Here is a 57671-nt window from a genome sequence, read left to right as displayed (position 1 = left end):
AAAGATGATGAGACCCAGGCCCAGAAGAGCGAAACACCAGGCCCAGCCTGCGGCGGCATAACTCAGCGCATAGATCCATGTCTCCAGATTGTCTTCGCCGGCCGTAAAGCTTGGCGCCAGCCCAACCTGCAGAACACACCAGATGGTCAGGCCGACCGCAATCAGCGCATAGACCGGGGCCCAGGTCTTCAGACGGTCGAGGATATCGCGGCGGCGATGCAGCAACCATCCCACGGTAAAGGCAAATCCGTATCCGGTCAGTGCAACCGTGTTGGGAACCAAACCGCGGTCAGGCGTCGGAATGCCGAACCACATCATCCAGTTGGGCTCCAGCATGAAGGCCAGGCCCAGCGGCAGGGCCAGGCTGATCAGACCAATAGGTGTGTAGGTGATCAGCCCGATGACGCGGTCCATCAACCCGCCCAGATGATCACCACGGTCCACCATGCGGATCAGGGCCCTCAGGATGATGGCGACCGGATAGAAGAGTGTCAGCAGGTACAAGAACCACAAATGCGTTAACGGGAAGGTGTCGACTGTCAGGGGCGGTTGTTCATCCTGGGGCATTTCTCCGCCATTCGCCTTGACCGCACCCCAGATAATGGCCGCTACTACGGCGACAAAGACCGGCAGCCAGAAGGACAGCAAGGGCAGGGTGATGCGTTTGAACCGGTCGATCGCCAGACCCAGAGCACCGCGCTTTTCGTAGGCCAGTCGGGCGAAAAAGCCGGCGATCAGGAAGAACAGCGTCATCCTGAAGATATGGGGCAGGTAGAAGGCGAGGCTGAAGGCCGTATCCGCCTGCTGGTCCACTGTGATCCAGATGGGAATACCCCAGGGGCCAGGAATGAAGGACATGGCGGCGTGCAGCACGACGCCCAGGAGGAGGGCAAAGGCGCGAATGGCGTCCAGCCCGTGCAGTCTCGGGGAGGAGGAGGCAGTCATGTGTGTATCTCCGTTTTCGATACACTACCCATACCGCAGACAGGTTTAAAAAACAAACACGTCTACAAAACTGAGATATTGAGCAAAAACAGAGGGTTGGAGGAGGAGGGGATGAATTGAAGGAAAAAAGGGCTGAAAAAACGCGTTCAAGCCGAGGGGATTAGAGAGGTTATGATCCCGTCTTCCATGTCGCGCCAATTCTGCCTGGCGCGGTCAGGACACAAAAAAACCGACGATCGAGAGATCGCCGGTTCTTCTCATGGGTCTCAATGCTGTAAGCGTTAGACGCCGGACTTGGAGGCCGGTTCCACCGGGGACAGGCCAGCCGGTTTTGGCGGCGCACCGGCGTCAGACTTGGACGCTTTGCCGGCTTTATCATTGGCCGGGCCGGATTTGGTTGCGGACAGCGGGTCGCTGGAGTGGCGGCAATGGCCGTCAAAGAAGGCACCGCTTTCAACAGACAGAGCAGCGTGGACGATATCGCCCTCGACACGTGCCGTAGCGGCCAGCTGAACCTGGCGGGCATGGAGGGAACCGGTCACGCGACCGCGAACCACAACGGTCTCGGCCATGACTTCGCCCGTGATCGAGGCTTCTTCACCCACGATCAGAGATCCGGCGCGGATATCACCGTCAACAGAACCGTCGAGCTGGATTTCGCCTTCAGAGACGATGGAACCCGTGACGACGATGTCGCCGGACAGGATGGAGGGGGCTTTGCTTTTCATGGCGGACCTTTTCGGCGGCGTTCCCGGATTTGCGCCCGGATCAGGAAGTGAGAGGTCTTTGTTGCTGCTACTCTTGTTGAACATATCGTCCGGCTCTCAATAGGCGTTCAGGATCGATGGGGGATCCATCAAACCAGATTTCGTAATGAAGGTGCGTTGCCGTACTGCGACCAGTATTGCCCATGCCCCCGATCAACTGGCCACGCTCGACCGTGTCACCACGACGCACCGAGATTTCATGCAGATGTCCATAGCGGGTACGGAAGCCGTAGCCATGATCAATCTCCACAAAACGACCATAGCCGGAGCGCCAGCCCGCGTAAACGACTTCGCCCGGTGCGGTTGAAACAATCGGAGCTCGGCGATAAGCCGCGAAATCCATGCCGCGGTGGGCTTGCGGGCGCCCTGTGAAAGGATCACGACGCGGACCAAAAGGTGAGGTGCGGCGATAGGGCACAGAAACGGGTTCGCCCAGCGGTGTGCGGCGGACCATGTCTTCCAATTGCTCGGCTTCCAGCATGCGTGCGGCGATCCGGCTGATCCGGCTGGTGAACTCGTCCGTCATGTCGAGGTTCGGACCGAAACTCTCGATGATGGGAACCAGCGGGCCGCCCTGTTCTTCACCGGTGGTCTCTTGGGCCATGATCTCATCAATGCCAAAGCCGGTCAGGCGCATCACAGAGCGCAGCGTCTCCAGACGCGCCTCGGCCGCATCCTCGGCCTGGGCGAGAACCGCCTCCTGTTCACCGACAAGGGCGATAATGCGATCCTCGGCGGAATCCGATGCGGCTGTGGGGATGAAGACGACGTCACGCGCTTCACGCGGTGTCGGATCAGCGGGTGTGGCCGCCATCAGGACCCGTTCATTGTCGATCATCGGGGATGGCGACAAGGCTTCGCCCGAGAGGTGTTCGGCGAACTGAATGAGCTGACGCAGGGTTTCGTGACGGCTCTGGAACTCGACGACCGAGCGATCAAATTCTTCCTGGGTGGATTCGAGAAGGGCCGTTGCGGCCGCTTCCGAGGCCTGGACCTGCCGTACGACCGAATTGGCTTCCTGGATGCGCCGTTCCATTTCGTCATTCATGGAGGCGAGCGCCTGCCCATGAAAAGCCACGGAAACGGAGGTGAAACACAGCCATCCGGCCAGGATTGCAGCCCCGACAAGCGCAGAAATCTGCATGCCGGTCGTGATCGCAAAATAGCGAACCTGACCGTCACTGCGGTGATAGATCTGTCGATCCGGAAACCAGCGCTCTGCCGTCCCCCAAATCGCTTCTTTAAAACCTGCGAACATACGCGCTGCCGTTCAGCTACCGGTTGCCCCAAACCCGGATAGGGATGTGACACAAAAGGGCACAAAAATTCAAGCGTCTGTGATGCAGGAAACGCGCCTTATCCGGCTAAAGGTCGATAAAAGTCAGCTGGCAGCCCGGCTTTTTCGCGTGCAGCTTCATTAAACGGCATCTTGAGTTGCCCTTTGAAGCGCGTTTCGACGAGTTCGTGGAATCGCGACTTGGCATCGACCTGTTCAGTGCGGCACACCGTTCTGAACCATTTTGCGCCCGCAGCCACATGTGCCACTTCCTCGGTGTAGATTGTTGTGAGGATGGCCGCACTTTCCGAATCGTCTGCCGATTTCAGCCGTTCAATCATAGCGGGGGTGACATCCAGCCCGCGGGCCTCGAGAACCAGTGGAGCCACGGCGAGACGGGCCGCGAGATCATCGGCTGTGGCCCGTGCAGCATCCCACAAACCATTGTGAGCGGGCAGGTCACCATAGTGTGCGCCCAGCGCGTTCAGACGCTCTTCGACAAGAATGAAATGTCGGGCTTCATCATCACCGACACGGATCCAATCGCTGATGAAGCCTGTCCGCTCCGGCTCGGGAATTCGCGGATCGGAGGCGAAGCGCGCGACGAGATCAAAGGCCAGATCTATCGCATTGAATTCGATATGGGCGATTGCGTGCAGGAGTGCCACACGACCGTGCACAGTGTGCAGACGACGGCGCGGCACGTTTTTAGGGTCGGTCAGCTCGGGGCGCGCCGGTCGGGCCGGGTCACCCTGGTCGGGCAGGGGCGTTCCGCGTTCCACCAACGAAAAGCGTCCGGCAAACCAATCCGCGGCCACGCGGCGGGCACAGGCGGCCTTGTCGCGGGGGTGGGCTGTCGCCAGAACCGCCCGGACGGCCATGTGTACCTGTTCACGCACTAGCTGGACGCGTTGAGTGTTTGGGTGGCCTCGAGCACGGCATCAACATGACCTTTCACCCGCACCTTGCGCCAGATCTGGGCGATCTTGCCATCGGCCCCGATCAGGAAGGTCGAGCGCTCAATGCCCATGTATTCGCGCCCATACATTTTTTTCAGGACCCAGGCGCCGTAGCGTTCGATCATATCTGTCTCAGCGTCAGACCCGAGAATGACCTTGAGGTCGTGCTTGGCCTTGAACTTGTCGTGCTTGGCAACTGTGTCCTTGGAGACGCCGATCACTGTGGTGTTTTCAGCGCCAAAGCTTTCAATCGCTTCGGAAAAACCGATCGATTCCGTGGTGCAGCCCGGCGTGTCATCCTTGGGATAGAAGAACAGCACAACATTGCGTCCCGCTAGGTCGGCGAGTTGAATGGAGCCGTCCCCGTCGGTGGGAAGTGTAAAATCCGGAGCCGGGTCACCGATTTTCAATTCGCTCATGATGCAATGCTCCCTATCGGTCTCGTGAAATGAATCGTATGCACGCTAATGTGAAACAGAGCGGCTGCACGTCCAGCCCCCTTTACCGGTTCGCCGTGTTGTAATGCAGGTCCAATGGTCAAAACCTCGCTGAAATGGTCGGTTATCTACCTGCTTGAAGGGGTCGCCCTGCTGATTGCGCTGTGCATTTTCGGCGGTGCGCTGGCGTTGTGGCGATTGTCACAAGGTCCGGTTGAACTGGGTTTTCTACGGCAGGATGCCCAGACGATGCTGGCGCAGGCCTTTGATGGCGAAGTCGTGGCGCTGGGCGAACTGACTGCCCGATTTGACGTTGAAACCGCTGCACTGGTGATCAGCGCTCGTGATGTGACCGTGGCCGATAGCGCGGGTCGGGTTCTGGCCCGCGCCCCGGTGATCGAGGCCGGTCTTGCCGTGGATGCGCTGATGCTGGGTCAGGCCCGGCCTGTCATGCTGGATATTGATGGCGGATCCGTTTCGGTCGTCCGTCTTGCGGATGGCGCAGTCGGGGCCGGGTTGGGCGGGGTCGAACGGGTCGCACTTCAGGCCCGCTTGCCACGTGACCGGCAGGCGGCCCGCGCGGGTGGAGCGGATGAAACGCGCAGCCTGCTCGAAATTCTGCGCAATGTTGGCCAGACCACGCCGGTTCTGGAGCGTCTTCAGCAGGTTGTGGTCCGCAACGCTTCCGTCCGTTTGAAGGACGAGATTTCGGGTGTCGACTGGCTGCTTGAAGATGCCGGCGTCATGCTGGATCGCGGGGACGGCCAGGTGCGCGCCGGTGTGTCCGGGCAATTGCTCACCGCTGCCGGTTTTGCCCCGATTTCGTTGAATGTAGAGGCCGATGCCGGGCTGACCTCGCTTCTGCTCGACGCCCATGCCGAAGCGCTGAATCCGGCCACGATTGCTCCGCTTCAGGGGGAATTGTCCGCATTGGGAATTCTCGACGCCGCGGTCACGCTCGATCTGAGTGTAAATGCGCATGAAGGTGAAGGCATTCGCACGGCCATGCTGGATGTGCAGGTGGCTGAGGGACGTGTGCGGCTGGGCGATGAATGGCATGCCGTCAGCGAAGCGGGATTGCGCCTGGGCCTTGATCCGGAGGTCGGGGAGCTGACCTTGAGCGAAGGTCGGATTCGATCCGCTCCGCTGGATCTTGATATTCAAGGCCGCTTCTTCAATCTGGGCCAGTATGATGGCGTGATCCCCACCCGGCTGTCCTATGACTGGTCGGTGGAGAATATCCGCTTCAATCTGCCGGATGTGTTTGACGGCGAAAGACGCGTGGACCGTGTTGCCGCGGCCGGGGCGATCGATGTGCGCGAACGCCATCTCTCGCTGTCACCGCTGCGTCTGGATCTGCTCGATATCAATGCCGAACTGGTGGGTGAGGCCTTTCTGAGCGAGCCTGAACCGGGACGGGTTCTACCCAATCTTCGCTTGTCCGGACCGCTAGACGGCGTGCTCAACCCAAGAGAGGTTCTCGACTTCTGGCCCATTCCGGCCGCTGATGGTGCCCGGGTCTGGGTGGATGAGCACGTGATGGATGGACGATTGTCCAATGCCCGGCTGGATCTCGATCTGAATGCCGAGGCCTTTCTTGCGGGCGCGCTGGACAATGACCGTATGGCGCTGAGCTTCGATTTTGAAGACGCGCTGGTCTATTACATCTCCACCATGACACCGATCACCCAGGGACGCGGCTCTGCGGTTCTGCGTGGCAATGCTTTTGAGCTGACGATGGAAAGTGGCCGGATCGGGGATCTGGAACTCGAGGATGGTTATGTCGACATTCCGCGCCTCAATCCCAAGGGGGCTATTGCCCGTTATGGGGGGCGCGGACGAGGGCTGGGTTCCGATATTCTGGCCCTTATCGATCAGGAGCCCATGGGCTATCCCTCCGATTATGGCATCGACCCGCAGAGCGTCGGCGGGTATGGCGAAATGCGCTTCGAGATCCAACGGGCCATGCTCAGTGAAGTCCCGCCGGAAGAAGTGGGTTTCGACATAGCCGGAACGTTCGAGGATGCCTCGCTCGATGTGCCGGGGCTGCCGGAGGGGCTCACCGATGGCCGTGTCCAGATTGAGGCCAATCCAAGTGGGCTCACCGCGCGGGGCAACGCCAAACTGTTGGATGCAGACCTCAACGTGGTCTGGCGCGAAACATTCTTTACCGATGACGAGCCCGGGACCGAGATTGATTTGACCGCCCTTGTGGGCACACGGACGCTCGATCAGCTGGGTCTGCCGGTCCGGCGTCTCATGGATGGACGGGTCGGTGTCACCGCACACGTCATCTCGGATGGACTTGATTTACGGCAGGTCGATATTGAGGCGGATCTCACCCCGGCCATTATCGAACTCCCGGCTGACATCTATTACAAGCCCGAGAATGTGCCCGGTGAGGCCAGCCTGACATTCTCCCGCAGCGCGGATGGAACAGTCCGGCTGGACGAGGTCCATGCGGCCTCTGAAGGCTTTCTTCTGGATGCCAGTGCGGCTTTGGCGCCGGACGGGCGTTTGCTTCAGCTCAGCGCACCGCAGGTGTTTATCGAAGGCCTGGTCAATGGTGCACTGGAGGCCGGTGCGGGTGAGGGGCTGGGTGAGGCTCCCGCCCTGCTGGTTCGTGTGGATGCGGACTATCTGGACCTCTCATCCGTTCTTCCGGAAATCCGCGCCGCTTCAAGTGCGTCCGGTTCACCGCCAACTGAGGAGGCTGAGCCTGGGGCTCAGGGGCAGGCGCTTTATCTGGATGCGCAGATCGATGAATTGCGGGTCAGCCCAACACGTGCTGTCTCTGATATGGAAATCATCTGGCGGGCGGAACCGGAAGGTGTGCGGGCCTTCACCGTGACCGGGACCGCAGAGGATGGCGCTTTCCTCGCGAATTTTGGAGCCCAGGAAGAGGGCGGTGCGCGTCTGCTCCATGCGCTTTTCCCTGATACCCAGGGGCTCGCCAGCCTGGTAGGCGCTCCAGATTATTTTGTCGGCGGTGTGTTGTCTGTCGAGGGTGAGGCGCCGCCTTTGGGGCATGACGGCCCCCTGTTCGCGCGGCTGGAGGTCCAGGACCTCACTCTGATCCAGATGCCGGTGCTGGCCCGTATTCTCGCTGCCGGGTCGTTCGAGGGGCTCGGTGCCCTGCTCAATGGTGAGGGTATCAATATTGAGAGTGTCAATGCAGAATTGATGATCGAGGGCGGAGTTCTGACCATCGGGGAATTGCGCGCTGCGGGGCCGTCAATCGGCATGACCGCGTCCGGTTCGGTGGATTTCACCAATCAAAATGCCGGTCTCGACGGAACTCTGGCGCCGACTTACGCCCTCAATTCCCTGTTCGGAAATGTGCCGCTGATTGGTGGTCTGCTGGTCTCACGTCCGGGCGAAGGGGTGATCGGCGTGACCTTCTCTGTGGAAGGTCCGTTCGACAGTCTGACGGTTTTTGCCAATCCGCTCTCGGCCCTGGCTCCGGGTGTTCTGCGTCGGATCTTTGAGGGAACAGCCGCGCAGCGCGCGGCCGAAGAGCGGGCGCGCCGGGATGTTGAGCCGCTCCCGACGCCTGTTGAAGTCGAACCTGACACCGAGCCTGACGCTGCACCGACACTGGACGTTGGCGAGCCTTCGGCCACGGATGGGTGATGAGAGTTCGGTGGTGTCCTAGACCACAAGCACGAGGGCGTGTTTTTTCTTGCCCAGGCTCAGCTTGATCTGACCCTCCACGATATCAGCCTCGCCGACCCCGGCCGTTGCGTCCGAGGCGGCTTCGTCGTTGATCTTCACGGCCCCTTCTTTGATCTTCCGCTTGGCTTCACCGTTTGACGGGGTCAGACCGGCGCGTGTCAGCAGGGCAGGAAGACGCATGGCGTCAGAGAAAAGCTCGTCGCGTGCAATCTCAACCGTTGGCAGGGCTGCACCCGCTCCGCCCTGGGCGAAGGTCTGACGGGCTGTCTCCTCGGCGGACCGGGCGGCATCGACGCCGTGCAGCAGGCCCGTTGCTTCATTGGCCAGGCGCACCTTGGCCTCATTGATCTGGGCCCCCTCCAGCGCTTCCAGCTGGGCGATGTCGTCGAGTGGAAGATCGGTGAACAGGCGCAGGAAACGCCCGACATCGGCATCTTCAGTGTTGCGCCAGAACTGCCAGTACTCGTACGGGCTCAGCATGTCGTCATTCAGCCAGACCGCGCCATCCGCGGTCTTGCCCATTTTCGCGCCGGACGCCGTTGTGATGAGCGGTGTGGTGAAGGCGTGAACCTCTTTCTGGTCCATACGGCGACACAGCTCGACGCCATTGATGATATTGCCCCACTGATCTCCACCGCCCAGCTGCAGGGTGCAGCCATAGCGTCGGTTTAGTTCTAGGAAGTCCACGGCCTGGAGCAGCATGTAGTTGAATTCGAGGAAGGTGAGCGGCTGCTCGCGATCCAGGCGCATCTTCACCGATTCAAACGTCATCATGCGGTTGATGGTGAAATGCGGACCGAAGCGGCGCAGAAAATCGAGATAGCCGAATTCGGACAGCCACTCATCGTTATCGACAACGACCGCATCGGTGGGGCCATCACCAATACTCAACAGCGCGCCAAACGCACGCAGAATGCCCTGCTTGTTCGCTTCGATCTGGTCCGGCGTCAGCATCGCGCGGGATTTGTCCTTACCGGAAGGATCGCCGATCTTGGTCGTGCCGCCGCCCATTAGGATGATCGGTTTGTGGCCGGCCTGCTGAATGCGGCGCAGCATCATGATCTGGACGAGCGAGCCCACGTGCAGGCTGGATGCCGTGCAATCAAAGCCGATATAGGCGACAACGCGCTCCGACTGGGCGCGCTTGTCGAGTTCAGCCAGGTCGGTCGATTGGAAATGATATCCGCGACCGTGCAGTGCGTTCACGAGTTCGGACTTGTATTCGCTCATCAAATCTCTCCTTATCTGTCGCTTCTAGGTCGTGTCTGTGACAGTGAAAAGAGGGCTTGGCATGAAACATGTCATCGGACTGATGAGTGGGACATCGTTGGACGGTGTTGATGCAGCCCTGATCGAGACGGATGGTGAGGCGCGGATCCGCGCCCTGGCCGGTGTCGAACGCCGTTATGTCGATGAGGAACGGGCCGTCCTGCACGCCGCGGTCGAGGCCGCTCTCGCCTGGGGTTTTGAAGGAGACGAACCGGATTTTTCAGCGGCTGAGGCTGTTTTGACCCGCACGCACGCCGATCTGATCGAGCAGGTTCTTGCGACATCGGGGCTGGCAAGAGACCAAGTTGCGTATGTGGGTTTTCATGGTCAGACCGTTCTGCATCGCGCGCCCACACCGAAGCGCGCCGGTGCCACCCGACAGATCGGCAATGGTCAGGCGCTTGCTAATAAGCTGTCCATCCCGGTGGTTTTTGACTTCCGAACGGCAGACGTTGCGGCGGGAGGGCAGGGAGCCCCGCTCGTACCGCTTTATCATCAAGCGCTCAGCGAAAATGCAGGTCTGTCCGGCCCGCTCGGCATTCTCAATATCGGTGGTGTCGCCAATATCACTTACATTGCTGAAGATGGTGCGATCTCAGCCTTCGACACCGGCCCCGGTAATGGATTGATCGATGCGTGGTGCCAGCGTGTGGGGCATGGCACTTATGACGCTGACGGGCAACTCGCGGCCCGAGGTGAAGAGAGTGCGGCGCGTTTGGCTGAGCTCATGGCGCATCCGTTCTTCGCCCAACCTGTTCCTAAAAGCCTCGACCGGTGGGATTTCAGCCTCGATCCGGTCGCCAATCTGCCCGAGGCGGAGGGGGCCGCAACCCTGGTGGCGTTTACCGCGGACACGATTGCGCACGCCGTGGCCCAGGCGGGACCCTGCCGCGACCTCCTGGTTACGGGAGGCGGTCGACGCAATCCGACCTTGATGAGGCGATTGCAGTCCGCCTTGCCGGACACGCGGGTGCGGCCTGTGGAAGACGTGGGCTGGCGCGGCGATGTTATGGAGGCGGAAGCCTTTGCCTGGCTTGCAGCGCGCGTGGCTCAGGGATTGCCGACGACCGTGCCTGAAACGACCGGTGTGGCCCGGCCGACCAGCGGGGGACAGATTGTCCAACCCCGCTGATCAGTAACGGCGTGTCGATGCGCGGGCCTAGCGGCGTCCGCGAGCGGCCAATGCTTTGCGTTCGTCTTCCACATAGGGCAGGCGACCGTCGAGATAGGTATTGATGCGGGTCTCCAGAACCTCCTGGTGTTCGGAGAACAGGTGATTGGCATCGGGGATCACATCACGTGTGATTTCAATGCCTTTCTGGACGCGCACTTTCGACATCACGCGCTCGACATCATCCGGCGGCACGATCTTGTCGGCACCGCCATGCACGATGATGCCCGAGGCCGGGCAGGGTGCCAGGAAGGTGAAATCATACATGTTGGTCGGTGGAGCGATGGAGACGAATCCAGCGATCTCCGGGCGGCGCATCAGCAATTGCATACCGATCCAGGCGCCAAAGGAATGGCCGGCGACCCAGCAATAGCTGGCACCTTGGTTATAGCTTTGAACCCAGTCGAGCACGGTTGCGGCATCGGAGAGTTCACCCAGGCCCTGATCATAGCTGCCCTGGCTGCGTCCGACACCGCGGAAATTGAAGCGCAATGTGGCAAAGTCACGCTTGCGGAAAGTGTCGTACATCATGTCCACAATCGGATTTTCCATGTGTCCGCCACCGAGCGGATGCGCATGCAAAATCAATGCGATGGGAGCATTTTCAGTTTCGCTCGGGCTGTAGCGGCCTTCCAGGCGGCCGGCCGGGCCGGGAATAATAACGTCAGGCATAAATACCTTTGTCCTCGGTCTTGTGTTGCCCCCGGGGGCGATGCGCTGCGACCTGCGTCAAGACGACCCTTGTCCTGCGCGTCCACCGCCCCATATACTTGACTTGTGTGGTCGGATATTGGACGAGCCGCACCCAACCTGCGACCGGCGAGCCGATCGCGAAGGGCGCGTCTTAGCACAATCTGTTAGCGCGATGCGAGTGTTTAAGGAGGCAATTTCATGAAGCTGAGCACCAAGGGGCGGTATGCCGTCATGGCCATGGCCGATTTGGCCCAGGCGACCCAGGCGGGTCCTGTGACGTTGAACGATATCGCGTCCCGCCAATCGATCTCGCTGTCCTATCTCGAACAGCTCTTTGCTAAACTGCGTCGGGCGGATGTCGTCCAGTCGGTGCGCGGCCCCGGTGGCGGCTATCAGCTGAGCCGTGAGGCGGACCAGATTCGCATTTCCGATATCATCATGGCGGTTGATGAGCCGCTCACGGCGACGCGCTGTTCACAGGCCAAGGGCTGTCTGGCCGACGGCCGTCGTTGCGTGACCCATGACCTGTGGGACGAGCTGGGCCGACACATCTATCTCTTCCTGTCCTCGCTGACCCTGGAAGATGTGCTTGAGCGTCGCATTATGGGCGCTGCAACGGGCGCGCTCACCTATATTGATCGCTCGGACAAGGGAGCCGCCGCCGCGGCCCAGTAAATGACGATCTATCTGGATCATAACGCGACGACCGTGACCCGGCCGTCGGTGATATCCCTTATGGCTGAGGTCATGGGTGAAACGGGTAATGCCTCCTCGGTTCACCAGTCCGGTCAGACGGCGCGCCGACGTGTGGAAACAGCCCGGCGTCAGATCGGCAAGGCCCTGTGTGCCCGACCGGAGGACATCGTCTTCACCGGGACGGGGACAGAGGCTTTGAACCTGGCCCTGTCCAGCCTGGCCGCTGGAGGTGAGACCCGGCGCTTGATCGTGTCTGCGATCGAACATGAAGCTGTTGCTGAAACCGCGCAGCGAACCGGTCTGGAAATCGAGATCTGGCCCGTGAACGCCGCTGGTGTGGTCGAGCTGGACTGGCTTGCCGATCGATTGATGCGCTGGACAACAGAAGACGGTGTCCCGGCCCTGGCTCTAATGCGCGCCAATAACGAGATCGGTACGCTGCAGCCGGTGGCGCAAGCCGCAGCCATGATCCGCGAGCATGGAGGCCGCGTCGTCATGGATGCGATCCAGGCCGTGGGCAAAGTTCCGCTCGATCTCGCCGAGATCGGCGCAGATTATGTGGCGCTGGCGGGCCATAAATTCGGTGGACCGCAAGGATCAGGTGCCCTGGTCATGGCGTGCCATGCGCCGCTTAAACGCCAGATCCATGGTGGAGGCCAGGAGAGCAATCGCCGCGCCGGCACACTCAATGTCGCCGGGATCGCCGGTCTGGGCCTGGCGGTTGAGGAGGCCGTCGCGCAGCTGGACGCGTTTCAGACGCTCGCTGGCAAGCGCGATCGGATCGAAATGGCCCTGGGTCAGCTCGGCGCAGGGATCCAGATATTGGGTGAGGGCGCGGAGCGCTTGCCCAACACGCTGGGTGTGGCTGTGGCCGGTTGGCGCGGCGAGACCCAGGTCATGGCGATGGATCTCGCGGGCGTGGCCATCAGTGCGGGCTCGGCCTGTTCTTCCGGCAAGGCGCGCAGCTCCAAGATGGGAACAGCGCTGGACCTGCCCGCCGAAATGGCCGATGGGGTGGTCCGCATCAGCCTGGGGCGGACCACGACGGATGCTGAGGTCGACGCGTTTATCGCCGCATATCGCGAGGCCCATGCCCGCATCCGCCCCGCCCGTTTGACCGACACACACCTGACTGACACACACCGCGACACCGCGGCTGCCTCAGTTCGAGGCTGACCGAGACAGGACAAAGACACCATGCCCGCCGTCAAGGAAACCATTGAAGACGTCAAGAACCTGGAAGCCGACAAGTACAAGTATGGCTTCACGACGGATGTTGATACCGATGTCGCGCCCAAGGGCCTCAGCGAGGATATTGTCCGCTTTATCTCTTCCAAGAAGGACGAGCCTGAATGGATGCTGGACTGGCGTCTGGAGGCGTATCGGCGTTTTCTCGAAATCAGCGAACCGGACTGGGCGAAGATCAAACACCCGCCGATCGATTATCAGGACATTTCCTATTTCGCAGCGCCCGCAGCGGGTGCCAAGTATGAGTCCATCGATGATGTACCTGAGGAAATCCTCAAGGATTTCGAAAAACTGGGTATTCCGCTCAAGGAGCAGGAAGTCCTGCTGGGTGTGAAAGGGGCGGCGGCCTCGGCGGCGGACGCGCGTGAGACACCGAAAGTGGCCGTGGATGCCGTGTTTGATTCGGTCTCGGTGGTCACAACCTTCAAGGAAGAACTGGCCAAGGCCGGTGTGATCTTCTGTTCGATCTCCGAAGCCCTTCGGGACCATCCCGAGCTGGTCCGCAAATATTTGGGCTCTGTGGTGCCGACGACGGATAATTTCTTCGCCACACTCAATTCGGCGGTCTTCTCCGATGGCTCCTTTGTGTACGTGCCCCCGGGTGTGCGCTGTCCGATGGAATTGTCGACCTATTTCCGGATGAACGCCGAAGGCACGGGCCAGTTCGAGCGCACGCTGATCATTGCCGACAAGGGGGCCTATGTCTCCTATCTAGAGGGCTGTACCGCGCCGATGCGGGATGAAAACCAGCTGCATGCCGCTGTGGTGGAACTGGTCGCGCTCGATGATGCGGAGATCAAGTATTCCACGGTCCAGAACTGGTGGCCGGGCGATGAAAACGGTGTGGGCGGTGTCTACAACTTTGTGACCAAGCGCGGGGATTGCCGGGGCAGGAATGCGAAAATCTCCTGGACCCAGGTCGAGACCGGATCCGCGATTACGTGGAAATACCCGTCCTGTGTTCTGCGGGGAGAAAACTCGCGCGGTGAATTCTACTCGATCGCTGTGACCAATGGTCATCAACAAGCCGATACCGGCACCAAGATGATCCATCTGGGCAAGGGTTCGACCAGCCGCGTGATCTCCAAGGGAATTTCAGCGGGCAAGTCGGATCAGACCTATCGGGGTCTGGTCTCGGTGCATGGCAAGGCCGAGGGTGCGCGTAATTTCACCCAGTGCGACAGCCTGTTGATCGGTGATCAGTGTGGCGCTCATACGGTGCCCTATATCGAGTGCAAGACTCCCCGGGCTGTGCTGGAACACGAGGCCACAACCACAAAATTGTCGGAAGACCAGCTGTTTTATGCGCGTCAGCGCGGACTGGACGAGGAAGCGGCAACAGCGCTCCTGGTCAATGGATTTGTTCGGGAGGTTCTTCAGGAACTGCCGATGGAATTTGCCGTGGAGGCGCAGAACCTCCTCAAGGTATCACTCGAAGGAAGTGTGGGATAATGCTTAAAATCAACAATTTGCATTGCAAAGTTGAGACGCAGGATGGAGACGAGAAGCCGATCCTGAAAGGCCTGTCTCTCGAGGTTCCCGCGGGCGAAGTGCATGCGATCATGGGGCCGAACGGATCAGGGAAGTCCACGCTCTCCTATGTTCTGACCGGTCGTGACGGTTATGACGTCACGCAGGGCGAGATGATGTTTGCCGGTCAAGACCTGGCCGAGCTGGAGCCGGAGGAGCGCGCCGCAGCGGGTCTCTATCTGTCCTTCCAGTATCCCGTTGAGATCCCCGGTGTTCCGACCCTGACCTTCCTGAAAGAGGCGCTCAATGCCCAGCGCGCAGCGCGCGGCGAGGCGGAGATGTCGGCGCCAGCCTTTTTGAAATTTGCGCGTGAAAGCGCCAAACAGCTGGGCGTGTCGATGGACATGCTCAAACGCCCGGTGAATGTCGGTTTTTCCGGTGGCGAGAAGAAGCGCATGGAGATCCTTCAGGCGCTCATCCTGGAGCCCAAATTCCTGATCCTCGACGAGACGGATTCCGGCCTGGATATCGATGCGCTTAAAGTGGTGTCTGAGGGCGTGAACACGTTGCGCTCAGCTGATCGCGGCATGCTGGTGATCACGCACTATCAGCGCCTGCTCGACCATATCAAACCCGATGTCGTGCATATTATGGCGGATGGCCGGATTATCACGTCCGGCGGTCCCGAGCTCGCGCTTGAGCTGGAAGCCGAGGGTTATGACAAATATCTCGGAGAGGTCGCCTGATGGGAGCCATCACGCATACTCCGGCGGAAAAAACGCTGATCGATCTACTCGATGGCGCTGAAGACTGGCGCGCTGCGGCACGTGAGGCGGTTATTGCGTCCGGACTGCCCACCCGTCGGGTCGAGGCCTGGAAATGGTCGGACCTGCGCGCGTCCAGTCAGGGTATCGAAACGAAGGGGTCCGTGGCCTACCGGCTGGAGGGTTCGTCCATTGGTCCCACAGTGACCCTGGGTTCAGGCGAGCAACTTGATCTCGATCTGGTTGCCAAGCCAGGCATTGGTGTCGCGTCTTTGGATATCTGTGTTCCTGCCGGTCAAACGGCCCGGCTCGTCGAGCGCCACGATATTCAGGGGGCATCCTTCCCGACTGTCCGGCTGCAAATTGATCTGGGTGAAGGTGCCTCGCTTGAACGTGTTATTGTGTCGGACATTCATGCCGACGCCGTGGCGGCCTTGCGGACCCGTATCACGGTGGGTGCAGGTGCGCGTTATGTGCAGGCCACGCTCGCCTTCGGGTCCAAACTCTCCCGCCATGAGACTCATGTCACCCATGCCGGCGAGGGGGCTGAGGTTAATCTCGGCGCTGTTTATCTTCTGGATGAAGGCCGCCACGCCGATTTCACATCGACGGTGACGCACACAGGTCCGGGCGGAGTAACGAAACAACTGGTCAAGGGTGCTGCCATGGCGCATGCGCGTGGCGTTTTCCAGGGCAAGTTCAAGGTAGAACAGGCTGCCCAGCAGACCGATGCTCGGATGACCCATCGCGCATTGATGTTGTCGGACAAGGCCGAGATCAATGCCAAGCCCGAGCTGGAAATCTACGCAGACGACGTTCAGTGCGCGCATGGCAATGCGCTCGGTGCGATCGACGAGACGGCGCTCTTTTACATGCGCCAGCGCGGTCTGTCCGAGGTCAAGGCACGAGCCATGCTGATCGAGAGTTTCCTCGGCGAGCCGCTGGACCTGATTTCCGACGACACACTGCGTGAAGAGTTCCAGAGCCTTCTGCGCAAACGTTTGGGAGAGATCGCATGACCGTCCAGACCGCTGTGAAACTTCCGCTCAATATTGATGCGATCCGGGCCGAATTTCCGATCCTGCAGCGCGAGGTGAACGAAAAACCGCTCGTCTATCTCGACAATGCGGCCTCCGCTCAGAAGCCGGAATTTGTCATCGAGAGCCTGGCCGGCGTCTATCGTGCTCAATACGCAAATGTGCACCGTGGATTGCATACGCTGGCAAATGAAACGACCGAGTCCTTTGAAGCGGCCCGTGAAGATGTTCGGCGTTTCCTCAATGCCGGCTCGACCAGCGAGATCGTGTTTACGCGCGGATCGACGGAAGCGATCAATCTGGTGGCATCCAGTTTCGGCCAGTTGTTGAAAACGGGTGACCAGATCATTCTCAGCCAGATGGAGCATCACTCCAATATCGTACCCTGGCGGATGATGGCGGACCGTATGGGTGTCGAGATCCTCTGGGCCCGGGTCACCGATAAGGGCGCACTCGATTATGAGCACCTGGCAGGATTGGTGGGCGACAAGACCCGCCTGATCGCGATCACGCAGATGTCCAATGTGTTGGGCACCGTCAATAATGCACAGCGCATCATGGAGATCGCCAAGGCATCAGATGTGCCGGTGTTGTTCGATGGGTCCCAGTCAGCGGTTCACCTGCCGATTGATGTGCAGGCGCTCGATTGCGACTTCTTCGTCTTCACGGGTCACAAGCTCTACGGGCCCTCCGGTATTGGCGCGCTTTATGCCAAACAGGACTGGCTGGACCGGTTGCCGCCCTATATGGGCGGTGGCGAGATGATTGCGGACGTCTATGAGGACCGCGTCACCTTTGCCGATCTGCCGCATAAGTTTGAGGCCGGAACCCCTGCGATCGCGGATGCCATCGGGCTGGGCGCCGCCATCCGCTGGGTAGAGCGCTTTGATCGTATGGAGATCCTGGAGCACGAACGTGCACTGATGGACCGGGCGATGGCTGGCCTGTCCCAGATCGACGGTATCCGCTTTATCGGCACAGCGCAGGACAAGGGCGCCATCATCAGTTTCGACATGGAGGGCGCTCATGCCCATGATGTCGCGCAATTGCTGGACAAGTATGGCGTTGCTGTACGGGCCGGTCATCACTGTGCCCAGCCGCTGATGCGTCGCATGGGAGTAACCTCCACGGCGCGTGCCAGTTTTGCCATCTACAACACAGCTGATGAGGTGGATGTGTTTGTCGAGGCGTTGAAAAAAGTCCGCAACTTCCTCATCTAAGGGCCATGATGATGAATCCGACACCCAATCGCGATGTGATCGACCTGTCTGCGCCCGCCGAAGCGGCCGCACCCGCCGTCACAGATCCGGCGCCGCAGCCGGTCGCTGAAGCCACACCGGCGGCCGAAATTCCGGCGGATGAACTGGCGCGCATCACCGATGATGTCGTGACCCAGTTGAAGACCGTTTTTGATCCGGAAATTCCGGTCGACATCTATGAACTCGGCCTGATCTACAAGGTCGACCTGGAAGACGACCGGACCTTGAAGGTTATCATGTCGCTGACGGCTCCTGGCTGTCCTGTGGCGGGCGAAATGCCGGGCTGGGTGCAGGAGGCCGTGCAGAAAGTGGACGGCGTGGAGCGGGCCGAGGTGGAGCTGACCTTTGATCCGCCCTGGACACCGGACCGCATGTCTGACGAGGCGCGCCTCGCGCTCAACATGTTCTAGGAGCTGATCATGACCGAGATCTCGACCCCGGCGCCCCGTCGCGAACGTCCCAAGGCGGTCAGCCTCACCGATCGCGCGGCGGAGCGTGTGAAACACCTCATGGCGGAACGGGACAAGGGCTTCCTGCGCGTGGGCGTCAAGAATGGCGGCTGTGCAGGCATGGAATACGTGATGGAGTATGTCGAGGCCCCCGATATGCTCGACGAGCGGGTCGCGGACAAGGGGGTGGAGATTGTGCTGGAATCCAAGGCATTGCTCTTCCTGCTCGGCACCCAGATCGATTATGAAATCACCCCACTGCACGCGAAGTTCGTGTTCAACAATCCCAATCAGACCGATGCGTGCGGATGTGGTGAAAGCGTGACGATTATCCCTGTGACCGAGATACCCGCTCAATGATGAAACTCTTCGTCTCCGATACGTCGCCCTATGCCCGCAAATGCCGCATCGTCATCCGGGAATGGGCACTGACGGATCGGGTCGAAGAGATCGACAGCCATCCTTTCAAGGATGGGCCGGACCTGCTGGGGGCTAACCCGCTCGGACGTGTGCCGGCCCTCATCAATGAGACCGGTCAGGCCTTTCCTGAAAGCGGAACGATCTGTGCCTATCTTTATGAAAAGGCGGGTTCACCCTGGCCATGGGACTGGGTGGACGCCCGTATAGACAGTCTGGCCAGCGGATTGCTGGACCTGACCGTCGCGCGTCGGGTCGAAATGGTGCGGGATCCGGCTCTTTACAGTGACACTTGGATTGGTCGCCGTGAGGCGGGTATTGCGCGGACCCTGGATCAGTTGGAAGGTGAGGGTGCAGGCGCTCATCCGCCGCTCACGCTGGGCGGTCTGGGTCTTGCCGTCGCGCTCGATTATCTCTCATTTCGCTATGCGGAAGCGGAATGGCAAAAAGACCGGCCAGGACTGACCGGTCTCCATGCATTCTGGTCCGGACGCGAGAGTTTCACACTCACATCACCGCCCACTGACGCGTGATCAGGCTGCGCTGCGGGTACTCGTTGGCTTTTTCTTGTCCAGGGTGACGCGATTGCGACCATCGGTCTTGGACGCATAGAGATTGGTGTCGGCGCGTTCCACCAGCACGTCCAAGCTTTCACCGCTGGCATATTCGGTCACGCCCAGCGATATGGTGATATTGCCGAGATCCTCATTGGTGGACTTGCGTAGCAATTTCTTGGATTCGACCGTTTTACGGACACGTTCAGCATATTCTGCAGCATCGTCCGGTGAGGTGTTCGGCATGACGACACCAAACTCCTCGCCTCCATAGCGCGCCACCAGGCACCCGTCTTCGGCGGTACGCGCCAGGCAACCCGCAACAAAGCGGATGATCTGGTCGCCGGTCTGGTGGCCCCAGGTGTCATTGAAGCGTTTGAAGTAATCGATATCGCAAAGGATCAGGCTGAGCGGCTGGCCGGTCGCATCAGAGTCGCGGCGGGCCTTGCGAAGGGCTTCATCGAAACGTTTGCGGTTGGCGACGCCGGTGAGGGCGTCCGTCATGGATTCCTCGCGCACCTTTTCCAGATTGGAGCGAAGCTTGGTGACTTCTGCCGAGGTCTGATGAAGCTTGCGTTCCAGATCATGGCTGCGACGTTGCATGCGCGCGGTCGCGGACACCAGCGTCTCGACCATTTTCTTGATATTGCCGTCTTCCGGGGCCGCCTTGTGCAGGGCCGAAGTGGCGACATCGAGGGTCTTGCCATAGTCGGCCGTGTCTTGCTTGGCTGCTTCCAGGCGATCGCTGACCGCGTTCAGCTCTTGCGACATCTGACCGCCCGTTTCCAGGATGGCATCCTGGATAGCTTTCCACTGGAAATACTGGTCGAACAGTTCGGCATTCAGGGCGTCAGTGAATTCATCACCTGACTCGATATGGCCTTTGACGGTATCGGCCAGCTCTGTATTGGCTTCCGCGCAGAACGTAATCCATACAGCATAGTTTTCCGGCGTGGGCGGAATGTTGAACTGGTCCATATAACCCAGCGCCTTTTGCGCCAGAGCGTGACCTTCGTCTCCGAGCAATCGTCCGTTCACCGTGAATGCCTTTCGTCCCGTCCCGTGGAACAACTCAAGTTCCGTTTGTCAGAACCCTAAAGGCAAAAGAAAAACAGGGAGTAAAAATTACTCATATCGCATGAGTTGGGGCAGTTCAGTCCTGAAACGACAGGCTGTGAGCCTGTCGCTGTGGTTACTGCTGCAGGATGAACGCGGGCGGGGAATCACCAAAACCGATGACCGGCTTGTCGTCCCGGTCCTCATCGCGCCCGCGACGACGACGTGAACGCTTGTCGCTGTTTTCGGCCTTGGGTGTGTCCGAGCGCTCAGCCTTGACCTCACTGGCCGTCGTTTCAGACGGTGTGGAGGATTTGCGGCTTGAGCGGGACGAGCGCCGGGATTTCGGCTTGCTCTCTGCCTCTGCGTCAGACGTCGCCTCGGCAGCCAGCTCAGGCAGTTCGAGATCGGGGATATCCTTCTTGGTCAGCTTGAGAATGGCAGACAATTGCTTGTTGTCATCCTTGCAGACCAGAGTGACGCTTTCACCCGTATTCCCCGCGCGGCCGGTGCGGCCGATGCGGTGGACATAATCGTCCGCATTGTGCGGCACATCAAAATTGAAGACGTGGGACACATTGGGGATGTCCAGCCCGCGAGCGGCAACATCGCTGGCGACGAGAAAGGCGAGGTCGCCACCCTTGAAGTCATTCAGCGTCGCCATGCGCTGGCTCTGGTCGAGATCGCCATGAATGGCGGCCGCCGAAAAGCCATGACGCTGGAGAGAGCGGGCGACAATGTCGACATCGCGCTTGCGATTGCAGAATATAATCCCGTTACGCACATTCTCGCGACGCATGGCGGCACGCAGCGCAGCGCGTTTGCTCTTGGCGGCGGTATCGGCCACACGCACAAGGAATTGCTCGATATTCGCGCTGGTGGTGGCCGGGCGAGCTACTTCGACCCGTTCAGGGTTATTGAGGAAACGATCAACCAGCGATTTGATCTCCTTCGGCATGGTCGCCGAGAAGAACAAGGTCTGCTTGGTTGGCGGGGTCATGGAGAAGATCCGCTCGAGATCCGGGATGAAGCCCATATCCAGCATACGGTCAGCTTCATCGACCACCAGAACCTGAACACCGGTCAACAACAGGCGTCCACGCTCAAAATGGTCCAGCAGACGGCCCGGGGTAGCGATCAGAACATCTGCACCCTTGTTGAGAATCTCTTCCTGCGGACCAAAAGCAACGCCGCCGATCAGGAGTGCTATGGTCAGTTTCTGACCCTTGGCATAGGTCTCAAAATTCTCGGCGACCTGCGCGGCGAGCTCGCGCGTGGGCGCAATCACCAGTGAGCGCGGCATGCGGGCCTTGGCACGGCCCCGCGACAGACGTTCGATCAGAGGAAGAGTGAAAGACGCTGTCTTGCCGGTTCCGGTCTGGGCGATGCCCAGCACGTCCTTGCCTTGGATAGCGTGAGGAATGGCCCCGGCCTGGATGGGCGTGGGCTCAGAATATCCCGCCTCGCTGATGGCAGCGAGGAGTTTCGGGCCGAGGCCCAAATCATCGAAAGTCGTGCGTTCTTGTGGTTGCGTCAAACCCAGCGGTCCTGTGAAACAAAAATACGGCCACGCCAACGGGCGTAGCCGGTTGGGGCGGAAAATACGGGTGTTTCCGCCCCTGTCAACGTGTTCGACCTGTGAGTTACCGTCGGTAAGCGATCGGTGTGTCGTCCGTGATATTTTGGTAACGATCACGCAGACGCGTCTGACGTGAGCTCATATCCTGTATTTCACCGTCAATCAGAACACGTACCGGAGCCGACATTACTTCCAGCGGGTCGCCATTCCATACGACCACATCGGCAGCATATCCCGGAGCCAGGGCGCCATAGCGATCTCCGACCCCGAAGATCTCGGCCGGGGTAAGAGTGATGGAGCGAAAGGCGTTGTCCCAGTCCACACCATTCCCCACGGCATTGCCGGCATGTTGCGGCAGGAGACGGACGTTGAAATACCCGTCATCTGTCCGAGTGGTGTAGGCAAGGCTTACACCAGCGGCGTGGAGGCGCCGGGCATTGGCGAGCGTGGAGGCCAAGCCGTCAAAGGAGCCAGGCAGGTTGCGTTGTGGGTCGATGAGGACCGGGATATTGGCCGCTGCCAGCTCGTCGGCCACTTTCCAGGCTTCCGCACCTCCGAGAATGACCAGCTGGAGTGGCGCATTCTCGCGTGCAAACCGGATGGCGCGGCGCAGATCGGCTTCACGGTCCACTTCGAGCACCAGCATGCGATTGCCACGAACAACCGGGGCGAGGGCACCGGCATCCATGCGGTTGAGGACCAGACCTTCCGGATGGGTCGCGAACCGCAGCGGATAGCCCCGTGCGTCCTCAAAGGCCGCTTCCAGATAACGCCAGGCTGCCGGACGTGATCCACCTGCCGTGCTGGCGCCAGACTGGGAGACGTCGGCGAAGACAAAACTCTCCGTCTGGAACAGGGAATCGGCATCACCGGCAGTGTCGATCAGGGCGCCCGTTCCGCCGAAGATTGTTTCACCGGTGGACGGGAAGAGGGCCGCGCGTGTGACACCTTCCATCCGCGTGGTTGGAACATGGCTCCCCGCCGGGTTGAACCCGTCCGAAACGTCCAGCGAGACGGAGAAATCGGAGTCTCCCGCATTCTGGTCGGTTGTGGACCCTTCAAGGGCCACCTCGATGAGACCCAGCTGGGAATAGCCGGCAAACAGGCCCGGAGTGACCCAGCCGCCCTCGGCATCGATAATGCGAGCGTTTTCAGGAATGGATAGATTGGCCCCGACGGCGACAATATCGCCATTCGTGATCAATACAGTCGCGTTTTCCAGCTGGGGCCCGGCATTGGTGACCACTCGTCCATTGGTGATGGCGAGGGTCTGGGCTGCAGCAGGCAGGCTGAGACAGGCGCCTAGCGCCAGAGCACTCAAGAGATGTTTCATTATTCCTCTCCCTCACCGGGTTGACCGATCATGAAGTCGCGGACGGGCTGAAGGTTTTCGTCAAAACGGTCAAAACTCATCACACCATCGATCCAGACGGCGTCAGCACGGGTATAGGTGGAGTAGGGATTGCCGGACCACATCACCAGATCGGCCCGTTTGCCGACTTCCAGTGATCCAGTCTCCTCGGCAATGCCCAGAGCTTTGGCCGGATTAGATGATAACCAGGCCCAGGCTTCCGCTTCGGAAATGTCCAGACCGGCCGCACGTCCGTCCGCCAGGGCCTTGGCGATTTCCTGATTGAGACGCTGAATGCCCAGGTCACTGTCCGAATGGATCATGGCACAGGCACCCGCAGCATGCGTGAATGCCAGGTTTTCACGAATGGAGTCATAGGCTTCCATTTTGAAGCCGCCCCAATCTGCCCAGACCGCAGCGCAAATATCATTCTCTGCGAGAAGGTCGGAGATCTTGTAGGCTTCGACCGCGTGGTGAAACGTCGTGACCTGGTAGCCAAACTCTTCGGACATATCGATGACCTGAGCCATCTGATCGCCGCGATAGCAATGCATCTGGACCAGAATATCGCCCTCCAGCACACCCATCAGCGTGTCTAGTTCCAGGTCCTGTGTGGGCGGGGAGGCATCCTCACCGGCTTCCGCAGAGTCCCAGTATTCATTCCAGTCATCGCGATAATGGCTGGCGCGGATCCAGCTGTCGCGATAGCCGGCCATATTGCCCATATCGGTGGCCGGGGAACGGCCGCGATTGCCATACACACGCGACGGGTTTTCGCCGCAGGCCATTTTCAGGGTGTAGGGCGCGTCAGGAAATTTCATGCCCTGGACCGTGCGGGCAGAGACATTGCGCAAGGTGACACCGCGACCGCCAAACAGGTTGGCCGAGCCGGGTAGGATGTGGAGGGTTGTCACGCCGCCTGCCAGAGCCGCGTCAAAGCCGGGATCATGGGGCCAGACGGAGTGTTCGGCCCAGACCTCGGCCGTAACCGGCTGTGTGGCCTCATTGCCGTCGGAGTGAGCATTGACGCCCGGAGAAGGATAGACGCCCAGATGCGAGTGGATGTCGATCACGCCTGGCGTGACAAAACGACCGTCCGCATCGATGATCTCGGCATTGGCCGGGGCTTCGAGATTATCGCCGATGGCAGCGATCCGACCCGCTTCAACGAGCACGGATCCGTTGACGATCTCTCCGCCGATTCCGTCATAGATGTGGGCGTTGGTGATGAATACAACACCACTGTCTGCCGGCGCATAGGTCGATGGATAGGGATTGGTGTCGGGACGAACAATGCCGTCCTCCGTGCCGTTCTCGGCCGCTTCCGTGTCCGTGGGGCCACTACAGCCCGCAAGGATCAGCGCAAGAGAACCGGCTCCGGCCAGCCTCCAGAGTTCAATAGTCATTTGCTTCGCCTCCCAGAACCATCCGGAATCGGATGTCGTCTCATAGAAGGGCATCCCTTCCCGGGCGTCAAACCGGCGAAGGCCGTGTGCTCCAAAAAAATCAATCAGGGATAGTTGTGGTGCATTCGTACACTCAGCTGTGATTTGAGGTCGGAGACATCCGGTGCATCGCCGTCACAGGTCCGGGCCTTGATCATCAAACTGATCACGACCTCATCATTGTAGGTAGGGTCGGTGATGAAATACTGGTCGATCCACACCGCGCCGACCGGGTCGAACCCGGCAGCAGCCAGCCAGGCAATATCGTGTTCATTGCGAGCGATATCTTCGGTGACCATGAGGCATTGGGGCGGGCGGTCGCGAAACCCGTTGATCGGCCAGTCTGTTTCGGGGAAGCGACTGTAATTGGCGGCTCCGGAGCCATCGGCCACCTGTTCGGCGTGCACCATGATCGCAGATTCTTCCCCCAGGAAGGCGGAGAGGGAGATGTCGAACGGCACATTATTAAACCGTGCCGAGCGGTGAGCCGGCGAAACAAGACGCAGGCCGGGGGCGTCAAGGCGGAGCTCGACGGCATGGGTCGAGACGAGCTGATCACCGTTGCGGACCAGAAATTCAGGCTGCGGCTCAGGTGTGAGATGTCCCACAAGGGTGGCGCAGATCAGACTCAACATCGTGTAACCTCCTATACTGATGGAGGTCAGATGCATGCGGCTGGATCTTTGGATGCAGCGTTCTAGATGTCGAGGCCGGATATTTCAGGTGCATGTTCCTGAATGAAGGCAAAGCGCAGTTCAGGCTTCTTGCCCATCAGGGTCTCGACCAGATCGTTCAGCGTCGGCACGTGGTCTGGATCAATCTTGATGCGGGCCAGGGTGCGCCGGTCAGGATCCATGGTGGTGGATTTGAGCTGCGACGGGGTCATCTCACCAAGACCCTTGAAGCGCCCGATATCCACCTTGGCATTACCCTTGAAAGCCTCTGCCAGGATCTGGTCACGATGGGCTTCGTCGCGGGCATACAGCGTGGTCGAGCCTTGTGTCAGCCGGAAGAGGGGCGGTTGCGCCATGTAGAGACGCCCCTCATGGATCATCTCCGGCATGGAGCGATAGAAGAAGGTGATCAACAAGGCCGCAATGTGAGCGCCGTCGACATCGGCGTCGGTCATGATGACGATGCGCTCATAGCGCAGGTCTTCCAGACGGAAGCGCGAGCCGGTGAGGCAACCCAGCGCTTGCAGAAGGTCATTGATCTCCTGATTGGCGGCAATCTTATCGCTCGCTGCGGAGGCCACGTTCAAGATCTTGCCGCGCAGGGGAAGGATCGCCTGGGTTTCGCGATTGCGCGCCTGTTTGGCCGAGCCGCCGGCTGAATCACCCTCAACGATAAAGATCTCGGTCCCATCCGCATCGGCGCGGGAACAATCGGCCAGCTTGCCCGGAAGACGCAGGCGACGCGACGCTGTTTGACGTTTGACGGATTTTTCCTTGCGTCGACGCAGCCGGTCCTCGGCACGCTCAATCACCCATTCAATCAGCTTGCCGGCTTCCTTGGGCGAACCCGCCAGCCAGTGATCGAACTGGTCACGAATGGCGTTTTCCACCAGACGTGCCGCTTCCGGTGTGGCCAGTCTTTCCTTCGTCTGGCCCTGGAATTCCGGATCGCCGATGAAAACCGATAACAGGGCTCCGGCACCACCCAGGACATCCTCTGCAGTGATCAGCGCGGCCTTCTTGGCATTGACATGTTCGGCATGGGCCTTGAGGGCCTTGGTCAGCGCTCCGCGCAATCCCTGTTCATGCGATCCGCCTTGGGGGGTGGGAACCGTGTTGCAGTAAGACTGGCAGAATCCGTCCGCCTCGCCGCCAAACCCATTGGCCGACCAGGCGATGGCCCATTCCACACCGCCGGTCCCATCTTCGCGTTCGACCCGACCGGTGAAACTCTCGGCGGTGATCAAGGAGCGTTTCTCGACCATCTCGGCAAGGCGGTCGGCCAGACCTCCCGGAAAGCACAGCTCGGCCTCGGCTGGAATGTCCAGCCCTTCAACGAGGGCGGGATCACAGCTCCAGTTGATTTTGACACCCCGGCGCAGATAGGCCTTGGCCCGCGACATGGCGTAGATGCGCGCTGGTTTGATGCGGGCCTTGTCGCCAAAAATCTCAGGATCGGGTCGGAACCGGATAGACGTGCCCCGTCGATTGGGAGCACCGCCAACCTTTATCAGCGCACTGGTCGGCAAGCCGCGAGAATAGGTCTGGCGCCAGAGCGTTTTCTCGCGCGCCACCTCGACTTCAAGCAGGTCTGTCAGGGCGTTCACGACAGAAATACCCACGCCGTGCAGCCCCCCCGAGGTCTTGTAGGCCTTGTCAGAGAATTTACCGCCCGCGTGCAGGACGGTCAGCACGATTTCGAGCGCGGACTTGCCCGGAAATTTCGGGTGCGGATCGACCGGGATACCGCGACCATTATCGACCACGGTGATGAAACCCTCCGCATCAATGGACACGTCGATCCGGTCCGCATGACCGGCCACGGCTTCGTCCATTGAGTTGTCGAGGATTTCTGCAAACAGGTGGTGGAAGGCGCGCTCATCGGTTCCGCCGATATACATGCCCGGGCGGCGGCGAACGGCTTCAAGACCTTCGAGAACTTCAATCTGGGCCGCGGAGTAACCGGTTTTGGCCGCGTCCTCCGTCATGCCCTCCGTCGCCAGAGGCGCTGCAGGGGCGGGCGGCTGGGCGGGGGCCGACGGCGCCTCGGCCGAGCCTGACGTCGCTGTGGATGGCGCTGCAGACGCGGTCGACGCTGTGGCGGGCGCACCATGTGTGTCGGGCTTGGACTCAGGGGCGCTGGGTGCGCCAAACAGATCAGATTGAGAGCTCATAGGCGCAATTTGCCCGAGTCGCGTAAAAAAGGGGACCGATCAAAACAGTAGAAAACGTCGACCGAGTCGTCGCTGGCAGCTGTCGATCTGGGCATTATAGCGCGCGGCATCACCTGCGACCCGGTCAGCAACGGTCATGAGCCAGCCCTTGGACTGGTAGGTGCGCTGATTATACCCGGTGTGACCCTCGTGATAGGAGAGGTAGAGATTACGGGCGTCATGCGGCGCGATGCCGGACAATTGTCGACTTTTGGAGGCATACCAGCCAATAAAATCGACAGCATCGCGAAAATTATCCCGATCAGCGCCCCGGCGGCCTGTGTCGCGGCGATACCAGTCCCACGTCGAGTCGAGGGCCTGGGCATAGCCATAAGCCGAGGAGGGGCGCCGTCCCGGGAAAATGCCCAGCAGGCGATTTCGGGCCGGTCTCGCATTGGCGTTGAAGCTGGATTCCTGTTTCAGGATTGCCAGTTGCACACCTGTTGGAACGCCCCAGCGTTCTTCCGTGCGTTGCAGGGCCCGCCACCAGGAGCGATTATCCTCAAGGATCTCGCAGGCGTCATACGTCTGTTCCGGCGGGGGTGGATGACCACAACCGGCAAGACCTGCCACCAGGCCCAGAACAAGAAAAAGGCTCGACCGTTTCATACCGCCGAGCCTTGTCCTGATTGGGTTAAACAATCCTTGCCGGATCAGAAGACCAGGCGAATAACCAGCCGCGCCGTGTGGCGGATATAGTCGTCCCGCAGATCGGCATCATAGGCGAGGGCAAAAGTGGAGTATTCCGATCCGGCATTGAAGCCGAGACCGAAGATAATGCCATTGCCGGTCGCTTCGGAGCCCAGCAGGGTGAAACGTTCATCAAACCCGATGAAACCGGCCTGGGTTTCGGGGATCTCGGCAATGATCTCGTTGCGATAGCCGATGCGGACATTCGGACTCCACCAGCTGGAGCTGTCCCCGTAATGCGCGCCGAAGGTCACGACACCTGTACCGGCCAGGATCTGGCTTTCGCGCGAATCAACGAACAGGTCGACGCCATTTCCGCCACCGCTCTCCTCGTAATCGCTCTCATTGAGCAGGAGGTAATCGATCGCTACGGCGGGCAGGATGTAATAATTGCCAAAGGTGAAGTCGCGGCCAAAGCGGGCGGCGCCATTGATGTGATAGCCCGTCCAGTCTGCGGTCGGAGAGACTTCGTACGCGCCGATCACAATGCGACGTTCGTGTTCGAACCAGTCGAGACCGGCCGCACCATGTAGGTCGAGGTTCCAGCCGGAGAACTCAGCACCGGCATAGACGCCGACCTGGCCGGAAATGCCGGAGAGCGGAACGTCGAACCCGTCAATTTCTTCGATATCAGCGGCGGAGACGAGAATGTTCACACCTGCGGCATAGAAGGGCCCCACCGGCTGGTCATAACCGGCTGCGAAACCCAGGCCCCGTCCGCGGAAATCCGGTCCCTGATCGGCTTGACCCAGATCGGCGTAGAAACCGAACTCCTGGATCCACAGTCCGCCACTGTCCTGTGGGCTCAGGCGAGCCGCATCCAGACGGGAGGCCAGAGCACCGGTGGCGATGTCATTGGCCGCCATCAAGAACCGAACCGCATTACCCGAATGGTCCGGCAGAAGCTGGTCATAGGCGCCGAAGAAATCGGATTCCGTTGTCAGGCCTGCGATGGCTGCTCCCAGGTCCGCATTGCTCTGCCAGGTCGCAAAGGCTGCGTCATAGGCCGCGGCCTGATTGGTCGACATGCCCAGCTCACCAGAGGATTTGCGAGCCAGCGACAAGACTAGAGTGTCCTGGTCATCGGGGGCGTAGCCAATGACGGCATTGTAGAGATAGGGCGATGTCGTATCGTTCAGTGTGACCAGATCGGCGTCGACGGTCAGCTCCCCTTCAGCGGAGACCAAGGTGAAGTCACCATTGTTTCCGATCAGGTTTGAGAGGGCGACCGAGATCCGGGAGCCTTCCTCAAAAGTGATATCGCCCGAGGCATTGATGGATCGGGCCATGCCCTGTTCGGCATCAACCTCGAAAATCAAGAGCGCGCCATCGCCAAAGCGGGCACTGTCGATGTTCAGCGCGCCGCCCTCTTCGAGCGTGAGCTGGGCAAAATCCATCTCGATGCGCAAATTGCCATCAGTGTCGGTCAGGCGACCGGCATATTGCGGGAGTTCCAGATAGAGCTCATCGCCTTCGATCGGATCAATCAGCTCTTCATCGATCAATCGCTGGATTTCGTCATAAACCGCTCGACCATCCAGAACGAGCGTGTCAGCACCATCGCCAAACGCAAGGGCGCCAGAGACCGTGCCCGCTTCCAGACGGAAAGTATCATCGCCGCTGCCCAGCAGGATGTCGCCATTGATGCGGATGACTTCATCGGTCACCCGGACGGCGTTCAGCGATTCATCAACCTCTGTGTCCGGATCGTCCTCGACAATATCCTGTTCCCAGTACTGGCGAATGGTGGTTCCGGTCGTGTTGGCCGACAGGTCGATCGCCACGGTCTGGTGATCCACATCTTCCGGCGTAACCACATTGCCGTCATCATCAAAGAACGCGGAGGGCTCACTGTGCAGGGCCTGGATGGTGCCGCTGTTTGTGACCTCGGTCAGTGTGCCGGAGCGGTCCACCACGGCGAAACCACTGCCGCCGGCCTGACCTGTTGCCGAGATGATCCCATCATTCACAAGGCGGTCGAAGACAGCGCCGTTTTCGATGATCAAAGCGTAAGCGTCGCCGAAGTTATCACTCTCAGCAACGGTGATAGACGTCGCGGCCAGGGTGCCCCGGTTTTCGAAGACCGGCAAAATACCACCATTTCCAATGCGCACCGCTGTCGCGAGCATGGCGCTTGTATCGGAGTAGGCCGTTGCAGAGATGGTGTTGGTGTTCAAGAAGCCATGGGTCAACTCGGTCGTGAGTGCCATGTCGTCAGCATCGGTCCCGCCTTCAATGGCAAGCGCGGTTGCAGACACATCATTGAGCTCTCCGCGTGCCGAGATGGGCCCGCGATTGACGAGGGAGAAGCCGAGCGGCAGCGGATCCACGCTTTCATCGTCTTCTGTATCCGGATCGTCTTCAACACCCGGTTGGATGGCCTCGCCGATCACCACATTGGCGTCGCCGGCGCGCAGATGAACAGCCGGGGCGGCACCGCGAATGGCAATGCTGTTGGTGGAGGTCAGAGAATTGGCTTCATCGGGACCATCAAACAGAACACCGTTTGTGATGCTGGCCTCGATCAGAACTGCCGAGCCTGACTGGAATACATCATCCTCATCGAGAGAGGCGAGGAAGTCGGCGTTGGTCGGACGTCCGTTGAACTGATAGCCCGTTACGGCAACCGCGCCGTTGAAATAGGCGCCGCCACTGATATCGCCCGCCAGATGCACACCGACAGAGTTTTCGCCGACTGCCCCGACCGAACCGGTCAGGCTGAATTCACCAGTCACGTCGCCGCGAATTTCGATGCCCGTTGAATTGTCGCCCACAATGTTGGTGCGGCCATCAAGGATGATATTGCCGTCAATCATGGACAGGGTACGAAGCGCCGCACTGTCGTTGCCGCGTACGGTCAGGCTGCCGCTCGAGTTGAGAATGACATCGCCAACAAAGGCGCCATCGCCGTCCACAAGAACGCCGACCCGCTGGCCGCCAATAGCTGACGGTCCGTCCAGATCTGCAAAGCCAGTGTCGGTGTCTTCACCTTCATCTTCCGGCGAGCTCTCTGACTCAACCACAATGTCGCCATTGATCGTCAGCGTGCCGGTGTTTCCTGCCACCACATGAACACCCACGCCGCCATCCTCATCGGAGGTGACCGTGACGTCTCCGTCGACGGTGACGTCATTATCGCTGTCGAGCGTCACAGCGGTTTGGGCAGACGTCAGAGTCACACGGCCGGTGCTGGTGATGACGATATTGTCGGCACTGCCACTGGCCGCCGTGGAGGTTGCGATCGGAGTTTCGCGGGTGTCGGTGACTTCTTCATCCGCGAACGCAGCCGGCACGGCGACGGTCAGCGAAACAAGGGCGCTGGCAAACATAAAACGGCGACGCATACCGACTCCTGAACAGGTTAGATGCAGTGACGCAAAAACTTTGACGCGATTTGTAGCGAATGCAAACGGCCCCGTCGACCACGGATCGCGGCGATTTCCATGACAGCGCGATTAAACCTGCATGTTTTTGATGGCCGGGGCTGTCGGGGCTAGGCGATTGAGTGTCAAAAGAAAACGGCCGGGCAGGGCCCGGCCGCTTCCGATTGTGTGTGCGGGGTCTAAAGAGACCTAGCAGGAATAATACATGTCGAACTCGACCGGGTGCGGATGCATTTCAAGGCGCAGCACCTCTTCCATCTTCAGGTCGATATAGGCGTCGATCTGGTCATCATCCATCACGCCACCCTTCTTGAGGAAGTCGCGGTCTGCGTCGAGGGATTCGAGTGCTTCACGCAGCGAACGGCAGACGGTTGGGATGTCCTTGAGCTCTTCCGGCGGCAGGTCATAGAGATCCTTGTCCATCGGATCACCCGGATGGATCTGGTTCTCGATACCGTCCAGGCCGGCCATCAGCAGGGCTGCATAGGTGAGGTAGGGATTCCCGGCCGGATCCGGGAAGCGGGTCTCCAGGCGTTTGGCGTTCGGCGAGTGCACCCAGGGAATACGGATGGAGGCCGAACGGTTGCGAGCGGAATAGGCCAGCAGGACCGGTGCCTCAAAGCCCGGAACGAGGCGCTTGTAGGAGTTGGTGGAGGCGTTGGCGAATGCGTTGATCGCCCGTGCGTGTTTGATCACACCGCCAATGTAGTACAGGCAGGTCTCGGAGAGATCGGCATACTGGTCGCCGGCAAACAGCGGCTTACCGTCTTTCCAGAGCGACTGGTGAACGTGCATGCCGGTGCCGTTGTCGTTCCAGACCGGTTTGGGCATGAAGGTTGCCGTCTTGCCATAGGCATGGGCGACCATCTGAACCGTATATTTATACAGCTGCATGCGGTCGGCCATATTGGTGAGCGTGGAGAATTTCATGCCCAGCTCGTGTTGGGACGGTGCCACCTCGTGGTGATGCTTTTCCGGTTCGCAGCCCAGCTCGTCGAGAACGGCGAGCATCTCGGTGCGCATGTCCTGGCCGCTATCAACCGGAGCCACCGGGAAATAGCCGCCTTTGGGACCTGGGCGGTGACCCAGATTGCCACCTTCATAGGCGCGGTTGGAATTGTAGGGACCTTCCTCACTGTCGATCTGATAGGAGGTGTGGTTCTGGTCGGTCGCGATGCGAACATCGTCGAACACAAAGAATTCCGCTTCCGGTCCGAAATAGGCGGTATCAGCGAAACCGCTCGCGGCCATGTAGGATTCGGCTTTCTTGGAGGTCGTCCGCGGGTCACGGTTATAGGCTTCGCCTGTACCCGGCTCGAGGATGTCGCACATCATCGAGAGGGTCGGCTGCTGGTAGAACGGGTCCACAACGGCGTTGGAGGTGTCCGGCTTGAGCACCATGTCCGACTCGTTGATTGCCTTCCAACCGGCAATGGAGGAGCCGTCAAACATCACGCCTTCTTCAAAGAAGTCCTCATCGACTTGGGATTTGTCGAAAGTAACGTGCTGCAGCTTGCCGCGCGGATCGGTAAAGCGGAGGTCGACATAATTAATGTCTTCGTCCGCCATTTTCTTCAGAATTTCGTCTGACATGAGGATTCCCCAGGATTTGCGGATGGATGTGGTGAGTTAGAGCGCGTCCGGGCCGGTTTCGCCGGTCCGGATGCGGATGACACTTTCAACCGGAGACACAAAAATCTTGCCGTCGCCGATCCGCCCGGTCTGGGCGGCAGATTGAATAGCTTCGATCGCGGCCTCGACCCGGTTCTCCGGGAGCACGAGCTCGATTTTGATTTTGGGCAAAAAATCAACGACGTATTCGGCGCCGCGATACAGTTCCGTATGGCCTTTCTGACGACCAAAGCCCTTGGCCTCAATCACGGTCAGGCCCTGAACGCCGACGTCTTGAAGGGCTTCCTTCACATCGTCGAGTTTGAAGGGTTTTATGATGGCCTCGATTTTCTTCATGACCGACTCCATGGTGTTTGGACGACGCTATTTCGGTGTCGGATCGGGACAAGTCTGACAGTCTGGTGACAGATGCACTCGCCAGGAAATGCCACAATAGGAGGCATGTGTGCGCAAATATGAAGCATTGGCATCATTGGATGTTCTCGACTGCGCCGGCGCCGCGCAATGTGACGCCCTCGCTCCGACACGGGGCATCGCCATCGAAACATTGATGGAGGCCGCTGGAAAGGCTGTCGCAAAAGAAGTTGTGGCAAACTTTGCCCGATGCCCCGTCCATGTCTTGTGTGGACCAGGAAACAATGGCGGAGACGGCTATGTGACCGCGCGAATTCTGGCGGATGAAGGCTGGGCGGTGCGTGTGTTCTCGGATGCTCACCCGAGCCGAGATGGCCCGGCTGCAAACGCACGGCAGGCCTGGTCTGGTGAGGTGGAGCCGTTTGACCGGCTACTCGCCGAGGCGGACGGTGAGGTTCTCATAATCGATGCGTTGTTTGGAGCCGGTCTGTGCCGCCCGTTGGAGGATCGTCTCGGCACGGTCATCGAGCATGTGTCCAGGATGCGCTGGCCGGTTATCGCAGTGGATATGCCGTCCGGCTGGTCGGGAGATGGCGGCGGCTCCGTTGGGGCTGCCTTCAGGGCGGATCTGACGGTGACCTTTGACCGGCTGAAGGTTGGCCATCTGGTTGAGCCCTCTGCCTCGGCCGCCGGACAAGTTTTGTTGCACGAGATCGGCATGCCCCGTTTCGGGCCGGACGACATTTTGCCGGTGGCCCGGGTCAATGACCCCCAGCTCTGGCAGGATCACTGGCCCAGGCGGGATGAGCTGGCGCACAAACATCTGTTTGGGCGTGTGCTCGTATTCTCCGGAGACCTTGAGAGCAGCGGGGCTGCGCGTTTGGCGGGCCTGGCAAGCCTGCGTGCGGGGGCGGGACTGGTCACGCTGGCCGGACCGGACCGGGCCCTGCCTGTGCTGGCCTCAGAGGACGCGTCTCTTATGGTTGTCAGCCGAGAGACGGGCGGGGGTGCCATGGCCCGGCTGCGGGATTTACGTCAGGGGGCGGTGGTCATCGGTCCCGGATTTGGTGATTGGGTTGCGCTCGAGCACTGGATCTCGGACGTTTTGACCTTTCAGCGGCATGTCGTGCTTGATGCCGACGCCTTGCGGTTGATCGCCCGGACGCCTGGATTGCGCTCACGTCTGTCGGACAGCCATGTCCTGACCCCTCATGAAGGGGAATTCGACGCCTTGTTCCCCGGGCTTCTGGCATCGAGCACCTCACGTTTTGAAGCCGCGCTCACAGCGGCACGCAGCCTTGGCTCCATCATTGTTCTCAAGGGGGCGGATACGATCATTGCGGCACCGCAGGGTCTGCCGGTGATCAATCGACACGCCGCGCCCTGGCTTGCGACGGCGGGCAGTGGGGATGTCCTCGCTGGCCTGATTGCCGGTCTGTATGCCCAGGGCATGCCAGCGTTCGAGGCGGCGTGTGCCGCTGTGTGGATGCATGGGGATGCGGCGCTTCGCCTGGGCGAAGGTATGATTGCCAGTGACCTGCCCCGGGCCATGCCGCAGGTTTTGCAGGCATTGCGGGCTTCGCTGCAGTCGCACAATGCCGTTGCCCGGCTGACACAGGGGTCAAGGTGACCTAAGAGAGCGCTCACACCCTCCTCAACGACGTCCACGTCAACCGCCCGGCAGGAAACCCAATGTCTGATACGTCCAAACCCTCCAAGGAAACCCAGCTGGACAAGGAAGCCCTGCTGTTTCACCAGTATCCCACACCGGGCAAGGTGGCCGTGGCATCGACTAAGCCCATGGCGACCCAGCGGGATCTGGCCCTGGCCTATTCGCCGGGCGTTGCAGCTCCCGTCCGGGCCATCGCGCACGACCGCGACGCGGCTTATGACTATACCTCCAAGGGCAATATGGTGGCTGTGGTCTCGAACGGAACGGCCATTCTGGGACTGGGCAATCTGGGGGCCATGGCGTCCAAGCCGGTGATGGAGGGCAAGGCTGTTCTCTTCAAACGATTTGCCGATATCGATAGTTTCGACATCGAGGTCGACTACACCGATCCGGAGAAATTCATCGAGTGTGTCCGTGGTTTCGGAGAGAGTTTCGGGGGCATCAATCTGGAAGACATCAAGTCGCCGGAATGTTTCGAAATCGAGCGTCGGCTGCGCGATGAGCTGGGTATCCCGGTTTTCCACGATGACCAGCACGGGACGGCCATTATCGCGGCGGCGGGGCTGATCAATGCCTGTGACCTGACCGGTCGCAAGCTGGAAGACGTCAAGGTTGTCCTGTGTGGCGCGGGCGCGGCCGGTCTTTCGGTGCTCGAATTGCTCAAATCCATGGGCGTCCGTCAGGACAACACGCTCGTCGTGGACATTGATGGCGTGGTCTATGAGGGGCGTCCGGGTCTGCATGACCGCCTGGCGGCTCATGCCGTCGACACACCGCACCGCACCCTGGCTGAGGCTGCTGCCGGGGCGGACTGCCTGCTGGGCCTGTCGGCTGCCGGCGTGTTCACAAAAGAGATTATCGCCAGTCTTGCCCCGGATCCGATCGTGTTCGCGATGGCTAATCCCACACCGGAGATCACACCGGAAGAGGTGGCGGAGGTTCGCGACGACGTGATCATGGCGACCGGGCGTTCTGACTATCCCAACCAGGTGAACAATGTGCTGGGTTTCCCGTACATTTTCCGCGGAGCCCTGGATGTGCGCGCGCGCACGATCAATGAGGAAATGAAGATCGCTGCCGCCCGCGCCCTGGCCGCGCTCGCGCGTGAGGATGTACCCGATGAAGTGGCCCAGGCCTATCGGGTCGACCGGCTGCAATACGGTCGCGAGTATATCATTCCGACCCCGTTTGATCCCCGCCTTCTGGCCTGGGTGCCGCCATTCGTGGCCCAGGCTGCCGTCGAGACCGGGGTTGCCCGTCGCCCGATCGAGGATATGGACGCGTACAAACACTCCCTGGCGCGCCGCCTTGATCCGACCGCCGCACTGCAGCAGCGCGTCACCGCCTCGATCAAGGGGCAGGACAAGCGTGTTGTGTTTGCTGAGGGCGAGGAATTGTCAGTGATCCGCGCGGCGTCCGCCTTTCAGAGCCAGGGATTGGGCAAGGCGATCCTCGTGGCACGCGAGGACGTGGCCCGAGCCAATATGAAGGAGTTGGGGCTCGATCCCGATGCCCTTGAAATCGTCAATGCGCGCCTGTCGGATGCAAACGCCGATTATGCGGATTTCCTCTATGAGCGCCTGCAGCGCCAGGGATATCTGCGCCGTGATGTTCAGCGCCTGGTCAATAATGACCGGAACATTTTCGGGGCGTGCATGCTGAAAATGGGTCATGCCGATGGCATGGTGACGGGCGTGACGCGTCACTCCAACACCGTGACCCAGGCCGTGCGACAGGTCCTGGACCCGCTTGAAGGCGCGCGGGTGATGGGGCTGACGGCGTGTATCACGAAAGGCCGAACGCTTTTGATCGGCGATTCAACAGTTACAGAATTCCCGACCTCGCAGGAACTGGCCGAAATTGCGCAAACCGCGGCGTGCGCAGCGCGTCGTCTGGGGCAAACCCCTCATGTCGCTTTTTTGAGCTATTCCAATTTCGGCAATCCACCGGGCAAGCGGACCGAGAAGATCCAGGATGCGGTGCGTTTTCTGGACGAAGCCGGAGTGGACTTTGAATATGAGGGCGAGATGAGTGCCGACATGGCGCTGGATCCGGACCATCACCGGCTCTACCCGTTCTCCCGCCTGACCGAGCCGGCCAATGTGCTGATCATGCCGGCCATTCACTCGGCCTCCATCGCCATTCGTCTGCTCAAGGCAGCGGGCGGTGCCACGGTGATCGGTCCCATGATGCTGGGTCTGGAAAAACCTGTGCAGATCGCCCGGCTAGGGGCTTCGGTAAATGATATCGTCAATCTGGCAGGTATTGCGGCGTTCGACCTGCATGCCGAGATGACGTAGGTGCGGTTTTGCATGCCCCCCATGCAGGCGCATCTGCTCAATCTCACACTTTGTTGAGTGCATGATAGTGCAGATGTGTCGGGGGCTTCCTATATGCTCCCGGCGATCAGGGAGTATCACATGGCGGGACGCGCAGCGCGGGACATGACCGAAGGACCGGTCTTTGGGCATATTTTCCGTATGCTCTTGCCGATGACCTTCGGCATTATTGCAATGATGCTCGTGGGTACCATTGATACCTATTGGGTCGGGTCCCTGGGGATTGCCCAGCAGGCTGCCGTCCAGATGAGTTTTCCCATCTCCATGCTGGTGATGAGTGTCTCGATTGGCCTGGGCGCGGGAGCCGTGTCGGCTGTGTCGCGGGCACAGGGACAAAAACACACCGAGTCTGTTCGCCGGATCGCGACCGATGCGATGACCTTGGCCGTTTTGCTGGTTGGCGCCGTTTCAATTGTGGGGGTGATCCTTGTCGAGCCCCTGTTCCGCTTCATGGGCGCGAGTGAGGCGGTCCTGCCGCACGTCGTCGATTATATGTCGGTCTGGTTTGGCGGTATTATCCTGATTGTCGGTCCCATGGTGGCGAGCAATATTCTGCGCGCTCTGGGCAATGCGGTGATCCCGTCTGTCATGATGATGGCGGCCGCCTTCGTGAATCTCATCCTGGACCCGTTTTTCATCCTCGATTCGATCTGGGGATTGCCCGGACTAGGCTGGGGTGTCGCCGGGGCCGCAACGGCCACGGTTATCGCCAATGGCGTGACCTTCGTTTTTGTGCTCGGCTATCTGGTCTTCCGCGAGAAGCTGATTGATTTTTCCTGGCCGGGACTGGGCGAGGTCCTGCACCACTGGGCCGAGATCTGCCGTGTAGGTCTGCCCGCTGCGGCGTCCAATACGTTCAACCCCTTTGGCCTGGCTGTGGCGATGGGGGCTTTGGGTGCAGCCCAGTTCGGCGATGCCGCCGTGGCGGGCTTGGGCGTCGGGGGGCGTCTGGAAGCCTTCGCTCTTGCCCCCTTGTTTGCCCTGTCCGCCTCGATCGGCGCGGTCACCGGTCAGAACGGCGGCGCAGGCTTGCCCGATCGTGTACGACAGGCCTTCACCAAGAGTTTTCTGTTCTGCACGGCCTGGGGGCTGGGCATGGCGATCTTCTTTGCCCTGTGTGGCGGATTGTTCGCGGCGGCCTTCATGCCCGATGATGTGGCTGGCCAGCAGGTGGCTGAAACCTATTGGCAGATCGTTCCTATTACGATTGCCGGGTATGGAATCACCATGGCGGCCAGCGCGGGTTTCAATGGTCTGGGTCGCCCTCTGGCCGGTGTGATGATCACCTCGGGCCGGGCGATCGGGCTGATGATACCGCTCGTGATTGGCGGTGCCGTCGTTTTCGGCTCGGTCACGGGTGTGATCGCCGGTATCGCGACAGCCAATGTAATCGCCGGTATTGTCACTGTGGTCCTGGTGCTGAGTGTTGCACCCATGACGGCTAAGAACGGCCGGGCCCGGGCCAAACCCAGTCCGGCACAGGATGATGAAAATGCCGTTCCGGTCGGTGAGACACGCCTCGATCCAGATCGGCCCGCCCCCGAATCCCCGACGTCATAACCGTCTAGATCCGGCGCAGTATCCCGGCGAGTTCTGGCTTGCCCTTGAGATTGGGATGCGGGTGAGGAGTGAAATTTTCCTCGTCCGGCCAGACCCAGCGCTCGGCTGGAAACAGCTGACGCATGGCGGTGGGTGAGCAGCCATAGGGTGGTCCGCCCAGCTCGGCCTTCTGCATGAACAGAACCAGTAGACGACCTTGCGGTTTCAGCGCCTCATGGACCATGCGCTCGTACTCCACACGCCGGTCGGGATGGATCGCACACAGAAAAGTCTGTTCGTAGATCACATCAAACGGCACGTCCGGCCGCCAGGCCAGACCATCATCACATACCAGGGTGGCGGACAGACTGGCCGCATCCAGTTGGGTTTTTTGCCAGTCCATGGCGGTTGGCGACAGATCCGAGGCGGTCACGGAGACCCCGGCTTGTGCGGCTTCCGTGACTTCCGGTGATCGGCCGCAGCCGGGAATGTAGAGTGTCCGGTCGGGATGGATCACACTCGCCTCGAGCCATGCCCGGAAAGCAGGATGCAAGCTGCCGCGCTCCCAGGGGGTGGTGTCATCCCGGAAGCGTTGGTCCCAATCCATCGCGGATCGATTTTCGCTGTCTTGAGTCATGACGCCATTGTGGCGGTTCCTGGCGATGTACAAAAGAGCGTATTGTATGACCAAGCAGAAGTCGCACACCTCGGATGTGCGCGTGGTCTCGCGCGAGGGTTGGCTCTGGTCAGGTGGAATTCAGTCGGAGGTCAGGCGGTAGCCTTGCTCAGCCGGGCGAGCTCAACCCGTGTGAAGGCCTTGGGAGGCTGGGGCAGGGGCGTATCCTTGAGCACCTGGCCCCCCGCCAGAAAACGCACCCCACTGCCGAGCATGTCGTTGAAGGTCTTGGCTTCGCGAATATCGTCGACCAGAACCAGCGCCTGCATGTCCCGCGCATCACGGGCCAGCCGCCCCAGAGCCTTGACTTCATGGGCCAGCAGGCCTTCGCTTTCTGAATTAGAGGGTGGACGTGTTACAGTCGAGACCAGTTTGGCGTCGCTTTGATCGAAGCCCTCCAGTTCAAACTCGCCGAACGGTCGCTGGGCGATGACGGTAAAGCCCAGCTCGCTGACGGTTTTCAGATAGGGCTGGGCCGCTTTGGGGTCTTCGGGCAGGTCTTCCACGCGCAGCCAGATCTTGCGACGGGCGTTGGCCGGGATGTCATCGAAGATGGCGCACCAGTCTTCACGTGCAGAGCGTTGGTCCAGGGTTTCGCATTGAACGCCCAGAATGAGTGTCAGCGGGAGCTTTCGCGCAACGGACTGGCGCAAGGCCCGCACGGCGCCCTCGGCCGCGCTGATATCGGCTTCGAGCGTATCTCGTTCGGTCATGAGCAGTTCGCGCGCACGTGAATAATCGGTCCAGCGGCCTTCCACACTGACCTTGGGAAAGCAGATATTGGCGGAGAGCTGTTGTTTGTCCACGTCCCAGACCGGCCGGAAAAAGGCCTGCAACGTGCCATGAGGCACATCGCCATCCTCGGGCATGCTGGGTTTTGGACGGGGTTTGCGTGCATCCGGTGTGGGCGTGTCACTGGACGAGACGATCTTGATGATTCCGCCAGTATCTGCCTTGAGCGTATCAGTGACGATGTCCAGATGGGCCAGGTCGGGTTCACCGAGGAAGAAGGCTTTCAGCTGCGCTGCAATCTGGCCGACCGCCTTCGTAATATCCGTATCGGGATCGGCAAACAGAAGAATGAACCCCTTGTTGAAGGCCAGGACCGAATCTTCATCCGCCACCCGGTTTTCGATAAAGTTTAGCCCAGACTGGAAAATACGGTTTTTGAGTTTAGGCCAGCTCTCGCCGGCGGCATTCCTGACCTCGTCGAGATTAATCAAGTTGAACTTGCCGATGTCGATTTCGCGGCCATCTGCAGCGGCTTTTTTGATAAATGTCTTGAGATCGACTGACATGACGCAAGGCTCACCTTTAACTCTATTGGGGTATTAGGCGCAGAGTATTGTTTCCGCTGTGTTAAGTCTGTTTCTTGCGCCTCGTGCTTGCCATCCCGGAGCGGGCATGCGATCACCCGCGACCTCTAAACCAGACCGTGCGGATGTGGCGGAATTGGTAGACGCGCTGGATTTAGGTTCCAGTGCCGCAAGGCGTGAGAGTTCGAGTCTCTCCATCCGCACCAGGTCTGATGGTTCGCTTCAGGCACGACTCCTTGCTCCAGAACGCTGCACCGGGCCGTGCTCTCCGGATGTCCTTCGATGGACGCTGTTTCGCGAGCGGTGTCGGCGCGATAAGCTGCACTCAATCCGGCTCAACCGCGCCTCACCGTTGCGTCTACGGAATCGGCGTGACATAACGCGCGCTCGTTTTTCCATGCAGGCAGACTTGCCACTAACCGATCACTCAAGGCTAACCCATGAACGTCACCGAGAAATCTGCTGAAGGCCTGAGCCGCACCTATGAGATCGTCTTCCCTGCGGACGATCTGCAGGCTCGCCTGTCCGCAAAGATCGAAGAAATCCGCCCTGAAGTGCGCCTGAAAGGCTTCCGCCCGGGCAAGGTTCCGGCCAGCCACATCCGCAAGATGTTCGGCGAATCCATCATGGGCGACCTGATCAATGAGCTCGTCCCGGCCACGACCGATGAGACGCTCAAAGAGAAGAATGTCCGCCCGGCCTCTCAACCGGAAATCAATGTGGTCTCCGATGCGAAAGAGGTTGTGTCGGGCAAGGCCGATTTTACCTTTGAGATCAGCCTGGAAGTGATGCCGGAATTTGAGCCGGCGGATCCGGCCAAGCTGACGCTGACACGTCCGGTCGCCGAGGTCGAGGATGGTGATATCGAGGAAAGCCTCAATCGCCTGGCCGAGCAGAGCCGTGAATACGCGCCGAAAAAAGGTGGCAAGACCGCCAAGGCCGAAGAAGGTGATGTCGTCGTCATCGACTTCGTTGGCAAGATTGACGGCGAAGCCTTTGATGGCGGATCTGCTGAAGACGCCCGCGTTGCGATCGGTGATGGCGCCTTCATTCCGGGCTTTGAAGAACAGCTGATCGGCGCGAAGAAGGACGAGGAGCGTGAGCTCAATGTCAGCTTCCCGGCCGACTACCAGGCCGAACACCTGGCCGGTAAGGACGCTGTCTTTGATGTGACCGTCAAATCGGTCGAGTCGGCTCAGGAAGCGAAGATCGACGACGAACTGGCCAAGCGGCTGGGTCTCGATGATCTCGACGCTCTTAAGGATGCCCTGAAGAAGAATGTCGAGAGCGAACACGCTCAGCAATCCCGCATGAAGGTGAAGCGCGACCTTCTCGACAAGCTGGACGAGCTTCACAGCTTCGACCTGCCGCCGAAAATGGTCGACGCCGAGTTTGATAATATCTGGCGTGAGATCCAGAACGCGATCGAGAATGACGCTCTGGAAGACGAGGACAAGGACAAGTCCGAGGACGAACTCAAGACCGAGTATCGTGGCATCGCCGAGCGCCGTGTGCGTTTGGGCCTGGTGCTGGCCGAGATTGGCCGGGTGAATAATATCGACGTGACCCAGGAAGAGCTGGCGCGCGCGGTCAACCAGGAAGCCATGAAGTATCCAGGTCAGGAGAAACAGGTCGTCGAGTTCTACCAGAAGAACCCGAACGCCGTCGCGCAGCTGCGCGCTCCGATCTACGAGGAAAAAGTCGTCGACTACATCCTCGAACTGGCTGAAGTGAGTGAGAGCACGGTCACGCGCGAAGAATTGTTCGCCGACGAGGATGCGCCGGAAGCCAAGTCTGAAGCCAAGGAAGAGAAAAAGCCGGCCAAGAAGAAGGCCGCTCCGAAGAAAAAGGCCGCTGCCAAGAAGGCCGAGGCCGAGGACGCTGCCGAGGACTAGACCCTCGCGGCATCACTGTAATCAGGCAGGCGCCGGAGGTTGAACCTCCGGCGCCTGTTTTTATCTGCAGAACGTGTATGTGGACATTAACCTCTCCTGCTGCATGCAGGCTTGTGTTCCACCGGGAAGCCCGTGCTAGGGTTTCCTCCCGCCTTCATGACTCGGTTTGAGCCCAAACCGCTTGCCCAGGAGCCAGATATGCGTGATCCGCTGGAAATGTACGAACTCGTTCCCAGTGTCATTGAAAAGACGAGCCGCGGTGAGCGGGTTGCCGACATCTATTCTCGGCTGCTCAACGAACGGATCATTTTCGTGACCGGCCCGGTTGAAGATTATATGGCGCGCTCGATTGTCGCCCAGTTGCTCTTCCTGGAATCGGAGAACCCGAAAAAAGAAATCTCCATGTATATCAACTCGCCGGGCGGGGTCGTTTCCGCTGGCCTGTCGATCTACGACACGATGCAGTATATCCGCTCGCCCGTGTCCACCATCTGTCTGGGCATGGCCGCCTCCATGGGCTCGCTGTTGCTGACAGCCGGTGAAAAGGACATGCGCTTTGCCACGCCGAACGCCTCGGTCATGGTACACCAGCCCTCGGGCGGTTTCCGTGGGCAGGTGTCGGATATCGAGCGCCATGCGGCCGATATCGTGCGCACCAAGCGGCGTTTGAACGAGATCTATGTTCAACATACCGGACGGACTTACGAGGAAATCGAGAGTGCTCTGGATCGGGACAATTTCCTGACCGCAGACGAGGCCAAGGAGTTTGGTCTGATCGATTCCATCGTCGAAACCCGCACGGGTGAGGAATAAACACCTGACACCTAGTGCTTGAAAGCAACGCTTGGCGCTTGATCCGGACTGCAACACTGTGGTCGAATAAGCAGGACTGGAAACCTTTCGCTAAAGTTCGGCATTGATCTTGCTGGTCTGAGAGGGAAAGGGGCGCCAAGCTGGGGCCTTGAAGGAAAATGGAGCGGTCATGAGTAAGACAACAGGCGCAGACGGCGAGTCGAAGAACACCCTGTATTGCTCCTTCTGCGGCAAAAGCCAGCATGAGGTGCGCAAGCTGATTGCCGGTCCGACCGTGTTCATCTGTGATGAATGTGTCGAACTCTGCATGGATATCATCCGCGAGGAGAACAAGTCTTCGCTGGTGAAATCGAAAGAGGGTGTGCCGACACCGAACGAGATCTTTGGCGTGCTGAACGATTATGTGATCGGTCAGAGCCATGCCAAACGTGTTCTCGCTGTCGCGGTCCACAATCATTACAAGCGTTTGAACCACGCCTCGCAGAATGCCGATGTGGAACTGGCAAAGTCCAACATTCTTCTGATCGGTCCGACGGGTTGCGGCAAGACGTTGCTGGCTCAGACGTTGGCCCGTATCCTCGATGTTCCGTTCACCATGGCTGATGCCACGACACTGACCGAAGCGGGTTATGTGGGTGAGGATGTCGAGAACATCGTTCTGAAACTGCTGCAGGCTGCCGACTATAATGTCGAACGCGCCCAGCGCGGTATTGTCTATATCGACGAGATCGACAAGATCTCGCGCAAGTCCGACAATCCGTCGATCACCCGCGATGTGTCGGGTGAGGGCGTCCAGCAGGCCCTTTTGAAGATCATGGAAGGCACGGTCGCATCCGTGCCGCCACAAGGGGGGCGTAAGCATCCCCAGCAGGAATTCCTGCAAGTGGACACCACCAATATCCTCTTTGTGGTCGGGGGCGCCTTTGCCGGTCTCGACAAGGTGATCTCTCAGCGTGGTCAGGGCACATCCATCGGTTTTGGTGCAGATGTGCGTGAACCTGACGAACGCCGGACGGGTGAAATCCTGCGCGAAGTGGAGCCGGATGACCTGCAACGCTTTGGTCTGATCCCCGAATTCATCGGTCGTCTGCCGGTGATTGCGACACTTGAAGATCTCGATACCGATGCCCTGGTTCAGATCCTCACCGAGCCGAAAAACGCACTTGTGCGGCAGTATCAGCGCCTGTTCGACATGGAAGGTGTGGGGCTGACCTTTACCGAGGATGCGCTCACAGCCATCGCCGAACGCGCGATCGATCGCAAGACGGGTGCACGGGGGCTGCGGTCCATCATGGAAGGCATCCTCCTCGACACCATGTTCGAACTGCCGGGCCTCGACGGTGTGGAAGAGATTGTCGTCAACGCTGAAGTTGTTGATGGAAATGCCAAACCGCTCTTCATCTATGCGGAACGTCAGGACGATAAGCGCGAAGGCGCTTGACGCCGGGCGACCGGATATCCACTTCAAGATCAAAGGCGGTGCTTCGGCACCGCCGTTTTCTCCCCGCGAGACGGATCGAATCGCGCCAAGTTTGGCAGCGAATGATCTGGCGTTTTCGCGGGACTGATTGGAGTAACCATGTCTGAAACTAGGACACTTCCGCTTCTTCCCCTGCGCGACATTGTCGTCTTTCCGCACATGATCGTGCCGCTGTTTGTCGGCCGCAAAAAGTCTGTGCGGGCGCTGGAAGAAGTTATGCGGGCGGACAAGCAGATCCTGCTCGCCACTCAGAAAACCGCCGGAGATGATGAACCGGCTCCCGATGCCATCCACCGTACCGGGGTTGTCGCGTCGGTGCTGCAATTGCTGAAACTGCCCGACGGGACTGTGAAGGTTCTCGTTGAGGGTGGCGCGCGCGCTGAGATCGCCGAACACCTGCCCAATGAAGAATTCTACCAGGCTCTGGCTGAAATCATCCCGGACAATGAGGGTGATGACAGCGAGCTGGAAGCACTGATGCGGTCTGTGGCGTCCAAGTTCGAAGACTATGTGAAGCTCAACAAGAAGGTGCCGCCAGAAGCGCTGGCGTCTCTGAGCCAGATCACCGAACCGGCCAAGCTGGCTGACAGCATTGCTGCGCATCTCGCCGTGAAGATCGAGGACAAACAATCCTTGCTCGAGGAGACCAGCATTGCCGCCCGCCTGGAGCGCGTGCTGGGTCTGATGGAAGGCGAGATCGGCGTCCTGCAGGTCGAGAAAAAGATCCGCAGCCGCGTCAAACGGCAGATGGAGAAGACGCAGCGCGAGTATTATCTCAATGAGCAGATGAAGGCGATCCAGCGCGAGCTGGGTGAGGGCGATGACGGCCGCGAGGAACTCGCTGAGCTGGAAGAAAAACTTGCCGAGGCCAAACTCTCCAAGGAAGCCCGGACCAAGGCCGAGGCGGAGATGAAGAAGCTGCGCCAGATGAGCCCTATGTCGGCGGAAGCCACGGTCGTGCGCAATTATCTGGACTGGATCCTGTCTCTGCCGTGGGGCAAGCGCAAACGCTTGAAAAATGATCTGGGGCGTGCCGAGAACATCCTGGATACGGATCATTATGGTCTGGAGAAGGTCAAGGAGCGCATTCTCGAGCATCTCGCCGTGCAAGCCCGCACCAAGAAGCTCAAGGGACCGATCCTGTGTCTGGTCGGGCCTCCCGGTGTCGGCAAGACCTCTCTGGGACGCTCCATTGCCAAGGCGACGGGCCGTGATTTTGTCCGCATGTCGCTGGGCGGTGTGCGTGATGAAGCCGAGATCCGGGGACACCGACGCACCTATATCGGCTCCATGCCGGGCCGGATTGTCCAGTCGATGAAAAAGACGGAATCCTCCAATCCGCTTTTCCTTCTCGATGAGATCGACAAGCTGGGTGCTGATTATCGCGGCGACCCGGCCTCTGCCCTGCTGGAAGTGCTCGATCCGGAACAGAACTCCACTTTCAATGATCACTATCTGGAAGTGGATTATGACCTGTCCGACATTATGTTCGTGACGACGGCCAATACGCTCAACCTGCCGCAACCGCTTCTCGATCGGATGGAGATCATCCGCATCGCCGGTTACACCGAGGATGAGAAGGTCGAAATCGCCGAGCGTCACCTCATCCCCAAAGCGCGCAAGAATCACGCGCTCAAGGATACCGAATGGGTGCTTGAAGACGACGGTCTGCGCGATCTGATCCGCTATTACACGCGGGAGGCGGGCGTGCGTTCACTTGAGCGCGAGATCGCCAATCTGGCGCGTAAATCGGTGCGCAAGATCCAGAGCCGTGAGGCCAAGAGCCTGACAATCAATGCGGGCAATCTCGACACGTTTGCTGGCGTTCGCAAATTCCGCTTTGGCGAGACCGATACCGAAGACCAGGTTGGTGTGGTCACCGGCCTGGCCTGGACTGAAGTCGGTGGTGATCTGCTCACCATCGAAGCCGTGCGCATGCCCGGTAAGGGCCAGATGAAGGTGACGGGAAATCTGCGCGATGTGATGAAGGAATCCATCTCTGCGGCCAATTCCTTTGTCCAGTCGCGTGCCCCCTCGGTCGGTGTCAAACCGACCGTGTTCCGGGCCACCGATATCCACGTGCACGTGCCGGAGGGTGCGACACCGAAAGACGGACCGTCCGCAGGTATCGGCATGATGACGGCCATTGTGTCTGTTCTCACGGGCATTCCCGTGCGCAAGGATATCGCCATGACGGGTGAGATTACCCTGCGTGGCCGTGTCCTGCCGATTGGCGGATTGAAGGAAAAACTGCTCGCAGCTCTTCGCGGTGGTGTGAAGACTGTCCTCATTCCCAAAGAGAATGAGAAGGATCTCGCGGAGATCCCGGACAATGTCAAAGAAGGACTGGAGATCATTCCGGTTGAAACCGCCGATCAGGTCTTGACGCGCGCCCTGGTTGAGCCTGTACAACCTGTGGAGTGGACCGAGGCGGATGAGGCAGCTCTCGCTGCGGTCAATCACCCTACCCAGGAGGGCGGTTCGCAGATCGCCCACTGATACGCTCGTGGAGGTCTGAATGAGTAATGAAACCGGCGATAATGCCTCACTGGGTTACTCATTCAGCCTCGGAGCTCCCGGCTACCGGACAGGTCCGCAGACCGCCAGTCCAGACCCGGCAACGCCGCCAGACCCTGCGACATCGTCCGATCCTGCGACACAATCCGCTGGACCGGTGGACGCAGCAGAGGGCCGTGGTGAGATCGAATTCGTCTGTGATCCGGCGCTGAAGGGGCTTATCCCGGAGCCGGAACGGGCCTCTCGTTTCCTGCCCGACTGGTTCCGTTCAATGCAACGCGATATGGGCATGCCCGACCCCAATGGTCTGCCGGGTCTGACGGTCAAGGCCTGTTTGCCGGTCACCGACGCGTTTACGCTGGGCTGGATTATTCCGCTTCCTTTTACGGTGCGCATCCTGGTCCCTGAAGACCGGGTGAATATTCAGATGGGCTGGGCCGAGGATGTGCCGTTCCAGCCGGTGGAACAGCATCACCCTGGCCAGATCGGGGCACCCGCTGCGCCCTTTGCCCAGACAATGCCGCTGAAATGGATGAATCCGTGGCAGATCAGGGTGCCGGACGGCTATTCAGTCCTGTTCACACCGCCGTTCAACCATTTCCAGTTGCCGTTCACGTGTTTCACCGGCCTTGTGGATTGCGACCGGTTCAAACCGCGGATCAACTTCCCCTTTGCGTGGACGGGCGCGCCGGGTGACTACACCCTGCCGGCCGGCACGCCTTTGGTCCAGGTGGTGCCCATCCAGCGGACCTCCTTGCCGACAGGCCACACGGTGCGAGCCTCAAGCGAGGTGGAGCAACGCGAACTCGCCGACGCCACGGATCGCAAGTTCAACGAGGAATCCGTTTATCGTCGGGAATGGCGCGAGCGTAAATAATGGCTGTCGAACACGATCCGTGCGCGTCCCGCTGGCCTGAATGCAGGTATTCGAAAAAACATGCTCGCAGTGTGCGGGCGGGGGATTGACGCTGTTGCACGTCGCGGGCAGGGTGAGCGCATGACTTACGCGACGTTTTATTTTGCTGGCTATTTTACCAACGCAACCCGATGGGGGGCGGTGGCCGGTTAACACGCGCGACAAGCAGCGAGTTTCCCAGACCTCCCCCAGCGGGAGGTCTTTTTTGTTTGAGGCACACCCATGAGCGATACGCTGACACAGACCGATACCGCCGCCCGCGATGAGATCCGGGCGGAAATCAGCCAGCTGGACCAGGCCCTTGTCGAGACGATCGCCAAGCGTTCAGAGCTGGTTGAAAAAATCCTGCATGCCAAGGCGGAGGCGGGACTTCCGGTTCGCGACCGCGAGCGCGAAGCCGATATTCTCAAACGCGTCATGGCCATGGGGGCAGAGCAGGGCATCCCGTCCAATCTGATCGAAACCCTGTTCCAGAACCTGTTTGAAGCCTCGATCCAGCGTCAGCGCACCAAGTTTGACAGTCTACGTGATGAGGATCTGAACGAGGCCACTGTTGCGTATCTTGGTGGGCCGGGCTCCTACTCCCACATCGCCGCTCAGAAGATTTTCGAGCGCCGCCGGGCGTCGGTTGTTCCGTCTCCCAAGCGTGACTTCAACTCGATCTTCCGTGCTGTGGAGACCGGTGAGGTGGATTTCGGTGTCGTGCCCATTGAGAACACCACGACGGGATCGATCAACGAGGTTTATGACATTCTCCTGGCCTCCAAAACACGGATTGCCGGCGAATTCATGCTGCGTGTGGATCACTGTCTGATCGGTCGCTCCAGCGGATTGGGCCGCATCCAGCGTGTCTATGGTCATCCCCAGGCCCTGGCCCAGTCGCGGCGCTGGCTGGCCTCCCATCCGGAAATCGAAACCCATATGGCGGCCTCCTCCACGCGCGCGCTCGAAAGAGTGCTGGAAGATGATGACACGGCCGGTGTGATTGCCGGTGAGGACGCCGCCAAACTGTTCGGCTTCGATGTTCTGGAACGTGGAGTGGGTGATCATGAGCAAAACATCACGCGTTTCATCGTGATAGCGCGAGACAGCAAGCCGCCGACCACGTCCGTGGAATGCAAGACCTCGCTCATGTTCACCGTGCGGGACACACCGGGCTCGCTGGTCGATGCGCTGATCGGGTTTCGTGATCAGGGCGTGAACCTAGTCAAACTCGAATCCCGACCGATCCCGGGCAATGTCTGGGAAGAAATGTTCATCATGGATGTGGATGGCCATGTCGAAAGCGACAGTATCCGCAGCGCGATGAGCGTGCTGGAGGAACATACCCGCGAGATCAAGCTCTTGGGATGTTATGCTGCGGACCTGATCGACAAGGTCGCCATTGCGGAATAGGGCGCGTTGCAGCCTGCAATTCACATTATCCTGCAGGGCAGGCTTGCCAGTCTGCCCCAGTTGGGACTAGAACCCCGCCACGACATGGTTCGGGCGGTTAGCTCAGTTGGGAGAGCATCTCGTTTACACCGAGAGGGTCGGGGGTTCGAGCCCCTCACCGCCCACCATCCCGTCTTCCAATGTATTCTAGTTCGCTAAGGATTTGAAGAGTGGCCTAGTTTCCGGGGGGTATACGCCTCGTACCCCTTATGCGCCAACCGCTTGGTAAATGTGCGCTTGAGCACGTTCCTACGATGAGCAATCGAGTCCTTTACCTCGTGTTTGAAGGGGGGGGCGAGGAAACGCATGGTCATCCGGGTGGAGCTCAATCTGAACTCGAAGCTGGTCCTGGAAACGCTGGCAGACCTTATCGTCGAGTACGGTCCGCCCGTGCACATCCGGTCCGACAACGGCGTCGAGTTCATAGTCATGGTCTTGCGTGACTGGTTGGGACGGCTTTACGTGAAGAGGCTCTACATCGCTCCCGTAAGCACGCGAGAGAGCGGATCCTGCGAGAGCTTCCACGAAAAGTTTCCAGACGAATCCCTCAACGAGGAGGTGTTCGACAGCCTTGCTCATGCATGTAAGGTGCTGGCGCCATGACTACAACGACCACCGGTCCCACTCATCCCTGGGCGGGCTGACGCCCGCAGAGTGCCGGTCGCTCGAGCTATGCGTGGGCTCCGCTCCCGGCACAAACGCTAGACCTCAGACCAAAGACTATGAAAGGACCAGACTCTCGAAACAAACGAGGGACCGGAGGGTCTCAGGACTTACTGACTGACAGTCAGACAGTCAAACTATGTCACTTCATCTGCCGTTCCTTAGTAATTGTGGGTTTTGCGCGCACGTTCCAGCCAGACGCGCCCGACCGACATTACCGCTTTTTTGCCTGGCATTTCGATCAGGTGGTACGACAACACAGAGAATAGGAACAAAGCCCCAAAAAAGATGATCAGACGTTCTGGTGTGTAATCTACATCCCTGCCCATAGGATAACCCAGCCGACGGGATAGAATGATAAGCGGGCCATGAATGAGATAAACCGCATAGCTGAGGTTTCCGAGATAGGCCAGAATGCGGATCGAAAGGAGTTGTGACAGTAGACCATTTCCAAATGAGAACACGATAACCAATACCATTAGAACCGGAATTGCGATAAATTGTTCGGCGCGCTGGAAATAGGCCACTGCCCAGAAAGCGAGTGCGATGAGCGAGATTTCGGCAATAGAACTCAGAATAAAAACCGTTATTTTGCGACTAGGATTCCGCGTTCTGTTTTCTTCAAATCCGAGAAAGATCTCATAGCACAGATAACCGAGCGCGAGTCCACCAGCGCAACGGATCAAACCACTCGGCACGAAATCCCAGATCTGCTGGGTATGCAACCACGAGAGTCCACCTTTTGTTGCATACAGTATAGCAAAGCTGGCAATCGTGATTGTAATGGATGTAATAATCATCCGACGAGACACGAGAAAATAGAGTAGGAGAATATTCAACCAGAATTCGACGCTGATGGACCAGCTAGGCCAGTTCCACGATAAATGGTCGTTAAACCCCATATTTTGTAATAAAAACAAATGAGCTGTAAAAGTAAGCAATTCGCCATCCGGGTAGGGGCGGATCCCTCCGTTGCCGGTTAACAGGTAGACCAGCAAAATGGCGATCAGCGTCACGAAATGCAGCGGATACATACGTGCAATCCGGCGCCAGACAAAGTCACCATATCCAATTTTGGTTTTGAGAATGAAAGGCGTCAAAACGAAGCCAGACAGTATAAAGAAAAAATCGACTGCCAGACCTAGCGAAGACATCCAAGAGAATACAGAGATGTGGTGAAAAACCACCGCGAGGGCAAAAAAGAATCTGAGCGTATCCAACTGATGGTAGCGTCCCTCGCCGACATTTGGTAGAAACCAACTCATCGTTTTGCATCCAGATTTGGGTTGATCACTGGCATGCCCCCTGCTGCTTACAACGAGTCATGTGGTCGCTTTAATCCCAACCAGCGTCAAGGTTTTTCTGACCAACTCCCCTGAAATAACGTCGATTTGCGGTCTGGCGACGGGGGACGATTTCTCCGATCGTGGCCGTATTGTGTCAGCAACCTTGTCCAGCGCTGCTATCAGCACTTCTCGGTTCGAGCCCCTCACCGCCCACCATTTTTCCTCGACATTCCTTCCCCTTCAGCACGGGTTCAGCATGGCTGGACTTTTCTGGCGCCGAGCGCAGCCCAAGTGGCGCGTGCGTGTTGTATGAATTCGGTTCACGCCTAGATTAGGGCGGTGAATGTCCACCCGGGATGAACCTGGGGCCTGGCCCGGACAAGGGGACTGCCATGACCATGAAAACTGACACATTTATCGGTGGCCTCGTCGCATTGGGCGCGCTGGCCGGGGTGAGCGGCGCATCATCCGCTCTTGCCCAGACCTTCGAGACGCCGGGCTTTGTCGAGACCGCGGGCGAGGTGGATGCGAGCCTGCTCGACGGTCCCTTCCACACGCTGGATCCGCTGGCGCGCAGTAATGGTATGCTCAACACCTATGTCATCCGATCGCAGTTCGGTGAGTTCACCGTTCAGGGCAATGATCAGCTGGACGAGCGTCTTCATGAGATCGGCGCCATCGCCCAGCTTTCGCAGACCGGCCGGTCCGAGGTGATCCTCGATACGGTGGAGGAGGAGACGGTCAATCTGATCCGCTCGCCCTTCCGTCTTGTCCGTCGCACAGCGCAGATTATTACCTCACCTGACGAGGCCCGTGAGCTGGTCGAATCCGTGCCGCAAGGTGTGTCCAATGTGGCCGACACGGCCGGGCGTTTCGTGGAAACCGGAGTTGAGGCGACGGGCAGTGCCGCGCGCGGGGCGGGCGACGCGATCATCCGCTCGGTTGATGGCGAGTCCTGTGATCCGGAGCGGGAGAATTGTGAGGCCTTGCGTGAGACGGCCCAGGAGACGTCGGACGCTGCACGGGGCGTGGGACGTCGGCTGACCGGGCAGCAGCGGGCCAAACGCGATCTCCAGCGTGAACTGGGCGTGGACCCCTATAGCGATAACGAGATTCTCCAATCGGAACTCGACCGTGTGGCCTGGACCCAGGCGTCCGCATCATTGGGTTTTCGACTGGTGCCCAATCCCTATGGCCAGACGGTGCAGCTGGTGTCTTCCGGTGTGAGTGTCTACGACAATGTCGAACGACTGGCTCTGTATGAGGATGCCGAAGTTCGCCGCGAACGGGAGGCCGCCGAAATCGCGCAATGGGGCGGTGTGAGCACCCAGGCCGTTCTGGCCTTTCAGGAGAATGCGGCATTCACGCCAACCAGTCAGACACGGTTCGTCGCTGCCCTTCAGACGATTGCATCGCTGGATGCACGGCGGCAATTGTTTGCGCTGACCGATACCATTCAGACGCGGCAGGAGGCCCGGACACTGGTGCGGATCACCCGCTATCTGGCGGCGCTGGACCTGGATGGGCAAGAGTATGATGGTTTCTATACCAGCCACTCTGTGCCGCTGCTGCGGACCACCGGTGATCGGCTGATCCTTCCTGTTGTCGCGGATCATGTGTTCTGGACTGAGGAGACCGCCGTCGGCATGGGCCAATTCCAGGCCAGCCTTGATGCTCTGGGTGCCTCGCACGGCGAGATCCATGTGTCTGGTAAAGTGTCGGAGCGCTTTCGTGATGCCGCCGACCAGCGCGGCCTGATCATCCTGTCAGAGGTTGGGTTCTAGATCTGGTCTTCGACGGGTCCCGCTTTCAACCCGGACGGAACAAAAAAGGCGCTCCGGGGAGCGCCTTTATCGTCAGCATTCGGTTAGCTTAGTTTTCCGTTTCGGTATCGGTGGTCTCGTCACCCTCGGTTTCGGGGGTGACATAGCTGACATTGCGCACACGGCAGAACCCCATCTGGTCACGGACGCGGATTTCTGCACCGACGGGATTACGTCCTGCGCACATCAGGCTGGAACCCGTATTATTGATGAACGCGGCGGTGTGTGACCATTCCACATCGCTGCATCCAGGCCCTTGCACCTCCAGATCAAAACGTCGTTGGCCCGAAACGCGCACACGAAGCGTGTCGCGATCAATACTGGAGAAACCGGAAATCTGATCGGTGCGGAAGCATTGCCGGGGCTCGGTATCCTCAGACGGGGTGGCCTCGCTGGAGGCACAGGCTGTCGCTGTGCTCACAGCGAGGGCAGCGATAGTCAGGATTTTGTATGTCATGGCTCATACTCTCCATTGGGTCCCTCGCCATCAGTATGGCGCGGTCACGTGGGAGCGCATAGTTAAATCCGCCCCGGACTAGACCGCCTGGACGTCAAAGATATCAAGCAATCCCGCCGGATTGCGTGCGTCAAACACCCGGATGTCCGCGCGCGGCGCAAAGCGTTGAAGACTGCGAACCGTCTCGCGTACGGGAATATTGCCCGGCTTGTGAGGGTTAAGGATGACCGTGGCCGGGCCATCCAGGACCCGAAGAGCCGTCAGTGTGTGCGAGATCGTACCGAGATAGGTCCCAGCCACCAGAATGGGACGCGCATCCAGCTCGCGGATAAGGTCCAGGTTGAGACCGTCTTCGGCAATGGGCGACATGATGCCGCCCGCGCCTTCGATCACGGTCAGGCCGGTGGGTTTGATCTGGTCGAGACACCAGGACGAGACGCTGGTGAGCGACAGGCGTCGGGCCTCGGCCCGGGCGGCCATGTCGGGCGAGAGCGGATCGCGAAACCGCCAGGGTGAGGTAGCTTTGACCTGTTCGCTGGTTAGGGGATCACCGTTCGCGACCAGAAGCCGGAGTGTGTCCGTGTCCTGTATGGTCGCCATGTCGAAGCCCGAGATGATAGGTTTCAGCACCCGGGCCTTGCCACCGACCTTGCGGTGAGCCTCCAGCATCGCACACAGGATATGGGTCTTTCCGATATCCGTACCGGTTCCAGTGACAAAAAACGGGCGGGCCATGCTACTCCGGCGGTCTGGGACCGATTGCGAGGGAATCAGTCCTGGATGATATGTTTCAGACTTGCGGCCAGAGACTTAACACTTTCTTCCGAATGAGCCGCACTGAAGGTGACGCGCAGTCGTGCTGTGCCTTCGGCCACGGTGGGCGGTCGGATGGCCATCACCAAGTATCCGTCTTCGCGCAGTTTATCGGACGCCGCAAGGGCTGTTTCGGCATCGCCCAGTATCACCGGGACAATGGGGCTTTGGGGCTCATCCAGGCCGAGCTCTGCCGCGAACAGACGCGCCAGCTGCAAGGGACGCGCACAGAGCTCGGGGTCCGTCTCGACCAGTGTCAGCGCTTCCTCGGCCGCTGCGATCACGGCCGGGGGCAGGGCGGTGGTGTAAATCAGCGGCCGAGCCCGACTGCGCATGAGCTCGCAGACCTCATGGCTCGCGCACAGATAGCCGCCATAACTGCCCAACGCCTTGGACAGGGTGCCCATTTGCAAGGGGATGTCGGGTTTGGGAGTAAAGGTCTCGGCTGCGCCGCGGCCATTGCCCAGAACGCCGAGCCCATGCGCATCATCCACAAGGAGCCAGGCCTCATGCCGGGCGCTGATCCGGGCATAGACATCGAGCGGTGCGAGATCTCCGTCCATCGAATAGACGCTGTCGACCAGGACCAGGGCGTGACGATACGCCCTGCGCTTCCGGTCCAGACGGTCAGCCAGGGCATCGGTGTCATTGTGCGGAAGGACGTCCAGTGTGGCGCGTGAAAGCTGGGCTCCGGAGAACAGGCAGGCATGGGCGCGCTCATCAATGAACACAATATCGTCCGGGCCGGCGAGGGCCGGTGTTATGGCCATATTGGCCATGTATCCCGATCCGAAGATCACACAGTCCTGGGTGCCCTTGAACGCCGCCAGGCGTTTTTCCAGCGCGAACAGGCGCGCATGTCCACCGGTGACGAGCCGTGATGCGCCTGCTCCAGCGCCATTGTCGAGGGCGGCCCGGGCGGCGGCTTCCTTAACCTGTGGATGATGGGCCAGGCCGAGATAGTCATTGGAGCAAAAATTGATGAGTTCGCGGGAGTCCATCATGACCCGCACGGCATCCAGCGCGGTGCATTCGCGTGGCGATCGACGCAGTTTGCGCTGTTCGAGCGTGTGGAGTTTTTGCGATGCGAATGTGTCGAGAGAGGTCGGATCAGATGTCATGCTACCCTGTCGCATGATTGGCTGGACTGCTAAAGCCCCGGCCTGATCCAATTGCAGAGATGAGGCCCATGACTGCATCCTCCGAACCGCGCCCCCACCTGTGGCGACCCTACACCCAGATGAAAACGACACCGGCTGCGCTCAACGTCGTGTCCGGGGAGGGGGTGTGGCTGACATTGGAAGACGGGCGGCGTCTGATCGACGGTGTGTCGTCATGGTGGACGGTGTGTCATGGATATCGCCATCCCCACATCATGCAGGCGGTGACGGATCAACTGTCACGCCTGCCGCATGTGATGCTGGGCGGGCTGACGCATGACCCCGCCGAGACGCTGGCAACACGTCTCGCAGATCTCGCCCCAGGCGATCTGGATCATGTGTTCTTCTGCGAATCGGGATCGGTCTCAGTCGAAATCGCCATGAAGATTTGCGTGCAGTATGCGCTCAATCGCGGCGAAACTGGCAAGACCCGCTTTTTATCCTTCCGTGGCGGATATCATGGCGACACGATTGCCACCATGTCGGTCTGCGACCCCGAAGAGGGCATGCATGCCCTGTTTGGTGACAGCTTGCCGCGACAGGTGATTGCGGACCTTCCCGAAACCGATGAGCAGGCCGAAAGCCTGCGCGTACTGATCCAGGCCCATCGCCACGAATTGGCAGGCATCGTTACCGAGCCTCTGGTCCAGGGGGCGGGCGGACTGGTCTTTCATTCCGTTGAGACCCTGCAGCGCCTGCGCCGTATCTGTGATGAGTTTGATCTGCCCTTGATCCTCGACGAGATTATGACCGGGTTCGGGCGGCTTGGCACACTCTTCGCCTGCGAGAAGGCGGGTATCACACCCGATATCATGACAGTCTCCAAGGCGCTGACGGGCGGGACCCTTCCTTTGGCTGCCGCCATTTGTTCACGCCGACTGTTCGACGCATTCTGGGATGACGATCCGATGAAGGCTTTGATGCACGGCCCGACCTATATGGGCAATCCGCTGGCCTGTGCGGCTGCAAATGCATCGATCGACCTCTTTGATCAGGAGGACCGTTTGGGGCAGGTCGCGGCGATCGAAACCCGGCTGGCAGACTTGCTGCCTGCAGCGCGGAACATTCCCGGCGTGGTGGATGTGCGTTGGCAGGGCGCCATTGGCGTCATCGAAATGGCCTCCATGCCTGATCTGGATCGTCTGAAGGCCATGTTTGTGGAGGCAGGTGTGTGGATCCGGCCCTTCCGCACGATCATCTATGTCATGCCGCCCTTTGTGATCTCTAAGGAGGAACTCACGCAATTGGTGACGACCATGATCGACGTGACACGTCGTTGGGCTCGGGAGCATTTTGAGGGCGATGCATGACCTGTCGTCTTTGCTGCGTTTTGACAGCAAACCCGCTTGACCGCGGACAGGAGAGCCCATAAACAACGCACCTCGCTTTGGCGAGCCGCAAGGTTTGCG

At 59.6% G+C, this 57671-nt stretch carries 46 protein-coding genes and 2 tRNA genes (1 of these 48 running past the window's edge); 25 read left to right on the top strand and 23 right to left on the bottom strand.

Going from position 1 to position 57671, the window contains the following annotated elements; translation table 11 throughout:
- The 5 genes from RMQ97_RS12815 to RMQ97_RS12795 all read right to left on the bottom strand — a co-directional run.
- On the bottom strand, positions 1-945 hold the 5' portion of the coding sequence (locus RMQ97_RS12815) for an acyltransferase family protein (RefSeq protein ID WP_413661286.1). Its footprint begins 282 nt before the window's first position; the window shows 945 of its 1227 coding nt (coding positions 1-945); its start codon is at positions 943-945; its stop codon lies beyond the left edge, outside the window.
- A gap of 281 nt (positions 946-1226) precedes the next feature.
- Positions 1227-1673 (bottom strand): bactofilin family protein, encoded by a 447-nt coding sequence (locus RMQ97_RS12810; RefSeq protein ID WP_413661285.1) that lies wholly within the window; start codon positions 1671-1673, stop codon positions 1227-1229.
- A gap of 67 nt (positions 1674-1740) precedes the next feature.
- A complete protein-coding gene (locus tag RMQ97_RS12805) occupies positions 1741-2970 on the bottom strand; it encodes a peptidoglycan DD-metalloendopeptidase family protein (protein ID WP_413661284.1) in 1230 nt (409 codons plus the stop codon).
- Between the two features lie 98 nt (positions 2971-3068).
- Positions 3069-3869 (bottom strand): ferritin-like domain-containing protein, encoded by an 801-nt coding sequence (locus tag RMQ97_RS12800; protein ID WP_413661283.1) that lies wholly within the window; start codon positions 3867-3869, stop codon positions 3069-3071.
- A gap of 17 nt (positions 3870-3886) precedes the next feature.
- Positions 3887-4366, bottom strand: a complete 480-nt coding sequence (locus RMQ97_RS12795; RefSeq protein WP_413661282.1) for a peroxiredoxin — start codon at positions 4364-4366, stop codon at positions 3887-3889.
- Positions 4367-4480: 114 nt separating this feature from the next.
- On the opposite strand from RMQ97_RS12795, the gene RMQ97_RS12790 reads away from it, so the two are divergent.
- Positions 4481-8017, top strand: coding sequence for an AsmA-like C-terminal domain-containing protein (locus RMQ97_RS12790; protein ID WP_413661281.1), 3537 nt, complete (start codon positions 4481-4483; stop codon positions 8015-8017).
- 18 nt (positions 8018-8035) lie between these two features.
- Here the strand turns inward: RMQ97_RS12790 and tyrS are convergent, their stop codons facing one another.
- Positions 8036-9289, bottom strand: a complete 1254-nt coding sequence (tyrS, locus tag RMQ97_RS12785) for a tyrosine--tRNA ligase (RefSeq protein ID WP_413661280.1) — start codon at positions 9287-9289, stop codon at positions 8036-8038.
- A 61-nt stretch (positions 9290-9350) separates the two neighbouring features.
- Between tyrS and RMQ97_RS12780 the strand changes: the two genes are divergently transcribed.
- The gene (locus tag RMQ97_RS12780; RefSeq protein WP_413661279.1) at positions 9351-10460 is read left to right on the top strand and encodes an anhydro-N-acetylmuramic acid kinase; all 1110 of its coding nucleotides are present in this window, start codon (positions 9351-9353) and stop codon (positions 10458-10460) included.
- A gap of 27 nt (positions 10461-10487) precedes the next feature.
- Here the strand turns inward: RMQ97_RS12780 and RMQ97_RS12775 are convergent, their stop codons facing one another.
- Positions 10488-11171: an alpha/beta hydrolase gene (locus RMQ97_RS12775; RefSeq protein ID WP_413661278.1), complete on the bottom strand. Its 684-nt coding sequence runs from the start codon at positions 11169-11171 to the stop codon at positions 10488-10490.
- A gap of 219 nt (positions 11172-11390) precedes the next feature.
- Between RMQ97_RS12775 and RMQ97_RS12770 the strand changes: the two genes are divergently transcribed.
- From RMQ97_RS12770 to RMQ97_RS12730, 9 genes are read left to right on the top strand one after another with little or no spacing between them, the layout of a single operon-like run.
- Complete coding sequence (locus RMQ97_RS12770) at positions 11391-11867, top strand: Rrf2 family transcriptional regulator (protein ID WP_413661277.1); 477 nt, start codon at positions 11391-11393, stop codon at positions 11865-11867.
- Positions 11868-13064, top strand: a complete 1197-nt coding sequence (locus tag RMQ97_RS12765) for a cysteine desulfurase family protein (RefSeq protein ID WP_413661276.1) — start codon at positions 11868-11870, stop codon at positions 13062-13064. It abuts the gene before it with no gap.
- Positions 13065-13085: 21 nt separating this feature from the next.
- On the top strand, positions 13086-14588 hold the full coding sequence (gene sufB / locus RMQ97_RS12760) for a Fe-S cluster assembly protein SufB (RefSeq protein WP_413661275.1): 1503 nt from the start codon (positions 13086-13088) through the stop codon (positions 14586-14588).
- A complete protein-coding gene (gene sufC, locus RMQ97_RS12755) occupies positions 14588-15352 on the top strand; it encodes a Fe-S cluster assembly ATPase SufC (protein ID WP_413661274.1) in 765 nt (254 codons plus the stop codon). The genes sufB and sufC overlap by 1 nt, the downstream gene beginning before the upstream one ends.
- On the top strand, positions 15352-16389 hold the full coding sequence (sufD, locus tag RMQ97_RS12750; RefSeq protein ID WP_413661273.1) for a Fe-S cluster assembly protein SufD: 1038 nt from the start codon (positions 15352-15354) through the stop codon (positions 16387-16389). The genes sufC and sufD overlap by 1 nt, the downstream gene beginning before the upstream one ends.
- Positions 16386-17627, top strand: coding sequence for a cysteine desulfurase (locus RMQ97_RS12745; protein WP_413661272.1), 1242 nt, complete (start codon positions 16386-16388; stop codon positions 17625-17627). Before sufD ends, RMQ97_RS12745 begins: the two co-directional genes overlap by 4 nt.
- Before the next feature lie 11 nt (positions 17628-17638).
- The gene (locus RMQ97_RS12740) at positions 17639-18076 is read left to right on the top strand and encodes an SUF system Fe-S cluster assembly protein (protein WP_413661450.1); all 438 of its coding nucleotides are present in this window, start codon (positions 17639-17641) and stop codon (positions 18074-18076) included.
- A gap of 9 nt (positions 18077-18085) precedes the next feature.
- A complete protein-coding gene (locus RMQ97_RS12735) occupies positions 18086-18475 on the top strand; it encodes a HesB/IscA family protein (protein ID WP_413661271.1) in 390 nt (129 codons plus the stop codon).
- Entirely contained in the window at positions 18472-19065 is a 594-nt protein-coding gene (locus tag RMQ97_RS12730; RefSeq protein ID WP_413661270.1) for a glutathione S-transferase N-terminal domain-containing protein, read from the top strand. Before RMQ97_RS12735 ends, RMQ97_RS12730 begins: the two co-directional genes overlap by 4 nt.
- Here RMQ97_RS12730 and RMQ97_RS12725 read toward each other — a convergent pair whose 3' ends face one another.
- The 10 genes from RMQ97_RS12725 to RMQ97_RS12680 all read right to left on the bottom strand — a co-directional run bounded on the left by RMQ97_RS12725 (position 19066) and on the right by RMQ97_RS12680 (position 33445).
- Complete coding sequence (locus tag RMQ97_RS12725; protein WP_413661269.1) at positions 19066-20124, bottom strand: GGDEF domain-containing protein; 1059 nt, start codon at positions 20122-20124, stop codon at positions 19066-19068.
- 154 nt (positions 20125-20278) lie between these two features.
- Positions 20279-21679 carry a DEAD/DEAH box helicase gene (locus RMQ97_RS12720; RefSeq protein ID WP_413661268.1) on the bottom strand — a complete coding sequence of 467 codons (1401 nt, stop codon included), beginning with the start codon at positions 21677-21679 and terminating at the stop codon, positions 20279-20281.
- A gap of 106 nt (positions 21680-21785) precedes the next feature.
- A complete protein-coding gene (locus RMQ97_RS12715) occupies positions 21786-23054 on the bottom strand; it encodes an amidohydrolase family protein (RefSeq protein ID WP_413661267.1) in 1269 nt (422 codons plus the stop codon).
- Complete coding sequence (locus tag RMQ97_RS12710; RefSeq protein ID WP_413661266.1) at positions 23054-24478, bottom strand: amidohydrolase; 1425 nt, start codon at positions 24476-24478, stop codon at positions 23054-23056. Before RMQ97_RS12710 ends, RMQ97_RS12715 begins: the two co-directional genes overlap by 1 nt.
- Before the next feature lie 104 nt (positions 24479-24582).
- Positions 24583-25152, bottom strand: a complete 570-nt coding sequence (locus RMQ97_RS12705; protein ID WP_413661265.1) for a hypothetical protein — start codon at positions 25150-25152, stop codon at positions 24583-24585.
- Between the two features lie 62 nt (positions 25153-25214).
- Positions 25215-27365, bottom strand: a complete 2151-nt coding sequence (gene parE, locus RMQ97_RS12700; protein ID WP_413661264.1) for a DNA topoisomerase IV subunit B — start codon at positions 27363-27365, stop codon at positions 25215-25217.
- A gap of 39 nt (positions 27366-27404) precedes the next feature.
- The gene (locus tag RMQ97_RS12695) at positions 27405-28013 is read right to left on the bottom strand and encodes a hypothetical protein (RefSeq protein WP_413661263.1); all 609 of its coding nucleotides are present in this window, start codon (positions 28011-28013) and stop codon (positions 27405-27407) included.
- A gap of 44 nt (positions 28014-28057) precedes the next feature.
- Positions 28058-31438: an autotransporter domain-containing protein gene (locus RMQ97_RS12690; protein WP_413661262.1), complete on the bottom strand. Its 3381-nt coding sequence runs from the start codon at positions 31436-31438 to the stop codon at positions 28058-28060.
- Positions 31439-31666: 228 nt separating this feature from the next.
- Positions 31667-33070, bottom strand: a complete 1404-nt coding sequence (gene glnA / locus RMQ97_RS12685; RefSeq protein WP_413661261.1) for a type I glutamate--ammonia ligase — start codon at positions 33068-33070, stop codon at positions 31667-31669.
- 36 nt (positions 33071-33106) lie between these two features.
- Positions 33107-33445, bottom strand: a complete 339-nt coding sequence (locus RMQ97_RS12680) for a P-II family nitrogen regulator (RefSeq protein ID WP_413661260.1) — start codon at positions 33443-33445, stop codon at positions 33107-33109.
- Positions 33446-33554: 109 nt separating this feature from the next.
- Here RMQ97_RS12680 and RMQ97_RS12675 point away from each other — a divergent pair, with 109 nt between their 5' ends.
- The 3 genes from RMQ97_RS12675 to RMQ97_RS12665 all read left to right on the top strand — a co-directional run bounded on the left by RMQ97_RS12675 (position 33555) and on the right by RMQ97_RS12665 (position 39034).
- Positions 33555-35093, top strand: coding sequence for an NAD(P)H-hydrate dehydratase (locus RMQ97_RS12675; protein WP_413661259.1), 1539 nt, complete (start codon positions 33555-33557; stop codon positions 35091-35093).
- 62 nt (positions 35094-35155) lie between these two features.
- Complete coding sequence (locus RMQ97_RS12670) at positions 35156-37435, top strand: NADP-dependent malic enzyme (protein ID WP_413661258.1); 2280 nt, start codon at positions 35156-35158, stop codon at positions 37433-37435.
- 120 nt (positions 37436-37555) lie between these two features.
- Positions 37556-39034: an MATE family efflux transporter gene (locus tag RMQ97_RS12665; protein WP_413661257.1), complete on the top strand. Its 1479-nt coding sequence runs from the start codon at positions 37556-37558 to the stop codon at positions 39032-39034.
- Between the two features lie 4 nt (positions 39035-39038).
- Here RMQ97_RS12665 and RMQ97_RS12660 read toward each other — a convergent pair whose 3' ends face one another.
- Both RMQ97_RS12660 and RMQ97_RS12655 read right to left on the bottom strand, forming a co-directional pair.
- The gene (locus RMQ97_RS12660; RefSeq protein WP_413661256.1) at positions 39039-39650 is read right to left on the bottom strand and encodes a methyltransferase domain-containing protein; all 612 of its coding nucleotides are present in this window, start codon (positions 39648-39650) and stop codon (positions 39039-39041) included.
- Positions 39651-39781: 131 nt separating this feature from the next.
- Positions 39782-40987, bottom strand: coding sequence for a hypothetical protein (locus RMQ97_RS12655; RefSeq protein ID WP_413661255.1), 1206 nt, complete (start codon positions 40985-40987; stop codon positions 39782-39784).
- Between the two features lie 139 nt (positions 40988-41126).
- Here RMQ97_RS12655 and RMQ97_RS12650 point away from each other — a divergent pair.
- From RMQ97_RS12650 to RMQ97_RS12610, 9 genes are all read left to right on the top strand, one after another.
- A tRNA-Leu gene (locus tag RMQ97_RS12650) sits at positions 41127-41211 on the top strand.
- Positions 41212-41445: 234 nt separating this feature from the next.
- Positions 41446-42900: a trigger factor gene (gene tig / locus RMQ97_RS12645; RefSeq protein WP_413661254.1), complete on the top strand. Its 1455-nt coding sequence runs from the start codon at positions 41446-41448 to the stop codon at positions 42898-42900.
- A 198-nt stretch (positions 42901-43098) separates the two neighbouring features.
- Positions 43099-43713 (top strand): ATP-dependent Clp protease proteolytic subunit, encoded by a 615-nt coding sequence (locus RMQ97_RS12640; protein WP_413661253.1) that lies wholly within the window; start codon positions 43099-43101, stop codon positions 43711-43713.
- A gap of 169 nt (positions 43714-43882) precedes the next feature.
- Positions 43883-45154, top strand: coding sequence for an ATP-dependent Clp protease ATP-binding subunit ClpX (clpX, locus tag RMQ97_RS12635; protein ID WP_413661252.1), 1272 nt, complete (start codon positions 43883-43885; stop codon positions 45152-45154).
- A 138-nt stretch (positions 45155-45292) separates the two neighbouring features.
- Complete coding sequence (lon, locus tag RMQ97_RS12630) at positions 45293-47692, top strand: endopeptidase La (protein WP_413661251.1); 2400 nt, start codon at positions 45293-45295, stop codon at positions 47690-47692.
- Positions 47693-47711: 19 nt separating this feature from the next.
- Positions 47712-48587, top strand: a complete 876-nt coding sequence (locus RMQ97_RS12625) for a hypothetical protein (RefSeq protein WP_413661250.1) — start codon at positions 47712-47714, stop codon at positions 48585-48587.
- Between the two features lie 261 nt (positions 48588-48848).
- On the top strand, positions 48849-50021 hold the full coding sequence (gene pheA, locus RMQ97_RS12620) for a prephenate dehydratase (protein WP_413661249.1): 1173 nt from the start codon (positions 48849-48851) through the stop codon (positions 50019-50021).
- Between the two features lie 91 nt (positions 50022-50112).
- Positions 50113-50188: transfer RNA gene (locus RMQ97_RS12615), tRNA-Val, on the top strand.
- A gap of 178 nt (positions 50189-50366) precedes the next feature.
- Complete coding sequence (locus tag RMQ97_RS12610; protein ID WP_413661248.1) at positions 50367-50663, top strand: integrase core domain-containing protein; 297 nt, start codon at positions 50367-50369, stop codon at positions 50661-50663.
- Positions 50664-50884: 221 nt separating this feature from the next.
- Here the strand turns inward: RMQ97_RS12610 and RMQ97_RS12605 are convergent, their stop codons facing one another.
- A complete protein-coding gene (locus tag RMQ97_RS12605; protein ID WP_413661247.1) occupies positions 50885-51988 on the bottom strand; it encodes an acyltransferase family protein in 1104 nt (367 codons plus the stop codon).
- Positions 51989-52401: 413 nt separating this feature from the next.
- On the opposite strand from RMQ97_RS12605, the gene RMQ97_RS12600 reads away from it, so the two are divergent.
- On the top strand, positions 52402-53793 hold the full coding sequence (locus RMQ97_RS12600) for a hypothetical protein (protein WP_413661246.1): 1392 nt from the start codon (positions 52402-52404) through the stop codon (positions 53791-53793).
- An 88-nt stretch (positions 53794-53881) separates the two neighbouring features.
- Here the strand turns inward: RMQ97_RS12600 and RMQ97_RS12595 are convergent, their stop codons facing one another.
- From RMQ97_RS12595 to RMQ97_RS12585, 3 genes are all read right to left on the bottom strand, one after another.
- Complete coding sequence (locus RMQ97_RS12595; RefSeq protein ID WP_413661245.1) at positions 53882-54289, bottom strand: DUF6491 family protein; 408 nt, start codon at positions 54287-54289, stop codon at positions 53882-53884.
- Positions 54290-54367: 78 nt separating this feature from the next.
- Positions 54368-55024 carry a dethiobiotin synthase gene (gene bioD / locus RMQ97_RS12590; protein ID WP_413661244.1) on the bottom strand — a complete coding sequence of 219 codons (657 nt, stop codon included), beginning with the start codon at positions 55022-55024 and terminating at the stop codon, positions 54368-54370.
- 35 nt (positions 55025-55059) lie between these two features.
- Positions 55060-56223 carry an aminotransferase class I/II-fold pyridoxal phosphate-dependent enzyme gene (locus RMQ97_RS12585; RefSeq protein WP_413661243.1) on the bottom strand — a complete coding sequence of 388 codons (1164 nt, stop codon included), beginning with the start codon at positions 56221-56223 and terminating at the stop codon, positions 55060-55062.
- 68 nt (positions 56224-56291) lie between these two features.
- Between RMQ97_RS12585 and RMQ97_RS12580 the strand changes: the two genes are divergently transcribed.
- Positions 56292-57572, top strand: a complete 1281-nt coding sequence (locus tag RMQ97_RS12580; protein ID WP_413661242.1) for an adenosylmethionine--8-amino-7-oxononanoate transaminase — start codon at positions 56292-56294, stop codon at positions 57570-57572.
- Positions 57573-57671 lie beyond the last annotated feature (99 nt).

It is taken from the genome of Maricaulis sp. D1M11 (assembly GCF_047308265.1).
In the GTDB taxonomy this organism is placed as follows: Bacteria; Pseudomonadota; Alphaproteobacteria; order Caulobacterales; family Maricaulaceae; genus Maricaulis.
The sequence above is the reverse complement of the archived record's forward strand: the minus strand, read 5'-3'. Positions and strand labels throughout refer to the sequence as shown.

Excerpts from the sequence above, each read along its gene's own strand:
- RMQ97_RS12640 (WP_413661253.1), top strand. The coding sequence starts at position 43,099 with ATGCGTGATCCGCTGGAAATGTACGAACTCGTTCCCAGTGTCATTGAA.
- RMQ97_RS12585 (WP_413661243.1), bottom strand. The coding sequence starts at position 56,223 with ATGACATCTGATCCGACCTCTCTCGACACATTCGCATCGCAAAAACTC.
- RMQ97_RS12710 (WP_413661266.1), bottom strand. The coding sequence starts at position 24,478 with ATGACTATTGAACTCTGGAGGCTGGCCGGAGCCGGTTCTCTTGCGCTG.
- RMQ97_RS12680 (WP_413661260.1), bottom strand. The coding sequence starts at position 33,445 with ATGAAGAAAATCGAGGCCATCATAAAACCCTTCAAACTCGACGATGTG.
- RMQ97_RS12805 (WP_413661284.1), bottom strand. The coding sequence starts at position 2,970 with ATGTTCGCAGGTTTTAAAGAAGCGATTTGGGGGACGGCAGAGCGCTGG.
- RMQ97_RS12790 (WP_413661281.1), top strand. The coding sequence starts at position 4,481 with ATGGTCAAAACCTCGCTGAAATGGTCGGTTATCTACCTGCTTGAAGGG.
- sufD (WP_413661273.1), top strand. The coding sequence starts at position 15,352 with ATGGGAGCCATCACGCATACTCCGGCGGAAAAAACGCTGATCGATCTA.
- bioD (WP_413661244.1), bottom strand. The coding sequence starts at position 55,024 with ATGGCCCGCCCGTTTTTTGTCACTGGAACCGGTACGGATATCGGAAAG.
- RMQ97_RS12810 (WP_413661285.1), bottom strand. The coding sequence starts at position 1,673 with ATGAAAAGCAAAGCCCCCTCCATCCTGTCCGGCGACATCGTCGTCACG.
- RMQ97_RS12780 (WP_413661279.1), top strand. The coding sequence starts at position 9,351 with ATGAAACATGTCATCGGACTGATGAGTGGGACATCGTTGGACGGTGTT.
- lon (WP_413661251.1), top strand. The coding sequence starts at position 45,293 with ATGTCTGAAACTAGGACACTTCCGCTTCTTCCCCTGCGCGACATTGTC.
- RMQ97_RS12800 (WP_413661283.1), bottom strand. The coding sequence starts at position 3,869 with ATGGCCGTCCGGGCGGTTCTGGCGACAGCCCACCCCCGCGACAAGGCC.
- RMQ97_RS12610 (WP_413661248.1), top strand. The coding sequence starts at position 50,367 with ATGGTCATCCGGGTGGAGCTCAATCTGAACTCGAAGCTGGTCCTGGAA.
- sufB (WP_413661275.1), top strand. The coding sequence starts at position 13,086 with ATGCCCGCCGTCAAGGAAACCATTGAAGACGTCAAGAACCTGGAAGCC.
- RMQ97_RS12605 (WP_413661247.1), bottom strand. The coding sequence starts at position 51,988 with ATGAGTTGGTTTCTACCAAATGTCGGCGAGGGACGCTACCATCAGTTG.
- glnA (WP_413661261.1), bottom strand. The coding sequence starts at position 33,070 with ATGTCAGACGAAATTCTGAAGAAAATGGCGGACGAAGACATTAATTAT.
- parE (WP_413661264.1), bottom strand. The coding sequence starts at position 27,365 with ATGAGCTCTCAATCTGATCTGTTTGGCGCACCCAGCGCCCCTGAGTCC.
- RMQ97_RS12670 (WP_413661258.1), top strand. The coding sequence starts at position 35,156 with ATGTCTGATACGTCCAAACCCTCCAAGGAAACCCAGCTGGACAAGGAA.
- RMQ97_RS12600 (WP_413661246.1), top strand. The coding sequence starts at position 52,402 with ATGACCATGAAAACTGACACATTTATCGGTGGCCTCGTCGCATTGGGC.
- RMQ97_RS12705 (WP_413661265.1), bottom strand. The coding sequence starts at position 25,152 with ATGTTGAGTCTGATCTGCGCCACCCTTGTGGGACATCTCACACCTGAG.
- RMQ97_RS12730 (WP_413661270.1), top strand. The coding sequence starts at position 18,472 with ATGATGAAACTCTTCGTCTCCGATACGTCGCCCTATGCCCGCAAATGC.
- RMQ97_RS12580 (WP_413661242.1), top strand. The coding sequence starts at position 56,292 with ATGACTGCATCCTCCGAACCGCGCCCCCACCTGTGGCGACCCTACACC.
- tig (WP_413661254.1), top strand. The coding sequence starts at position 41,446 with ATGAACGTCACCGAGAAATCTGCTGAAGGCCTGAGCCGCACCTATGAG.
- RMQ97_RS12735 (WP_413661271.1), top strand. The coding sequence starts at position 18,086 with ATGACCGAGATCTCGACCCCGGCGCCCCGTCGCGAACGTCCCAAGGCG.
- clpX (WP_413661252.1), top strand. The coding sequence starts at position 43,883 with ATGAGTAAGACAACAGGCGCAGACGGCGAGTCGAAGAACACCCTGTAT.
- RMQ97_RS12660 (WP_413661256.1), bottom strand. The coding sequence starts at position 39,650 with ATGACTCAAGACAGCGAAAATCGATCCGCGATGGATTGGGACCAACGC.
- RMQ97_RS12795 (WP_413661282.1), bottom strand. The coding sequence starts at position 4,366 with ATGAGCGAATTGAAAATCGGTGACCCGGCTCCGGATTTTACACTTCCC.
- RMQ97_RS12715 (WP_413661267.1), bottom strand. The coding sequence starts at position 23,054 with ATGAAACATCTCTTGAGTGCTCTGGCGCTAGGCGCCTGTCTCAGCCTG.
- tyrS (WP_413661280.1), bottom strand. The coding sequence starts at position 9,289 with ATGAGCGAATACAAGTCCGAACTCGTGAACGCACTGCACGGTCGCGGA.
- RMQ97_RS12665 (WP_413661257.1), top strand. The coding sequence starts at position 37,556 with ATGGCGGGACGCGCAGCGCGGGACATGACCGAAGGACCGGTCTTTGGG.
- RMQ97_RS12765 (WP_413661276.1), top strand. The coding sequence starts at position 11,868 with ATGACGATCTATCTGGATCATAACGCGACGACCGTGACCCGGCCGTCG.
- sufC (WP_413661274.1), top strand. The coding sequence starts at position 14,588 with ATGCTTAAAATCAACAATTTGCATTGCAAAGTTGAGACGCAGGATGGA.
- RMQ97_RS12745 (WP_413661272.1), top strand. The coding sequence starts at position 16,386 with ATGACCGTCCAGACCGCTGTGAAACTTCCGCTCAATATTGATGCGATC.
- RMQ97_RS12740 (WP_413661450.1), top strand. The coding sequence starts at position 17,639 with ATGAATCCGACACCCAATCGCGATGTGATCGACCTGTCTGCGCCCGCC.
- RMQ97_RS12770 (WP_413661277.1), top strand. The coding sequence starts at position 11,391 with ATGAAGCTGAGCACCAAGGGGCGGTATGCCGTCATGGCCATGGCCGAT.
- RMQ97_RS12655 (WP_413661255.1), bottom strand. The coding sequence starts at position 40,987 with ATGTCAGTCGATCTCAAGACATTTATCAAAAAAGCCGCTGCAGATGGC.
- RMQ97_RS12625 (WP_413661250.1), top strand. The coding sequence starts at position 47,712 with ATGAGTAATGAAACCGGCGATAATGCCTCACTGGGTTACTCATTCAGC.
- RMQ97_RS12595 (WP_413661245.1), bottom strand. The coding sequence starts at position 54,289 with ATGACATACAAAATCCTGACTATCGCTGCCCTCGCTGTGAGCACAGCG.
- RMQ97_RS12775 (WP_413661278.1), bottom strand. The coding sequence starts at position 11,171 with ATGCCTGACGTTATTATTCCCGGCCCGGCCGGCCGCCTGGAAGGCCGC.
- pheA (WP_413661249.1), top strand. The coding sequence starts at position 48,849 with ATGAGCGATACGCTGACACAGACCGATACCGCCGCCCGCGATGAGATC.
- RMQ97_RS12695 (WP_413661263.1), bottom strand. The coding sequence starts at position 28,013 with ATGAAACGGTCGAGCCTTTTTCTTGTTCTGGGCCTGGTGGCAGGTCTT.
- RMQ97_RS12690 (WP_413661262.1), bottom strand. The coding sequence starts at position 31,438 with ATGCGTCGCCGTTTTATGTTTGCCAGCGCCCTTGTTTCGCTGACCGTC.